Source organism: Dialister micraerophilus DSM 19965 (genome assembly GCF_000194985.1).
GTDB lineage: Bacteria > Bacillota > Negativicutes > Veillonellales > Dialisteraceae > Dialister > Dialister micraerophilus.
This window is the reverse complement of the sequence record NZ_GL878519.1, coordinates 196918-248881: the sequence shown is the minus strand read 5'-3', so window position 1 is coordinate 248881 and position 51964 is coordinate 196918. Positions and strand designations below refer to the sequence as shown.

Annotated in this window: 44 protein-coding genes, 1 tRNA gene, 1 other RNA gene, 1 pseudogene and 1 other annotated feature; of the genes and pseudogenes, 44 read left to right on the top strand and 3 right to left on the bottom strand. The window is 33.2% G+C overall.

All coding sequences use genetic code 11. The features are described 5' to 3' along the window. Nucleotides 1-23: 23 nt before the first annotated feature. From HMPREF9083_RS01195 to HMPREF9083_RS01165, 7 genes are all read left to right on the top strand, one after another. A complete protein-coding gene (locus tag HMPREF9083_RS01195) occupies nucleotides 24-4190 on the top strand; it encodes a translocation/assembly module TamB domain-containing protein (RefSeq protein WP_155800566.1) in 4167 nt (1388 codons plus the stop codon). Between the two features lie 188 nt (nucleotides 4191-4378). Beyond that, a complete protein-coding gene (locus HMPREF9083_RS01190; protein ID WP_035062545.1) occupies nucleotides 4379-6400 on the top strand; it encodes a BamA/OMP85 family outer membrane protein in 2022 nt (673 codons plus the stop codon). A 98-nt stretch (nucleotides 6401-6498) separates the two neighbouring features. Then, a complete protein-coding gene (locus tag HMPREF9083_RS01185; protein ID WP_007555547.1) occupies nucleotides 6499-7023 on the top strand; it encodes an OmpH/Skp family outer membrane protein in 525 nt (174 codons plus the stop codon). After that, nucleotides 7023-7940 carry a hypothetical protein gene (locus HMPREF9083_RS01180; RefSeq protein WP_007555546.1) on the top strand — a complete coding sequence of 306 codons (918 nt, stop codon included), beginning with the start codon at nucleotides 7023-7025 and terminating at the stop codon, nucleotides 7938-7940. Before HMPREF9083_RS01185 ends, HMPREF9083_RS01180 begins: the two co-directional genes overlap by 1 nt. An 8-nt stretch (nucleotides 7941-7948) precedes the next feature. Continuing rightward, on the top strand, nucleotides 7949-8383 hold the full coding sequence (locus HMPREF9083_RS01175; protein WP_007554402.1) for an OmpH/Skp family outer membrane protein: 435 nt from the start codon (nucleotides 7949-7951) through the stop codon (nucleotides 8381-8383). Nucleotide 8384: 1 nt separating this feature from the next. After that, nucleotides 8385-9419 carry a UDP-3-O-(3-hydroxymyristoyl)glucosamine N-acyltransferase gene (gene lpxD / locus HMPREF9083_RS01170; RefSeq protein ID WP_007555545.1) on the top strand — a complete coding sequence of 345 codons (1035 nt, stop codon included), beginning with the start codon at nucleotides 8385-8387 and terminating at the stop codon, nucleotides 9417-9419. A 46-nt stretch (nucleotides 9420-9465) separates the two neighbouring features. Then, nucleotides 9466-10350, top strand: coding sequence for a lysophospholipid acyltransferase family protein (locus HMPREF9083_RS01165; protein ID WP_007555544.1), 885 nt, complete (start codon nucleotides 9466-9468; stop codon nucleotides 10348-10350). Between the two features lie 84 nt (nucleotides 10351-10434). Here HMPREF9083_RS01165 and HMPREF9083_RS01160 read toward each other — a convergent pair whose 3' ends face one another. Next, complete coding sequence (locus HMPREF9083_RS01160) at nucleotides 10435-11319, bottom strand: fumarylacetoacetate hydrolase family protein (protein WP_007555543.1); 885 nt, start codon at nucleotides 11317-11319, stop codon at nucleotides 10435-10437. Nucleotides 11320-11483: 164 nt separating this feature from the next. On the opposite strand from HMPREF9083_RS01160, the gene HMPREF9083_RS01155 reads away from it, so the two are divergent. The 14 genes from HMPREF9083_RS01155 (at nucleotide 11484) to rnpB (ending at nucleotide 23040) form a co-directional block, all read left to right on the top strand. Beyond that, nucleotides 11484-13160, top strand: a complete 1677-nt coding sequence (locus tag HMPREF9083_RS01155; protein ID WP_007555542.1) for a glutamine--tRNA ligase/YqeY domain fusion protein — start codon at nucleotides 11484-11486, stop codon at nucleotides 13158-13160. Further along, complete coding sequence (locus HMPREF9083_RS01150) at nucleotides 13157-13789, top strand: hypothetical protein (protein WP_035062778.1); 633 nt, start codon at nucleotides 13157-13159, stop codon at nucleotides 13787-13789. The genes HMPREF9083_RS01155 and HMPREF9083_RS01150 overlap by 4 nt, the downstream gene beginning before the upstream one ends. A 101-nt stretch (nucleotides 13790-13890) precedes the next feature. Beyond that, nucleotides 13891-14319, top strand: a complete 429-nt coding sequence (locus tag HMPREF9083_RS01145) for a flavodoxin (RefSeq protein WP_007554334.1) — start codon at nucleotides 13891-13893, stop codon at nucleotides 14317-14319. Between the two features lie 20 nt (nucleotides 14320-14339). Then, nucleotides 14340-14768: a flavodoxin gene (locus HMPREF9083_RS01140; protein ID WP_007554457.1), complete on the top strand. Its 429-nt coding sequence runs from the start codon at nucleotides 14340-14342 to the stop codon at nucleotides 14766-14768. A gap of 152 nt (nucleotides 14769-14920) precedes the next feature. Beyond that, nucleotides 14921-16114, top strand: coding sequence for a hypothetical protein (locus HMPREF9083_RS01135; RefSeq protein WP_007555540.1), 1194 nt, complete (start codon nucleotides 14921-14923; stop codon nucleotides 16112-16114). 18 nt (nucleotides 16115-16132) lie between these two features. Further along, nucleotides 16133-16930: an undecaprenyl-diphosphate phosphatase gene (locus HMPREF9083_RS01130; RefSeq protein WP_007555539.1), complete on the top strand. Its 798-nt coding sequence runs from the start codon at nucleotides 16133-16135 to the stop codon at nucleotides 16928-16930. Between the two features lie 72 nt (nucleotides 16931-17002). Beyond that, nucleotides 17003-17719, top strand: coding sequence for an ATP-grasp domain-containing protein (locus HMPREF9083_RS01125; protein WP_007555538.1), 717 nt, complete (start codon nucleotides 17003-17005; stop codon nucleotides 17717-17719). A 96-nt stretch (nucleotides 17720-17815) separates the two neighbouring features. Next, entirely contained in the window at nucleotides 17816-18049 is a 234-nt protein-coding gene (locus tag HMPREF9083_RS06630; protein WP_007555537.1) for a CHC2 zinc finger domain-containing protein, read from the top strand. Continuing rightward, nucleotides 18042-19607, top strand: coding sequence for a DNA primase (gene dnaG, locus HMPREF9083_RS01120; protein WP_256998172.1), 1566 nt, complete (start codon nucleotides 18042-18044; stop codon nucleotides 19605-19607). Before HMPREF9083_RS06630 ends, dnaG begins: the two co-directional genes overlap by 8 nt. A gap of 33 nt (nucleotides 19608-19640) precedes the next feature. Then, nucleotides 19641-20765: an RNA polymerase sigma factor RpoD gene (rpoD, locus tag HMPREF9083_RS01115; RefSeq protein ID WP_007554368.1), complete on the top strand. Its 1125-nt coding sequence runs from the start codon at nucleotides 19641-19643 to the stop codon at nucleotides 20763-20765. 63 nt (nucleotides 20766-20828) lie between these two features. Further along, nucleotides 20829-20903, top strand: a tRNA-Ile gene (locus HMPREF9083_RS01110). A 54-nt stretch (nucleotides 20904-20957) separates the two neighbouring features. After that, a complete protein-coding gene (locus HMPREF9083_RS01105) occupies nucleotides 20958-21641 on the top strand; it encodes a tRNA (adenine(22)-N(1))-methyltransferase (protein WP_007554463.1) in 684 nt (227 codons plus the stop codon). Next, nucleotides 21638-22663 carry a Nif3-like dinuclear metal center hexameric protein gene (locus HMPREF9083_RS01100; protein WP_007555535.1) on the top strand — a complete coding sequence of 342 codons (1026 nt, stop codon included), beginning with the start codon at nucleotides 21638-21640 and terminating at the stop codon, nucleotides 22661-22663. The genes HMPREF9083_RS01105 and HMPREF9083_RS01100 overlap by 4 nt, the downstream gene beginning before the upstream one ends. 32 nt (nucleotides 22664-22695) lie before the next feature. Further along, nucleotides 22696-23040: RNase P RNA component class A (gene rnpB, locus HMPREF9083_RS06190), an RNA gene on the top strand. Nucleotides 23041-23408: 368 nt separating this feature from the next. Here rnpB and putP read toward each other — a convergent pair. Both putP and HMPREF9083_RS01090 read right to left on the bottom strand, forming a co-directional pair. Next, entirely contained in the window at nucleotides 23409-24899 is a 1491-nt protein-coding gene (putP, locus tag HMPREF9083_RS01095; RefSeq protein ID WP_007555534.1) for a sodium/proline symporter PutP, read from the bottom strand. 30 nt (nucleotides 24900-24929) lie between these two features. Next, on the bottom strand, nucleotides 24930-26090 hold the full coding sequence (locus HMPREF9083_RS01090) for a nucleotidyltransferase family protein (RefSeq protein WP_007555533.1): 1161 nt from the start codon (nucleotides 26088-26090) through the stop codon (nucleotides 24930-24932). A 108-nt stretch (nucleotides 26091-26198) separates the two neighbouring features. Between HMPREF9083_RS01090 and HMPREF9083_RS01085 the strand changes: the two genes are divergently transcribed. The 23 genes and pseudogenes from HMPREF9083_RS01085 (at nucleotide 26199) to queF (ending at nucleotide 51457) form a co-directional block, all read left to right on the top strand. Next, the gene (locus tag HMPREF9083_RS01085; protein WP_007555532.1) at nucleotides 26199-26771 is read left to right on the top strand and encodes a hypothetical protein; all 573 of its coding nucleotides are present in this window, start codon (nucleotides 26199-26201) and stop codon (nucleotides 26769-26771) included. Between the two features lie 17 nt (nucleotides 26772-26788). Beyond that, nucleotides 26789-27058, top strand: coding sequence for a DUF4321 domain-containing protein (locus HMPREF9083_RS06770; protein WP_007554395.1), 270 nt, complete (start codon nucleotides 26789-26791; stop codon nucleotides 27056-27058). 28 nt (nucleotides 27059-27086) lie between these two features. After that, nucleotides 27087-27770, top strand: a complete 684-nt coding sequence (gene radC / locus HMPREF9083_RS01075) for a RadC family protein (protein WP_007554316.1) — start codon at nucleotides 27087-27089, stop codon at nucleotides 27768-27770. Nucleotides 27771-27888: 118 nt separating this feature from the next. After that, on the top strand, nucleotides 27889-29991 hold the full coding sequence (uvrB, locus tag HMPREF9083_RS01070) for an excinuclease ABC subunit UvrB (protein WP_035062541.1): 2103 nt from the start codon (nucleotides 27889-27891) through the stop codon (nucleotides 29989-29991). Between the two features lie 15 nt (nucleotides 29992-30006). Next, nucleotides 30007-32865 (top strand): excinuclease ABC subunit UvrA, encoded by a 2859-nt coding sequence (gene uvrA, locus HMPREF9083_RS01065; RefSeq protein ID WP_007555529.1) that lies wholly within the window; start codon nucleotides 30007-30009, stop codon nucleotides 32863-32865. Beyond that, nucleotides 32849-34703: pseudogene (gene uvrC / locus HMPREF9083_RS01060) on the top strand (excinuclease ABC subunit UvrC). Before uvrA ends, uvrC begins: the two are co-directional and overlap by 17 nt. A gap of 179 nt (nucleotides 34704-34882) precedes the next feature. Next, nucleotides 34883-35068 carry a 50S ribosomal protein L32 gene (gene rpmF / locus HMPREF9083_RS01055; RefSeq protein WP_007554439.1) on the top strand — a complete coding sequence of 62 codons (186 nt, stop codon included), beginning with the start codon at nucleotides 34883-34885 and terminating at the stop codon, nucleotides 35066-35068. A gap of 102 nt (nucleotides 35069-35170) precedes the next feature. Further along, nucleotides 35171-36187 (top strand): ABC transporter substrate-binding protein, encoded by a 1017-nt coding sequence (locus tag HMPREF9083_RS01050; protein WP_155800563.1) that lies wholly within the window; start codon nucleotides 35171-35173, stop codon nucleotides 36185-36187. A 131-nt stretch (nucleotides 36188-36318) separates the two neighbouring features. After that, on the top strand, nucleotides 36319-36588 hold the full coding sequence (rpsO, locus tag HMPREF9083_RS01045; RefSeq protein ID WP_007554389.1) for a 30S ribosomal protein S15: 270 nt from the start codon (nucleotides 36319-36321) through the stop codon (nucleotides 36586-36588). Nucleotides 36589-36713: 125 nt separating this feature from the next. Continuing rightward, nucleotides 36714-37301 carry an XTP/dITP diphosphatase gene (locus tag HMPREF9083_RS01040; RefSeq protein ID WP_007555525.1) on the top strand — a complete coding sequence of 196 codons (588 nt, stop codon included), beginning with the start codon at nucleotides 36714-36716 and terminating at the stop codon, nucleotides 37299-37301. An 88-nt stretch (nucleotides 37302-37389) separates the two neighbouring features. Next, nucleotides 37390-38163 carry an adenosylmethionine decarboxylase gene (speD, locus tag HMPREF9083_RS01035; protein WP_007554399.1) on the top strand — a complete coding sequence of 258 codons (774 nt, stop codon included), beginning with the start codon at nucleotides 37390-37392 and terminating at the stop codon, nucleotides 38161-38163. Between the two features lie 13 nt (nucleotides 38164-38176). Beyond that, the gene (locus tag HMPREF9083_RS01030; protein WP_035062539.1) at nucleotides 38177-39379 is read left to right on the top strand and encodes an NAD(P)-dependent malic enzyme; all 1203 of its coding nucleotides are present in this window, start codon (nucleotides 38177-38179) and stop codon (nucleotides 39377-39379) included. A 169-nt stretch (nucleotides 39380-39548) separates the two neighbouring features. After that, nucleotides 39549-40454, top strand: a complete 906-nt coding sequence (locus HMPREF9083_RS06375) for a CCA tRNA nucleotidyltransferase (RefSeq protein ID WP_007555522.1) — start codon at nucleotides 39549-39551, stop codon at nucleotides 40452-40454. Nucleotides 40455-40467: 13 nt separating this feature from the next. Further along, the gene (locus tag HMPREF9083_RS06370; RefSeq protein ID WP_007555521.1) at nucleotides 40468-41022 is read left to right on the top strand and encodes a hypothetical protein; all 555 of its coding nucleotides are present in this window, start codon (nucleotides 40468-40470) and stop codon (nucleotides 41020-41022) included. Next, complete coding sequence (locus tag HMPREF9083_RS01020) at nucleotides 41009-42973, top strand: penicillin-binding protein (RefSeq protein WP_007555520.1); 1965 nt, start codon at nucleotides 41009-41011, stop codon at nucleotides 42971-42973. The genes HMPREF9083_RS06370 and HMPREF9083_RS01020 overlap by 14 nt, the downstream gene beginning before the upstream one ends. Before the next feature lie 351 nt (nucleotides 42974-43324). Continuing rightward, entirely contained in the window at nucleotides 43325-43855 is a 531-nt protein-coding gene (locus HMPREF9083_RS01015; RefSeq protein WP_007555519.1) for a JAB domain-containing protein, read from the top strand. Nucleotides 43856-44196: 341 nt separating this feature from the next. Beyond that, nucleotides 44197-45864, top strand: a complete 1668-nt coding sequence (locus HMPREF9083_RS01010; RefSeq protein WP_007555517.1) for a formate--tetrahydrofolate ligase — start codon at nucleotides 44197-44199, stop codon at nucleotides 45862-45864. Nucleotides 45865-45873: 9 nt separating this feature from the next. After that, entirely contained in the window at nucleotides 45874-46725 is an 852-nt protein-coding gene (locus HMPREF9083_RS01005; RefSeq protein ID WP_007555516.1) for a bifunctional 5,10-methylenetetrahydrofolate dehydrogenase/5,10-methenyltetrahydrofolate cyclohydrolase, read from the top strand. A 3-nt stretch (nucleotides 46726-46728) separates the two neighbouring features. Beyond that, the gene (locus tag HMPREF9083_RS01000) at nucleotides 46729-47610 is read left to right on the top strand and encodes a mechanosensitive ion channel family protein (RefSeq protein ID WP_007555515.1); all 882 of its coding nucleotides are present in this window, start codon (nucleotides 46729-46731) and stop codon (nucleotides 47608-47610) included. A 22-nt stretch (nucleotides 47611-47632) separates the two neighbouring features. Continuing rightward, nucleotides 47633-47874 (top strand) — a binding site (T-box leader). 56 nt (nucleotides 47875-47930) lie between these two features. Beyond that, on the top strand, nucleotides 47931-49403 hold the full coding sequence (locus HMPREF9083_RS00995) for a tryptophan transporter (protein WP_007555514.1): 1473 nt from the start codon (nucleotides 47931-47933) through the stop codon (nucleotides 49401-49403). Between the two features lie 3 nt (nucleotides 49404-49406). After that, on the top strand, nucleotides 49407-50219 hold the full coding sequence (locus tag HMPREF9083_RS00990) for an energy-coupling factor ABC transporter ATP-binding protein (protein ID WP_007555513.1): 813 nt from the start codon (nucleotides 49407-49409) through the stop codon (nucleotides 50217-50219). After that, a complete protein-coding gene (locus HMPREF9083_RS00985) occupies nucleotides 50220-50903 on the top strand; it encodes an energy-coupling factor transporter transmembrane component T family protein (RefSeq protein WP_007555512.1) in 684 nt (227 codons plus the stop codon). 59 nt (nucleotides 50904-50962) lie between these two features. Continuing rightward, nucleotides 50963-51457: a preQ(1) synthase gene (gene queF, locus HMPREF9083_RS00980; protein WP_007555511.1), complete on the top strand. Its 495-nt coding sequence runs from the start codon at nucleotides 50963-50965 to the stop codon at nucleotides 51455-51457. Nucleotides 51458-51964: the final 507 nt, after the last annotated feature.

The window sequence follows — 51964 nt, the reverse complement described above, 5'->3', positions numbered from 1 at the left end:
CCGGAAACTTAAAGTTTCATAATGTGCAAATAAAAGACAATGAAAACCAAGATGTTTTAAAGTCACCCGATTTAAATGTCGGGTGGTCTTTTTCATCTGCATATAAAGCATTTGTTAAAGGTGAAGGACTTACAGCATTAATTGATAATATTACAATTGAAAAACCTGAAATTACAGTAAGAGAAAAGAATGACAAATCATGGAATATTCAAAATTTGATTATAACCGATAAAGAAAAAAAGAAATCGAATTTTGATATGAATATAAAAGTAATTGACGGTAATGTTTCAATAAAACAGCAAAATAAACAAACTCAAAATTTGAAAAATATAAATTCCGTTATAAAATTGAAAAATGATTTTGAGTTGAAAGGTAAACTATCTGCAATATATGAAAACTCGAATGTTGATTTGGCATGGAATTATTTGAATTTCAATAATATTGAATTAACATTCGGAAGCGGAAAATTACCTTTGGTAAAAATACTCAACACTCTTCGTAAAAACGGAATAAAAATTCCTGATCTTCCGGTAACTGACGGAATTGCAACAATAAAAGCAGGGCATATAACGAAAAAGAATAATGAATGGTCGTATAGTATAAAAGGAAATATAGAAAAAGTTTTTGCAAAATATAAAGAATTTACTATATCGGAAACAAGTGCAAATGTAGATATAACAAACGGTAATGCATTTTTTGAAAATATAAACGGTAAAATAAATAATCAATCTGTTTTCGGATATTTTAAAATAAATTGGAACGGTAAAGAATCTGAAATTCAATCAAAATTCAGTACAAACGGTGCGGAACTTTATTCACTTGCGCCCTCTTTAGGTATGCATGGAAAATTGCAAGGGGATATACAAATAGGCGGGAGCTTAAACAATATATTTGCAACAGGACATGTAAATATTAATAATTTAAATAACGAAACATTTAATATAAAAGAAGTAAAAACTGATTTTAATTTCAATGATGATATCGTAAATTTAACTTCTTTAAATTTAAAAACAAAAGATGGAAAAGCACATGGACAAGCTTCATATAATTTAATAACGAAAGAATTCGGTACAGATATTGATTTAAATTCTATAAAATTGCAAGATGTAATTTTATCATCACCGATAGAAGGAACAATATCTGGAAACATAAAAGCCGAAGGAACTTATTCAGAAGGAATTAATTTATATTCGGCGAAAATCACAGGAACTGCAAATAATTTCAAGTATGAAGATGTACTTGGAAATAAAGCTGAAGTATTTGCAACATTCTCAGATAATGAATGGAATATAAAAACTTACGGAAGCGGAATTTCGGCAAAAGGTATTAATTTTGAAAATATAGAAGCGAATGTCACAAAAGAAGGCAATAATATTATATTGTACAGCGTAAAAGGATTTAATGACGGCGGAACAATTGCCGTAGAAGGTAATATTCAAGATAACAAAAATAACTTAAACATGTCTTTATACAACTGGAATATAGATTCGTTTTCCGGGTTTACAGGGCATAAGATTACCGGACGTACAACGGCCGATATTCAAATTCAAGGTGAATTTGCAAACCCGTATATTTCCGGAAATGCAGAAATATATAACGGATCTTTTGATGATATAACTTTTAAACATTCTTCAGGGAAATTCCATACCGATGAAAATGCTTTTAATATAGATTGTTTAAATATCCAAAAAGATAAAGATTTACATGTTGTAACGGGGAAAATTTATAGAGATAACGATAACACACTTGATTTATTTGTAAAAAGTTCAGGAATAAGAATTGAAAATGTTTTGCCGATTTTAAATTTATCCTATCCATTGACGGGAAATGCAGATAATGAACTTTATATAAAAGGTACTTTCAGAAATCCTGACATAGAAGGATATTTACATGCATGGGACGGATCTGTAAAAGGACAATTGTTTAAAAATATTTATGGAGATTATCGTTATAATAACGGAACATTATATATTCAAAACGGACAAGTAAATGCATATGGAGGAGCTGCAACCGTTGAAGGTACGGCATCTGAAAAACTTTTAAATTTGAATGTAAATGCTGTAGATATAGACTTGGAAAGTATATTACCCGAGAGAGGTATTTCCGGAAAAATCGGAGTGAAAGGACACTTAGGAGGAACGGCGACAGACCCTGACTTCGACGGTACCGTTTTAAGCCAATCTGTAAATTTGGGAAACAGCAATTTAGGATTGATTTCAGCTCAAATAAAATATAAGAATAATGTATTTTTAGTTCAAGACGGAAATTTCTATCAAGGAAATGCCAAGTTTAAGGTTAAAGGAAGATATAATATTCAAACATCTATGATTAATGGAAGTTTGAGCTATAATAATTGGAATTTATCGGATATTGTAAAAATTTTTAAGTTACCTGTACAAAATATTGACGGACAAGTAGACGGATATATAGGATTGTCCGGATCTATGTATGATACGAATGTTGATTTCAAAGCCGATGTAAACGGAGGGCATTTAGGGTCTACGGAAATAGGAAAAGGGAATATAGATATATCATATTTAAATAAAGAATTGAATATAAGGAATTTGAATATACCTGTAGGAAACGGAGTTTTGGCGGCAAAAGGAAGTATGTCTTCGGACGGTGTTTTCGATATGCAATTTGCTGCAAGAAATATGGATACCGAATGGATTCCGGAAGTTTTCGGAATAGATTCCAAAATAGGCGGAAAATTGACGGCTGCTCTTGTACTTGAAGGTACACGTAAAAATCCCGAAATGAATATTTCCGTAGGTATTGAAAATCCTGTATATAATGACTATAAATTTGATGAAATATCTTTAATGGGAGTTATTAAGAACAATATTATCGATGTGCAAAATGCACTTCTGATAAAAGATAAATATAAAGCAAGTATGAAAGGTGTGGCACCTTTAAGTTTGATAACAAGGAAACCTTCATCAAATGAAATTCCTATTGATTTGAAATTTAATTTGGATAATGCAGATATGAATGCACTTGCGCTGTTTTTCAGGCCTGTTCAAAAGGCAGAAGGCCCCGTTAAAGGACAATTGAAAGTGACGGGAGCATGGAACGATCCTAAAGTTTTGGGAGATATATCCGTTTCAAACGGCAGTATGACGTTGATAACGATGAATGAACCATTGAAATCCGTAAATTTAAATGCAAAATTTAAAGGTAACTCAATGGACTTGGAAGGTTCTGCATCAGTAGGGAAAGGAAATGTGTCATTAAAGGGAAGTGCCGATTGGGGTAGAAATAATGATTTTTCATACAATGGAGAATTTCACTTGCATGCGCCTGAAATAAAATCTCAATTTTATAACGGTGCAATTGATACCGACTTTAAATTTGAACCGTATGACGGAATGCCCGGCATGAAGGGAAATGTAAATATTCACAATGCAAGTTTGGATATACCTTTGCTGCAATCTGATGGAGAATTACCGAATATAATTACAGATATAGGAATAAATGTAGGTGAAAATGTAAGATTATATAACAGTGCATTGTACAATATGACAATTTCCGGTGATATACATATGGACGGAAGTCTTTCAAATCCGTTTATGACAGGAAGAATAAATGTAGATAAAGGCACTATAAAAGTTAATACAACTGAATTTAAAGTAGAAAAAGGACAAGCATTATGGGGTGGAAATCCGAATTCATTTATGCCTACCGTACACGTAGCGTCAAATGCAAATGTAGGAAATTATAAAATCGGTGCACAAATAGACGGAATTCCCGGAAACTTGGAAACGAAACTTCATAGTGAACCATATCTGAACGATTCACAAATTTTGATGTTGCTTACACTACATCAAAATCCTCACGCAAGTGCTGAAGATACAAATCAAAATGCATTTTTCAATGCAGGTTTGGCTATGTTGTTTAACGGTGGAGTAAAAGATTTTCTTACCGATAAAATAGGATTGGATATGATTTCGGTAACTTCCGGATTAAATGATTATAATGACAGTACAGGAATTGATAAAAATAATTTTTATTATATAAAAATCGGAAAATACATTTTCAATGATTTTATGCTTACTGCAACAGGAGGTCTTAATAACGAAGAAAGAAGCATAGGTTTCAGATATGATGTAAATCCACATTTAGGTATTTCTGCATGGTATAATAATAATCGCGACAGTTTTGTAGGTACAGACTGGAAATTTAAATTTTAAAAATAAAAAAATTGAAAAACTATTCTTATTTTAGTTATAAATGTATAATGTATAAGTTAAGAAAAATATAAGGACGGTGATAATAAATTTTACAAAAATTATTTTAAATTATGTTGATAACCGATAGATTATATAAAAGTTTGTATATTATTTTTCAAACTATGAAGGAAAAAACAGGGAGGTTTTTAATGATTAGTATCAGTAAGAAAAAGACATTGCTTGCGACTGCAGTACTTTTATCTCTTGGAGGAATGTCAGTATATGCACAAGTTCCGTCAATTAATGAAAATACCATGTCGCAGAGTACACTTTTGAATGTTTCAAACGGTGGCGGCAATAAATCTTCCGCGTCACAAGTTTTTGAAAAACAAATGGCGGAAAATGAAACTATACAAGGCTCTCAATTATATTTGTCCGATGACAGTAAAAAAGAAGTAAACAAACATACAGGAGAGTTGATTACATCTGTAGAATTTACCGGTATTGAAGAAAATGCAAAAGCTGAAATTGAATCTGAATTGAAAAGTAAAGTAGGAACGAAAGTTTCTGAAGTAAATATTGATGCGGATGTTGAAACGGTAAGTAAAATCGGTACTTTTTCACAAATAATTCCTGACTTTACAAATGTTCCTGAAGGCGTGAAATTGAACTATCGTTTGGTAAGCAATCCGGTTGTAAAATCTGTAGAGTTTGAAGGAAACAGCGTGTTTACAGATGCGCAGCTCAATTCCGTGATGCAAGTACAGCCAGGAGGCGTACTTAATGTTGCACAAGTAAACAGAAAAATAAAAGAAATTGAAGATATTTATTTAAAACAAGGATTTCTTCTTGTAAATATTTCCGATGTTTATATTAATGCGGAAGGTAAGTTACGTATAAAAATAAATGAAGGTAATGTTGAAAAAATAACTATTGTCGGAAATGAAAAAACTAAAGACAATGTTATCAAGAGAGAACTCAGATTTATGGAAGGTCAGCCGTTCAATAAGTTTTTGGCGAACAGAAGTATTGAACGTTTGTATAATTTAGGATTTTTTGAAGATGTAAACATGCGACTTCTTCCGGGTACAACTGAACATACTGTTGCAGTTGAAATCGGAGTAGTGGAACAAAAAACAGGTGTAATTACTGTGGGTGCAGGTTATTCCAAATCCGACGGTTTTGTAGGAGTTGTGGAAGTCGGTGAAACAAACTTCAGAGGAACCGGTGACAAAGTCAACTTCCATTGGGAATTCGGAGGCTCAGGGAAAGGTAAAAACTACCAAGTTTCATATACAAAACCGTGGATAAACAAGAACGGTGACTCCGCAGGATTTTCAATTTACAACAGACTTTACAAATATGTAGATTACAATGCTAAAGGTCAAGGAGTAGCACAGTACGATAAACGTAGAAAAGGCTGGAACATTACATGGGGACGTGTAAGTGATGAATATCGTACAAATTACTTAAATATCGAAAGTACAAAAGATAGCATAGATTTTAAAAGTTTTGAAGTGTTAAGCGGTTTAGAAGAAGCTGCATTAGAAGCTCAGAAAAAGTGGATGGAATCACATAAAGAACCTAAAGATGAAGATGAACATAAACAGTGGGAAATTGATAAGAAAAAGGTAGCAAGTGATAAGATTGCCGAATCTGAAGAAGCAATAAGAAAGAGTACAGGCAGAACAAACAGTATTACATTTACACATGTATACGACAGTCGTGATAATTTCTTCAATGCTACGAAAGGTAAGCGTATTTCCGTATCTGCACAGTGGGGTGGACACGGACTCGGCGGAGATTTTGATTTTTACAAAGTTTCCGGAGAAGGACGTTTCTACAAAGGATTACGTAACGGTCACACATTGGCACTGCGTGTAATGGGCGGTTACATACATGGAAATATTGCATACGGTAATTTGTTCAGTTTGGGCGGATCCAACACATTACGCGGATACGAAGATGAACAGTTCAAAGGTAAGAAGATGTATGCCGCAACATTGGAATACAGATTCCCGATTGCAAAGAAAATTCAGGGTGTAGTATTTACAGATGTAGGTAGTGCATGGGACGTAGGCGGATCGATGCCGTGGTATGTGGACAGCAAATCTATAAACTATGCATATGGTGTCGGCGTGAGATTACAAACTCCAATCGGACCTATTCGTTTGGACTACGGTCACGGCGATCAGAATAAATTCCACTTCAGTTTCGGAACACAATTCTGATATTAATAACAGAAATATGAAGAAATGAGCGGTTCAATTATGTTCCGCTCTTTCGGATATTGTATAAAAATTAAAAACCTTTAAGGAGCAAAAATATTATGATGAGTTTTTTGGGTAATAAAAAGTATATAAAGATTTTTTCATTTGTCATCGCAGCAGTATTTATTATTTCGGTAGGAGCAATTGCCGTTACATCTATGGGTAATACTGCTATGGCTTCGCCGAAATCCGATATAGGGATTGTAAACCGTAGAGAAGTTGTTTCCGCAAACAGCAGTTTAGCTTCAGATTATCAGCAAAAATTAAAAGAAACTGCAGATAAAATGCAACAAGACTTTGATGCAAAATCAAAAGATTTAAGCGATGCAGATAAACAGAAACTTTTTGAAGAAATGCAACAACAATTTAACGAAAAGAGATCTGCAATAGATAAAGAAATGGAAGATAAGATTAACGGTGCTGTAAAAACTGTAGCCGAAAAGAGAGGCCTGACACTTGTAGTGGAAAAAGCTGCAGTTATTTATGGTGGAACAGATATAACAAAGGATGTCTCCGATGCATTAAATAAATCTCTTACATCCGATAAAGGACAAGCAGAGAAAGCCTCCGCAGATAAGAAGTGATGAATAAAAAAACTTTCTGGGCGGCATTACTTGTAGGAGTCGGTATATTAATCGGAGGATGCGGACAAAAACAAGAATCTGCAATGCCCGCAGTTTACGGTGTAGCGGATTATGAAACACTTATTAAATCTCATCCTAAATATTCCGAGTATTTCAGACTTGAAACGGAATACAATCATTTGATACAGCAATACAGTAATGAACGTAATCAAATGATGAAAGTTTATTCGATGAAAACTCAAGTCGATAATGCGATGCAAGATAAAAATGCTTTAGAATCCGCACAAAAAGAATTGCAATCTCGAATTAAAGCAAAAGAAAATGAATTAAATGAAAAATTGAAAAAAACATATGAGAATATTTCAGCAAAACATAATAAGAATGTTTTAATTGATAAAAATAATTTTGATGATAATATCCGCATTGCAAATCTTCAAATGAAATTTGTAGTAACAGGTATAAGTCAGGAAGAAAAAGAAAAAGCGGAAAAAGAATTGCAAGAATTGTTAAAAAACAGAAGTATCTCAAATGAAGATTTTTCAGATTGGACTGAAGAAGAAAAAACATTTTTCATAAAAGAAAAAGAAAAAGCAGCCGATGAATTGGAGGCTTTTGCAAAATCTTCAGCAGAAAAAATAAAATCGGAAATCGGTAAAAAATCAATTCAAAAATTTGATTCCGAAGAAAAAGTTTATCCTGAACTGAAATCATGGGATGAGAATTGGCAACATAAATTGGAATTGAAACAAAAGCAAATGGCGAAGATAAAATCTGAAATTATGGAAGATATAAGAAAAGATGCTGAAAGAGTTGCATTGGAAAAAAATTTATCTATGATTTTTTCAGAACATACCATTAATGTGAGTGCTGTTGACGTTACCGGTGATATAGTAAGTAAAATAATACAGGAAGAGTAGGAAAAAATATGAAATTATGGAAAAAATCCGCACTTATTGCAATGATTGCAGCGGCAACCGTTTTATCGGGGTGCGGAAGTGAAAAAGTAGGTGTAGTGGATTTTGAGAAAATACAAAATGAATCACCTAAGATTAAAGAGATACAAAAAGAAGTAATAAATAAAGATGCAGAAATAAGAGCACGTTTGGCTAAAGAAACAGAAGGACTTTCCGAAGAAGAAGCCCAAAAGAAAGCTGCTGCAGCACAACAAGAGCAAATGATTTTCGTACAAAGCAAACATAAGCAAGTAGAATCTATAGTAAACTCACAATGTGAAGCGGTAGCTAAAGAAAAAGGATTGAGTATTGTCATGCATAAAGGTGCAGTACCTGAAGGCGCAATAGATGTGACAGAAGATGTTTTAAAGAAAATAAATAATTCAGGAACTGAAACGGGAAAATAAGATGCAAAAAACTATCGGAGAAATAGCAAATTTATTGGGCGGAACTTTATACGGTAATCCTGATATAATCATTAAAGATGTCAAAAGTGCCGAATCTGCAGGTCCTGAACACGCAACGTTTGCAAAAGGTGTTTATGTTGAATATATAAATCAATTTAAAGCCGGTGTAATTCTTGTAGATTCACCAATTGAAAATTGTGATAAAAACTTAATAGTGGTACGTGATTGTCGAGGTGCTTTCGGAAAACTTATAGAAATTTTTTATCCGGAAAAAACATTTGCTCCGCAAATACATCCTACTGCTGTAATAGGTAAGAATGTAAAAATTTCAGAAAGTGCTTGTATAATGGCATATACGGTTATCGGAGATAATGTAACTGTAGATGAAAAAACCGTTATTTTCCCGTTTGTATATATAGGTGAAAATAGCGTAATCGGAAAAAATTGTGAAATAAATCCGGGCGCGGTAATACATGAAAATACCGTTATCGGCGATAAAGTAGTAATTCGAGCACATGCAGTTGTAGGAAGTCAGGGGTTCGGTTTTTCAACTGATGAAAACGGGCATCATACACATATAAAGCAATTGGGGAAAGTAGTAGTAGGCGATGATGTCGAATTGGGTGCAGGGACAACCGTAGACAACGGTGCAATGAATGATACAGTAATAAGAAGAGGAACAAAGATTGATAACTTGGTACATCTCGGACACAATGTAGAAGTCGGAGAAGATTGTTTCATTATTGCGCAAACAGGTGTTGCAGGAAGTACAAAAATCGGAAATAAATGTGTACTTGCCGGACAGTCCGGAGTTGCAGGTCATGTTAAAATTGCAGACAATGTAACTGTCGGTGCAAAAAGTGCAGTTATAGGAAATATCTCCGAATCCGGATTTTATGTAGGATTTCCTGCAAAGAAACATGCTAAATGGGGGCGTATAGAAGCAACGCTTAACAAGCTGCCCGATATATTAAAAAAAGTTCGTAAATTGGATAAAACAGTAACTGAATTTGAAAATAAGCTGAAAAATACATAAAAGGTGCAATTGCATCTTTTTTGTTTATCTTGATTGAAGGAGTACTATGAACGTTACATACGGAATTATGAAAGGTCTTGCAAAAATAGCATGTAATTTATCTGAAGAAAAAGCAAATTACATGGGAGAATTGATGGGCAGATTATTTCTAAAATTAATTCCCTTAAAAAGGAAACAAATCTCAATACAAAATATTTTGCGTACCGAAATTACCGATGACATAAAAAAAGCTGAAGAAATAGCAAAATCTTCTGCATTAAGATTTGGTCCTATGTGTGTATCCATGTTTCGTTTTCCTTTATTAGATAAAAAAAATCCTTCAAAATATGCAAATATAGAAGGAAAAGAATATTTGGATGAGTTGATAAAAAACAAAAAAGGTTGTATTTTAGCCACAGGACATTCCGGTAATTGGGAAATGCTCGGTGCGTTGCTTGCTATGTACGGATACCCTCTACTTTCGGTTGCCATGAAGCAAAGCAATCAAGGATTTGATCGTTTTTTAGTCGAATACAGAAGCTTGACCGGACAAAAAATTGAATATAAGACCGGAGTAAGAGATATGTATAGACGTTTGAAAGAAGGATATTTTATTGCTCTTTTATGCGATCAAGATCCGGGGAAAACCGGTATATTATCAGATTTTTTTAATATACCTACACTTACTGCAACCGGTCCTGCACATTTATCATTATTATGCGATGCACCTGTCGTATCCGTAATGATACATCAAGAAAAAAATAAGAAGTATAAAGTAAAAATTTGGGAGCCTATAAAAGCTGAAAAAAATTTATCAAAAAAAGAATCTATCAAGCAAATTACCGATATAATAAATAAACGACTTGAAGAATGGATAAAAAAATATCCGGAAGAATGGTTTTGGTTGCATAGAAGATGGAAATCTACAGACAAATTAAATAAGAAAGCATAATAAAAAGAGTTTAAATACTTTTGATACGTTCCTCTTTACCGGTTTATCCGGTAAGAGGTACATATCATATATTTGAACTCTTTTTTATTTTACATTATTTACCAATGAACCTATATTACTTATGGTGATTTCAATTTTATCTCCGGATTTAAGAAACTTCGGAGGATTAAAGCCCATTCCGACTCCCTGAGGAGTTCCGGTTGCGATAATATCTCCCGGAAGTAAAGTTATACCTTTGGAAAGATTCGAAATAATTTTTGAAATGGAAAAAATCATATTATCGGTTGAATCTTTTTGGCGTAATTCACCGTTTACTTTTGTTTCAATTGTAAATGAAGTATTGTTAGAACCTGTTAATATTACAGGGCCTATCGGGCAAAATGTATCCAAACTTTTTCCTTTGAACCACTGCTCGTGAGAACGCTGTAAATCTCTGGAAGTAATATCATTTATAATTGTATAACCGTAAATATAATTCAGTGCGTCTTCTTCCTTTATATCCGTTCCTTTTTTACCGATTACAATTGCAAGCTCACCCTCATAATCAAGCTCTTTTGAAATATCGTAATGTCTGATTATGCTTTTGTTTGTAGCGGTAAGTGAAGATGCAGCTTTTGTGAAAAATACTGGAGTACTTGGAATATCATTCGTATTTTCAAATTCTTTTACATGAGATTTGTAATTTTTACCTACACAAAAAATATTTCTGCCTGAAATGAACGGAATTTCAATCTCTACATCATTTATTGAAATGGTAGGTACAGCGTTATCCTTTTCATTCATAGCCAGACATTTTTCCAAATTTATAAGACCTTCATCTCCCGAATTTATGAAAGAAAAAAGATTTTCTGAAAGAGGAATGAAGTATGTTTCCTCAAGCAATTCGGAAGGAATTATTTCTTTATCATCACTTGATAGAACACCCCATTGTGTAAGTCCTTTATAATTATATGTTATTAATTTACGCATTTTTAACTCCTTTACGATATCTTATACAATTATAAATAATTTTTTTGTTTTTCAAAATAAAATTTGCAATATAAACAGTATACAATTGCTTAAACTATTTTACTATACATACTTTATAGATTATAATAGTAAATAATATTTATCGGGGAAATGAGGAGGTTTATATGAGCGAAACCAAATCGGCTTCAAATTTTATTGAAGCGGAAATAAATAAAGATATAGAGAACAATGTTTATGAAAATAATCGTGTTTTAACAAGATTTCCGCCGGAACCGAACGGATATTTACATGTAGGACATGTAAAAAGTATTTGTTTGAATTTCGGATTGGGAGAAAAATATTATGGGGAAACAAACGTAAGATTTGATGATACAAATCCTACGAAAGAAGATGTCGAATACGTCAATTCAATTTTATATGATGTAAAGTGGCTGGGATTTCATTGGAAAGAACCTGTTCATTATGCATCGGATTACTTTCCGGAACTTTATGAATATGCATGCAAATTGATAAGAATGGGATTGGCATATGTAGATGACCAATCGAGTGAAGAAATTCATGATACACGTGGGGATTTGGAACATCCGGGCGTTGAAAGTCCGTGGCGTAATCGCAGCGTGGAAGAAAATTTGCGTTTATTTAAAGAAATGAAAGAAGGCAAGTACAAAGACGGTGAAAAAGTACTTCGTGCAAAAATAGATATGGCATCTCCTAATATGGTTATGCGCGATCCTGTTTTGTATCGTATTTTACATGTAGCTCATCATCGTACAGGTAATGAATGGTGTATTTATCCGATGTATGATTTTGCACATCCGTTATCCGATGCGATTGAAAAAATTACACATTCAGTATGTACAGTGGAATTTGAAGAAAGAAGACCGCTTTACAACTGGTGCTTGCAAGCATACGAAGGAAAAGAAAAACCTCGCCAAATAGAATTTGCAAGATTAAATGTCACTACTATGATTACAAGTAAGCGTAAACTGCGCAGATTGGTGGAATCAGGTGTGGTTTCAGGATGGGACGATCCTCGTATGCCGACAATTTCAGGAATAAGAAGAAGAGGATATACTCCGGAATCATTAAGACATTTTTGTGACTTGATAGGAGTTGCAAAAGCCGACAGTTTAGTTGATATAGGCATGCTTGAATATTGTATACGTGAAGATTTGAAGAAAAAAGTACCAAGAATAATGACAGTTATAGATCCTGTTAAGGTTGTTCTTACAAATTACCCTGAAGATAAAGTTGAATACATGACAATGGAAAACAATCCGGAAGATTTATCTATGGGAGAACGTAAAGTAGCATTCGGCAGAGAATTATACATAGAACGTGAAGATTTCATGGAAGTTCCGGCAAGGAAATTCTTCCGTATGACACCGGGTAAAGAAGTCAGATTGAAGGGTGCATACATAGTACGCTGCGATGAAGTTATCAAGGATGAAAACGGAGAAATTAAAGAAATTCATTGTACTTGTGATATGGAAACAAGAAGCGGAACGCCCGGTGCGGATAGAAAAGTAAAAGGTACGTTGCATTGGGTAAGTGCAAAAGATGCGGTAGATATTACTGCAAGACTTTATGATTATATGTTCTCGCCGGATGATGAAGATGACGGACGTGACTTTATAGATAAAGTAAATCCGAAATCTTTAATCATAATGAAATCTAAAGCGGAATCTGCAATAAAGAATTACAAAGTAGGAGACAGATTCCAATTTTTGAGAAAAGGTTATTTTATAATAGACAAAGATACAAACGATAATGAAATTGTTGTAAACAGAATAGTAGGATTGAGAGATACTTGGGCAAAATTACAAAAGAAAACAAAATGATAAAACAAAAAATAATTGCATTTGCAATATCATTAATTATATTTTCAAGTATTAATAATGTAGTAAATGCAAAAACATGGAATTTTGAAAATATAGGTAAGACCAAATTGCCTGAGGCGATAAGTATTGATGAGGGAGAACAAAAAACACTCTCCTTTGAAAAATTTGGTGGAATAAAGGAATTTTTTATTCATTCGGGTGCAACGTCTGGTCATTACTATACTATGACCTACAATAAGCCTCCGCATTATTCATATGGGTGGGCAACAAGTCAAGTCTTGGGATCACCGTATTTATTGGAAAATAATTTATATGAGTATAAAAATGCGCCGATAGAAGAAAAATTCGATGCAATCGCACATGATTTGAATTTGAAAATTGCACAAAACAATGCTTTGTATAAAAATCAAAATCCTTTAAAAAAAATCAAAAGGAATAAAAATTACTGTTGGGAAGGAACTTTTTCCATTCCGAGATATGAAAAAGGTATTGTGTATAACGAAGAATATCAACTCGTTTTACAACACGACAAGTATCAAATTTATTTGGGAATTGTTTGTTACGACGGAGATATTCGGGATATGAAAAATATAGTAAGTGATATACTTGTAAAAAGAGAATTTAAATAATATTAAATTTATGTATTTCGATATAATTATATTGACAATACAAAAACGAATAAGTATAGTATAGTTGTCGTAAATTTAATACGTCTTTTAGGAGGAATATAATGTCTAAAATTGTTATTGTATATTGGACAGGTTCAGGTAATACGGAAGCAATGGCACATGCAGTAGAAGAAGGAGCACAAAATGCAGGTGCCGAAGTATCTTTAAATTTTGTAAGTGATATATCTGCAGATGAAGCGGCTTCATTCGACCACATTGCATTGGGATGTCCTGCAATGGGAAATGAGCAGTTGGAAGAATACGAATTCGAACCGTTCTTTGAAGAATTATTGCCGCAATTGCAAGGTAAGAAAGTTGTAATTTTCGGTTCATATTCATGGAACGAAGGTGATTGGATACAACTGTGGAAAGATCGCCTCAATGAAGCAGGTGTGGAACTTGTTGCCGAACCTGTAAAGGCATATAGCTATCCTGAAGACGATGTTTTGGAAGCATGCAAAGCATTAGGAGAAAGTTTGGCTAATGCATAGCGTGTAATATAGGAGGTATTATGGCTAAGGTAGCTATTGTTTATTGGACAGGATCCGGAAATACCGAAGCAATGGCACACGCAGTAGAAGAAGGAGCACAAAATGCAGGAGCTGAAGTTGCATTGAATTTTGTGAGTGATGTTACTGCAGACGAAATCGCTTCATTTGATCACATTGCATTAGGATGTCCGGCATCGGGAAATGAGCAATTGGAAGAATACGAATTTGAACCTTTTTTTGAAGAATTGTTGCCTCAATTACAAAATAAAAAAGTAGCAATTTTCGGTTCATACTCATGGAATCAAGGCGATTGGATGCAAATATGGAAACAACGCTTGAATGATGAAGGAATAGAAACAATTGCCGAACCTGTTGTTGCCTACGGTTATCCGGAAGACGATATTTTGGAAGAATGTAAGAAACTCGGTGAAACTTTAGCAAACGCCTGAATATAGTGAATAAAGCACTTTATGTATTGTTTAAAATCAGTATATAAAGTGCTTATTTGTATTTGGTAAAAATTTATCTTCAAAAAAAACAATTTTAGGTTATAATAATCAAAGCGGCTTAAATCAATATACATTTCAAGAAAGAGGAATTAATGAAATATAATCGTATTATAAAATTGGCCACAGCTATATCGTTCATGTGTGCTGTAACTATGAGCGACTGTGCTTATGCAAATATTACAAATAATGTATTTTTAGCAGAGAATAAAAATGTTTCGGAAGTTAAAAGTACTGAAAAAAATAAAACCGATTTGGAAAAAATAAAAAAACCGGAAAATTCAGAAAATAAAGAAAATTCGGAAAACAAAAAAGAAAACGCTAAAAAAACCGAAAAAGAAAATAAATCTGAAAATGAAACAATAAAAAAAGAAATAAATAAAATTATTTCCATAAATAAAAAACCTTTAAGTGATGAAGACTTTATGTTTAACGGAATATCACTTGGAGATTCCGTTAAATCACTTAAAAAAGTTTTAGGAAAATCAGATTCGGTGATTGAAGGCAATATAAGAGATAAATATGTTTGGGGAAATTTTGATGTTACAGTAGAAAAAGAATTTCCCTACTCATATATAAAACGACAAGATTTGAATTTGAAAAAAGTTATATCCGGAACCGGAATATCTTCATTTTACATTTTCGGTAAAAATGCCGAAACGTATAGAAATATATCGGTAGGAACATCGAGAGAATCTGTAATACGTTCATACGGTAAACCGTCACAACTTTTATGGGACGGAAAAGAAAACAGTTATTACTTTGTTTATCAAAAAGGAAATAAAAAAATATACTTCAATATAAAAGATGATAAAGTTAAATCCATAACGGTTTCTTTGACACCTCCTGAATATTATAAAGAAGATAATCATAAAAAAACAGACAAAATTTCAGTAACGGATAATGATTTGACTATTGCAGGTTTCAAGCTCGGAGATAAATTTGAACCTCATCCGTGGCAATCATGGATCAGTAAAAATACAGGTGTAAGTGAAGAAGTGTGGTATTATCCGGGGTATGGTGTTCGTGTAACGTCAAAAAGTAAGTTGATAAACGGATTATTTTTGGACAACTCCGGAATGTTGACATCAAGAGGAATAGCGAAAGGTGATTTACAGTCTACACTTGAATACATTTATGGAGAACCGGATAAAGTGGAAGTAAGTACCGAAGGTAATAATCCTCAAACGGCATACATTTATTTCTCACCGAGTAAAATGAACCTTATGGTTGTATATATAAATAAAGGGAAAATAAGTAACGTAGTTATAACAAAAAACATAAATTAATAATAAAAGAGGTGCTGAATGTATCAGTATTTTTGTGCAGTTATTATCGGTATAGTTGAAGGAATGACGGAATATTTACCGGTATCAAGCACAGGACATATGATTATTGTTTCATCAATGCTGAATTTTACAGGAGATTTGGCAAAATTTTTTGAAGTTTTTATTCAATTGGGGGCAATACTTTCCGTTTTGGTAGTATATAAAGAAAAATTTATTTTCATGTTGGATACTCACCATTGGTTCAGAAAAAAAGGACCGTCATGTTTCAATATAATCATTTCGATGATACCGGCATGTGTTATGGGACTTTTATTTCACGGAATGATAAAAAAATATCTTTTCGGACCTGAAACGGTAATTATAGGTTTGATAATAGGCGGTATTTTTATGATTTACGGAGAAAATAAAGTCAAAAGAAAAAATGTTTCCGTAAAAAATGTTGAAGATATAAATACAAAACAAGCATTTAAAATAGGATTGTTTCAATGTTTGTCACTCTGGCCCGGATTTTCACGAAGCGGCAGTACGATAGCAGGCGGACTTCTGCTCGGAGTTTCAAGAAAAGCGGCAGCAGACTTTTCATTTATAATGGCGGTACCGCTTATGTTTTTGGCAACGCTCTATGATTTGCTTAAAAACATCAAGTACTTGCATTTTTCCGATATAGGTGTACTGCTCACAGGATTTATAGTATCGTTCATAGTAGCTTATTTATCCATTGTGTGGTTTTTGAAATTCTTGAATAAATACAATTTGACAGGATTTGCATTATACAGATTTTTAGTTGCAATAGTGGCATTTTTATTTGTGATTTGATTAACTTGCTAAAGAATAATAAAAAATGTTATTATTAAAGTGTATAATTTAATACATCCCGGAGGTGTCTCCATGGAAGTGTATATAAGAACCGATCAATCCGGTGAACCATATGATTCCGGTTCTTATTGTGCTTTACAAGCATGTAAGAATTTGAATATAAATGTAAAAAAATATAAAATTGTGTATTCATTACAAAATTACGATATAGAAAATTTAATAGTGGGTACAGTTTCGGATATAAAAGAAATATTGGATCAAAACGGTATAGAAGTGGAACCGCTTGATTATCCGTCTGAATTGAAACAGTTTTTAGGTAGAGAAATTTGGAAATCTACATTATTTGATGTTATAAAAAATATCGAAGAACCTATATTTGTAAAACCGGTATATGAGACAAAAAGATTTTCCGGAACGGTATTGGAAAAATCCGATGATGCGGTAAAACTTGGCGGAAGTCTGACAGATATAGACGTTTGGTGCAGTAAAACGGTAAAATTTGTATCTGAATGGAGATTGTGGGTATTGCATGGAGAAATAGTTGCTCTTACACCTTATCGAGGTAAATGGGATATTTTTCCGGATACGGGTATTTTAAAAAAAGCCGTTTCATTATTTAAATCGGCACCTTCAGCCTATGCACTTGATTTTGCAATTACAGATAAAAATGAAACACTGCTTGTAGAATTCAGTGATGCATACGGATTGCAAAGTATGGGATTGAATCCGAATTTATATTTGAAAATATTAACTGCAAGATGGAAAGAATTGGTATCAAACGTAAAATAACAATTTATTTTGCAAATTAATTTGTTTGGAGGTAGATAAAAGAACTGACTTGTTTTTGTCAGTTCTTTTTGTTTAAAACGCAAAACGGAGGATTTGATGAAAAATTTCGACAATAATTTTATTCAAAGAATAAAAGACAGTCTTCCGATTGAACAAGTTATAGGTGCATATGTTCCTCTAAAGAAAAAAGGCAGAAGTTTTTGGGCATGCTGTCCGTTTCATCAAGAAAAAACACCGTCATTTTCAGTTTCTCCTGATAAAGGTTTCTATCATTGTTTCGGATGTAATGAAAGCGGAGATATAGTATCTTTTGTTGAAAAAAATGGATAATATAACTTTTCCCGAAGCCATAGAAAAATTAGCTGAAATAGCAAGAATTGAAATTCCTGAAAAGGAAATGACATATGAAGAAAAGAAAAAAGCCGAACTTTCAAAACAAATATATGACGTTACGGAATTGGCGAGCATATATTTTTATAACTGTCTTACAAAAACCGACATCGGAAAAGAAGGATATGAATATTTTTTAAAAAGGCATTTATCGGATGAAATTATAAAAAAATTCAAATTGGGATTTGCACCGCCGGAGTGGCATAGATTATACTCCGATTTTACTTCAAAAAAGAAAATAAGCCCGGAAATATTACAAATAGCAGGGCTTGTAGGATATAAAAACGGAAAACACTATGATATTTTCCGAAACAGATGTATGTTTCCTATTTTGAATTTGAAAGGGAAAACAGTTGCATTCGGCGGAAGAGTGATGGACGACAGTTTACCGAAATATCTAAACTCTCCCGAGTCGGTGATATTCAATAAAAGAAGATTGCTTTTTGCTTTGTATCAAGCGTTACCGGAAATAAGAGAAAAACGTCAAGCGATTATGGTTGAAGGTTATATGGACGCTATAAGTCTTCACGCACATGGTATAACAAATGTAGTTGCATCATTGGGAACGGCATTTACAATTGAACAAGCACGTTTACTTAAAAGATATGCCGATGAATTGATATTCAATTATGATATGGATGCTGCAGGACAAAATGCAACAAAACGCGCATTGGAAATTGCCGGTAACGTAGGATTGAAACTCAGAGTAGTAAGATTGGGCGACGGAAAAGATCCGGACGAATTTATAAATGCACATGGAAGAGAAGCATACTTGGAAAGCGTTGCACAAGCACAACCTGCTACCGATTATCTTTTTTCGGCGGCATTGAAAAGATACGACAGCAATACACTTGAAGGGCAACAAAAAATTCTTGCAGATATGTTTGATGTCTTGCTTGCGAAAGGAAACTCATTTTATTTCAACTCGTTTATTGTAAAAATGGCAAGACGAATGCAAATGGATGAAGGACTTATAAGAAGTGAAGCATTGCGTTATGCAAGAAAAAAGAATTCAAATGTATTTATTTCACAGAAACAATCCGAAAAAATAAAATCTGAAGACTATGAAACAAAATACAATATGAAAAGGCAAAAATTATTGGAAGAAGGATTTTTCAGGTACTGTCTGTTTAATAATAAATTGCCGGAAGGGTGGGAACTGCTTAAAAAATACGAATTTGCAGATGATTTTCATAAAGAATTGTTCCGAATATTGGAAAAACTTAGTGAAACAAATATAACTGAAAAAGAAACGGAAAAATTATTACCGAGAGAATATGTACCACGATTGGCTGAATTGTTGATGAATTCAAACTCTGTAGGAAATTTGCCTATGGAAGAATACATAAGACCTTTGAAAAAAGTATATTTACAAAGAGAATATCGTGTCCATACGCAACGTGTTGCAGAACTTTTAGAGACAGATCCGCAAAAAGCTCGTGAAGAGCAATTGATTTGTATAAAACTGAGTGAAGAGATCCGTAACTTGAGTAAATAAAGCAACGGATGGTTTATACCAAGGAGAACCGGTATGCGTAAAAAAGAAGAATATAAAAATACAGGCAAGTTGGAAGAATGGATTGAAGAGTTAAATGAAAAATCCGATAAAGACGGAATGATATCCGGAGATATAGTAAATGATTTTGTAAATGAAAATCATATTGATATAGAAGGATTGGATTTGTTAAATGCAGCTCTTCATGAACATGGTATAGATGTCTATATGAACGTACCGGGAGATGAAGATTCAGAAGAGAATAATAAACCCTTGAAGAAAATACAGCCCAAACCTTCAAAAAGAGTATCTCAAGGAATTGACGACCCTGTAAAAATGTATTTGAAAGAAATAGGTACGGTGGACCTTCTTACAGCAGAAGAAGAAGTAACTTTGGCAAAAGCGGTGGAAAAAGGATTACTTTTAGGAGCGACCGAAGAAGAAAAAATAAATGCCGACAAAGCGAAAAAAGCACTTTCAGATGCAAATTTGAGACTTGTAGTATCAATTGCAAAAAAATACTTGGGAAGAGGACTTCAATTTTTGGATTTGATACAAGAAGGAAATTTGGGACTTTTGAAAGCCGTAGATAAATTCGATTACACAAAAGGCTATAAATTCAGTACATATGCAACATGGTGGATAAGACAATCAATTACACGTGCAATTGCGGATCAAGCGAGAACGATAAGAGTACCGGTTCACATGGTTGAAACAATAAACAAATTAAATCGAATATCACGACAACTTTTGCAAGAAAAGGGAAGAGAACCTACAGAATACGAAATAGCAAAAGCTATGGACGTAAGTGTAGGGAAAGTAAGAGAAGTAAAAAAAATAGCACAAGATCCTATTTCATTGGAAACACCGATAGGAGAAAAAGAAGACTCACATCTGGGAGATTTCATAGAGGATCAAGATGCAATAGCGCCGGACGATGCCACTGACTCGATATTGCTTAAAGAACAAATTGAAGAATTGCTTACAAATCTGACGGACAGAGAACGCCAAGTTCTTGAACTCAGATTCGGACTCAAAGACGGAAGACCGCGCACACTGGAAGAAGTAGGAAATAATTTTGACGTTACAAGAGAACGTATAAGACAAATAGAAGGTAAGGCACTTACAAAATTAAAAAAATTAGCAAAAAATCTTTTATAAAATTTGAATTAAAGTCTTGACGTTAAGTATAATTACTGTTAAAATAACATATGTTGATAAAACGGGCCTATAGCTCAGTGGTAGAGCCGACGGCTCATAACCGTCTGGTCCCAGGTTCGAACCCTGGTGGGCCCACCAGCAAATTATGAAGGTTGAGCAATATGCTCAGCCTTTTTTTATAGGAAAAAATATATGTACTTAAAACCGAGATTGCGTGCAGTAGCAAATATGATACCTGACTGTGAATGTTTTGCAGATATAGGAACGGATCATGCTTATATACCTATTGCAATGTTAAAAGAAAAAACAGCAAAAATTGCAATAGCGTCCGACATAGGTATAGGACCTCTCAAACATGCACAAGAAAATATAAAAAAAGAAAATCTTGAAAATAAAATATTTATCCGTATAGGTGCAGGACTGGCTTCTATAAAAATGAATGAAATAAACGGTGCTGTAATAGCCGGCATGGGCGGAAAAATGATTAGAAAAATACTTGAAAACGACAAAGAAAAAGCGGAAGCAACGGAATGGTTTGTGCTTCAACCGATGAAAAATGCACCGGAACTGAGAAGATGGCTTGTAAACAACGGATATATAATATGTGAAGAATCACTTGCAAAAGAAGATTGGCATATATATGAAATACTGTTTGTGAAACATGGGGAAATGAAAATTGAAGATGAATTTTATTATGAAACGGGAGTAACGGAAAATATAAAAAAACATCCGTTGTATAAAAATTTTTTAGAAAGAAAAATTTACAAAAGAAAAAGACTGTTATCAATGATAAATGAAAATACATCTGATGAAAAACAAAAGGGGAAAAGAAAAATCGCGGAAATTGAACTGAAAAGAATGGAGGAAATGCTATGAAAGCCAAAGTAAAAGACATAATAAACATAATGAATCATTTAGCACCGAAAAAATTTGCAGAATCATGGGACAATCCAGGACTTCAAATAGGAAATCCCGACAGAGAAATCGAAACCGTGTTAACAGCATTGGATGTAACAGTGGATGTAGTGAAAAAAGCTGTAGAGAAAAAAGCTGGAATGATTATTACACATCATCCGCTTCTCTTTAAACCTTTAAAATGTATAGATATGACAACCGAAAAAGGAAAAATAATAGAACTTCTCATATCAAACAATATAACAGCGTTTGCTGCACATACAAATTTGGATACAGCACAAAACGGAGTAAATGATGCACTCGTAAACATTTTAAATTTAAAAAAATGTACAGGAATGGTACCCGGATATGTGCATGACATTTATAAACTTGTAATTGAAACTGAAGAAAAAAACAGAAATTCAATGCAAAAAGAATTTTCATTTGAAAAAAATTCGGAAGTTGAAAAAAACTTAAAAAATTATGTAAAATTTGAAATATGCGGAAATAAAGAGTACATTTTGGATTTAAAAGAAAAAATATCTGAAAAATATGAAAATGTAAATTTTGAATGCTATGAAATGAAATTTTCCGGAAAACAGGAAATGATGGGAAGAATAGGATATCTCGAACACGAAATGACAGGAAGAGAAGCTCTGGAATACATAAAAGAAAAATTGAAACTGCCGGTTATGAAATTTGCAGGAGATGTAAATAAAACCGTTAAATGTATAGGAGTTCTCGGAGGTTCAGGCTCGGGATTTGCAAAATACGCACAAAAAGGCGGAGCGGATTTATATTTAACAGCGGATTTGAAATATCATGACGCACAAGACATAGCAGGCAGCGGACTTCTTGTAGCGGACGGGGGGCATTTCTACACTGAAAATGTCATAGTTGAACCGCTTGCGGAAATATTGCAAAAAGAATGTAACAGACTTAAATACGATGTAAAAATAGAAGCATACAAAGACGGAAAAGACATTTTCGGATATATTATTTGAAAATATTAAATAAGAGTGTTATACTTACGCTGCGAGCAGAAAAGATGATTGCAGGCTTTAAAGCGTGAGGAAAGTCCGAGCTCCGCAGGGCAGGATGCCGGATAACGTCCGGCGAGGGTGACCTCAGGGAAAGTGCCATAGAAAAGGAAACCGCCGTTTTACGGTAAGGGTGGAAAGGTACGGTAAGAGCGTACCGGCAACTTGAGTAATCAGTTGGCCTGGTAAACCCCATCCGGAGCAAGACCGAATAGGGAAGGGTTGAAGTTGCCCGCTGACCTTCCGGGTTGTGTCGCTCGATCTGTAGAGCAATCTGCAGACTAGATAGATAATCATCACCGTTTTACGGTACAGAACTCGGCTTATTGAATGCTCGCTTGCAAATTAACAACTGTTTTATACAGTTGTTTTTTTATTGCAATTTTTTAGTCTTTCGAGTTTTAAAATCGGCAAAATAGAAAATTACCAAATATGATTGTAGAAACAAAAGGATATATTATAAAGGATAATTTAATATTATACATTGAACATTATGCAAATATTATATTGTATTTACAATAAAGTGTGGCCGGAAATAATATTAAACAATTAAGTGTATATAAAAGTGGAGAAATAATAGAGGTATATTTGGTATATGTAAGTATGTATATGTTAATGAATATATTATGATGGTAAAGCAATGAAGTTTAAGCAAAATGAAAACCGGCGTATTGGACGCCGGTAAATATTATGGTTTTATATTTTTAATTCAGTTATGATTTGAGAGTTTAACTGCCTGTTCAAAGTGTTCATAAATTTCTTTTGACGGTTCTGAGTCCGCAAGACTGAATATAATAATTGCTAAGATAGATATTATAAATCCGGGAATGAGTTCATAAATTCCGAACCAATTGAATTGTTTCCAAATCAATACAGTGATTCCACCTGAAATAATTCCTGCATATGCACCCTTTAGTGTCATTCTCTTCCAATATAATGACAGTAAAATTGTAGGTCCGAAACATGCACCGAATCCTGCCCATGCATATGAAACTATGGAGAATATATAACTGTCAGGATCAGATGCTAATACAAGTGAACATATAGATACAATTAAAACTGTAATTCTACTTACTGAAAGTAACTGTTTTTGTGATGCATTTTTATGGAAGAATGAATTGTACAAATCTTTTGAAACTGCAGATGCTGTAACAAGCAGTTGAGCAGATGCGGTACTCATTATTGCAGCCAATACGGCAGACCAAATCAGACCGGTTATAAACGGACTTGAAAGTGATTCCGCCATTATAATAAATACTCTTTCGGCGTCTGCATTTTGAAGTGCCGGATGAAGATATGCTTTACCTACCACTCCCATAGCTATTGCAAATCCTAGTGATAATACGACCCATGTCATTGCTATGTTTGTAGATTTTTTCAATTCTTTGGAGTCGCTTATTGCCATAAATCTTACAAGTATATGAGGTTGACCGAAGTATCCAAGTCCCCAACCTAATGAAGAAATAATCATTACAAGCATTGCCATTCCACCGGTAGATGAGGGGAAGAATGAAAAGAAATCTGCGCCTACATCGGATAATGCATTTAGTGTAGGTGTGGTGCCTCCTAATGAAATTGTTGCCGCAACAGGTATATAAATTACAGTGAAGAACATCATTGTACCCTGAATCATATCTGTCCAAGCCACGGCACTGAATCCACCTAAAAATGTATAAAATATAACTACAAATGCGCCGATTAAGAGTGATGTCGTATAGGGTAAACCGAATATTGTATTAAATAATTTTCCGGCTGCAACAAATCCGGATGAAGTATATATGATAAAGAACAATATTATAAAAATTGCACAAATAAGTCTTAATCCATTTTTTGTATCACCGAATCGGTTTGATAAATAATCGGGAATTGTAAGTGAATTGTTTGCAACTTCGGTGTAATTGCGTAATCGTTTTGAAATGAATACCCAATTCAACCAAGTTCCTACAACAAGTCCTATGCCTGTCCAAAAAGCCGAAAGTCCGTTTAAATAGGCATATCCCGGAAGTCCCATCAACATCCAACCGCTCATGTCCGATGCTTCGGCACTCATTGATGTAAGCCAGGGGCCGAGTTTTCTGTCACCTAAAATATATTGGGATAAATTTTTTTGTTTATTTGAATAATAAACACCTATAGCCATCATACAGCCTAAGTATAAGCAAAAGGCTAAAATAATTTGTAAGTTTACGGTTGTTTCCATAATGTACCTCATTACGTTGAATTCTGTTGATTATTTTATGAAAGGTGATTTAAAATAATCTTTTTTACCGGTTCTGAATTTTATATTTTTCATACAAAGAGCCTGTAAATCAGTTGCAATTAAGTCAAATTTCAGCATTGAAGATGCATATTCGTCAATTTCTTTTAATGCTGTAGGTATTCTTGTGATTACAGGAATTTTTGCTTTTTTAAGCAGATAAGTTTTATTTTTGTTTGCTGCTAAAATTCTTGCATATAAAGGTTTCGGATGAAATGAAAAAGTTGAACGACACCCTCTTTTGGTGAAGAGCAGTGAAGCACCTATTCGTTTAAGTCTTGTGTATAGATATCGCTTGTTTTTTATTTGGTCAAGCATTTCTGTATATGTTGGGTAAAGAGTGTTTTTATGCCAACGATTTTCCAATCCTTCCGTAAACAAGCATGATGTTTTCAGTTCGTCAATTGTAAATAATCTGCTTTGTAATAAACACATATCATAGTAGCGTTCGACAGATAAATAATTACCGTTTTCTATACATTGTAAAACTTCGTCCGAAATAAGTTTTTTATCGAAATTTGAAAGTGTGCTGTTACTTATTTTTTTTCTTATTTCCGTTGCAGATATAGGATTTTCAGTATTTCTTTTCACAGTAATTATTTTTAAAGGTAGCTTATGAGTATATATAGCATCTGCATAACGAAATGCTAAAATGTTATTAGGTTTGGTAAGTTCTTTTGAAAGATAGGAAGAGTGATTTTTAAATGCTTCTGTCAGTGCCGAGGCATATGATAAACCGTTTTTCAATTCATTATGAAATTTGTTTTTAAATGAATTTGTGTGGATATAAGAAACGGCATTATATATTTCCTCTTCAGATAGTGATTCTGTACCGAATGCAATAGCATCGCATCCCATGGCTGAAAGCAATAATACTTGATTTTCAGAGAAATAATCTGCACTTTGAAGTGCGCAGAGTGCGGGAAATTCTATAACTACATCTATACCGTTTGTTATTGCCCATTTTGCTCTAGTCCACTTGTCGAAAAAAGCCGGTTCTCCTCTTTGGACGAAAGAACCGCTCATTGCAGCTATAAAACTTGCTTCAGGATATTTTTTTTTCAATGTTGAAATCATTGATTTATGACCGGCATGGAACGGATTCCATTCAGCCGGAATTCCTATATAGTTCATTAAGAACTCCTTGTTATGAAAGTATATTTATTATTTTATCATATTATTATATGTGTAAGCCATGTATGCTATAATATTTCTAACTAAATAAAGATTCGGGGTTGAATTATGAAAAAATCGAAAATTTATGTAACTTTAGTTTTGCTTGCAGTTATAGTTTTTATATCGGTTTATGGAAGTAGAAGTGCAGATGATTCTTTTGTTTTCGGGAAAAGCAGAGTGTATTGTGCCGGAAGTGTAATTACATTGAAGACTCCTTTCGAGTTGGCTGTAGACGGGAAGCAATCGGATCTGTCACAAAATAATTCCGACAGCGTTGTAGCTGCAGGCTCTGACGGAAATCTTGAAATTTTGGTTTTCGGTTATAAAGCCGATGAGAATACTTCTCCGGCAATAATTCTTAAAGAGCAATGTGAATTGCTTAAAACAAATGAAAATATATCTGATTTACATTTGAATGTCGGAAATGCGACAGTCGGAAATATTAATGCACATACAATAGATGCAACATTCAATGAAAGTTTAAAAAAGGGAAATGTAAATCTTGTGGTAAAATCTTATATTTTTCAACAAAATAAAACGGTTTGGAAAGTTATTTATCAATATGAAAAAAATAACGAGGTAGGAAGTTTGTTGATGAATAAACTTGACGGGAAAATTACAAACGGATTTACATTTTAGTGTGAGAGGATTTAATTATGCGTTCAGGTAAGGGTAGAGGTATTTTTTACCTTTTATTGTTTATTCTTTTAGGCGCTCTAATAGGTGGAGTTTTAGGACAGTTGCTGTCAAATGTAACTTTTTCCGGTATAATGCCGTATTTGACGCAAACATATGAAATATTTAATTTTAATGATATATATTTGAATTTTGCGGTTTTGCAAATTCATTTCGGAGTGCGTTTCGCACCGAATATGTTAAGTATCATAGGAATATTTATTGCATGGTGGATTTATTATAAATTTTAAAAGTCGGTCTTTTATCGGAGAATGTGTTATGAAAATAAAAGATATGAGGTCTGAAGATAAGCCGAGGGAACGATTTGCAATTTCTCCTAAAAATGCACGAATGGCGGATTTGATTGCAATTTTACTCAGAACCGGTAGACAGGGACGGTCGGTTTTGGAAATAGCCGAAGATGTAATTGATGAACTCGAAAGATTTACCGATGTAAGTATGTTCGATGATTTGGATTGGAGAGATCTTGTTCATATTGACGGAATAGGTAAAGATAAAGCTATTACATTGTGTGCCGCTATCGAGTTAGGCAGAAGATTGTCGTCAAGGTTTTTGAAAACTGAATTGAAAAATTTCGGAAATCCGTCAAATGTGGCAAAGTATTTCATGGAAGAGTTGAGACATAAAAATCAAGAACATTTTTTAGTGTGCTATCTTAATATAAAAAATAAGTTACTTGGGTATCGTGAAATAACAAGGGGAGGTTTGCAAGAGACTGTAGTTGACATAAAGGAAGCTTTAAAGTGGGCATTGCGTTTTAAAGCTTATGCAATTATTCTTGTACATAATCATCCGTCCGGAGTTCCGGATCCTTCACGTGAGGATATACGCACTACCGAGAGATTTGTAAAAGCGGGGAAAATTTTAGATATCGTAGTTTTGGATCATATAATTATCGGTGACGGTAATTTTAAAAGTTTGGCAGAAATGGGATATGTTTAGTAAACATGCACTTTGTTCTTACAGAGTGCATGTTTGTTTTATTAAATATTGAATGTTATGAATATATTGATGTATAATGAAATAGAACTGTTGTTTTGTGTTTTTGAAAGAAGTTTTTATGAAAAAATATATAAAGAGATACTATACAGGTGAACAAAAAAAATTCAAATTGGAAGCTCCTTTTGGACCTAAGGGCGATCAACCTAAAGCTGTTGCGTCATTGGTGAAGGGGCTTAATGAAGGACATTGGGCACAAGTTTTATTGGGTGCCACAGGGACGGGTAAGACATTTTCGATGGCAAAGGTTATCGAGAGTGTGCAACGACCGACTTTGATTATTTCACCTAATAAAACTTTGGCAGCACAGACGGCAAGTGAATTTAAAGATTTTTTTCCGAATAATGCAGTTTATTATTTTGTAAGTTATTATGATTATTTCCAACCGGAATCATATATACCTCAGACTGATACATATATAGCTAAAGATTCTTCAAGAAACGAAGAAATCGACAGATTGAGGCATTCGGCGACAATGGCTCTTTTTGAGCGTAGAGATGTTATTATCGTTGCATCCGTTTCTTGTATTTACGGATTGGGAGATCCGGAAGATTACAGTACTATGGGTTTATCATTACGGCCCGGTGAAGAAGTATCGAGAGATGAAATCATCGAAAAGTTGGTAAATATGCAGTATTTAAGGAACGATTTAAATTTTACAAGAGATACTTTTCGTGTAAGAGGAGATACTTTGGATGTATTTCCGGCTTCATCAAATAATACCGGTGTTCGTATAGAAATGTTCGGCGATGAAATTGATCGTCTTACCGAATTTGATATAGTAAGCGGTGAAACTGTATCCGAAAGAAATCATATAGGGATTTTTCCGGCATCGCATTATGTTACGACGTCTGATAAAATGAAACGTGCCGTTCAAACGATAGGGGAAGAATTAGCCGAACGATTGAAAATTTTAAGAGAGCAAGACAGATTACTTGAAGCACAGCGTTTGGAGCAACGAACAAATTATGATTTGGAAATGATGCAAGAGATAGGATATTGTTCGGGTATTGAAAATTATTCGAGACATATGTCGCAAAGGAAAGCAGGCGAGCCTCCGTATTCTTTGTTGGACTATTTTCCGGATGATTTTTTGATTATGATTGATGAATCTCACGTTACCGTTCCGCAGTTACGTGCGATGTATAACGGAGACAGATCAAGAAAGATAACTTTGGTAGATTACGGTTTCAGATTACCGAGTGCTCTTGATAACAGGCCTCTGACTTTTGATGAATTCACTGAGAGAATAAATCAGGTTATATATGTATCCGCTACTCCCGGTCCTTATGAGATGGGAGTACAAACTAATTTGGCTGAGCAAATTATACGACCGACAGGACTTTTGGATCCGAGCGTTGAAGTACGTCCTATAGAGGGACAGATTGATGATGTAATATCAGAAATTCGTAAACGTAAAGATTGTAATGAACGTGTTTTGATTACTACTTTAACTAAAAAAATGGCGGAAGATTTAACCGATTATCTTATGGATGCAGACATAAAGGTAAGATATTTACATTCAGATATTGCAACTATAGAGCGTGCTGAAATAATAAGAGATTTACGTGCAGGTGTATTTGATGTTTTGGTAGGTATAAACCTTTTAAGAGAAGGTTTGGATATGCCGGAAGTTTCACTGGTTATTATATTGGATGCAGATAAAGAAGGATTTTTAAGGTCTGAAACTTCGATGATACAGGTAATAGGTCGTGCGGCACGAAATGCGAGAGGGCATGTAATTATGTATGCCGATAGTATAACGGATTCAATGAAGTACGCGATAGAAGAAACCGAACGTAGAAGAGAAATTCAAAAGAAATATAATATTGAGCATAATATTATTCCTCATACGATACAAAAAAGAGTTAAAGATTTGATAAATCTTACAAAGCTTGAGGAAAAAAGTGTTGCGTATGAGTTGAATTCGGATAAAAGAAATTTATCCGATGAAGACTTGTTCAAACAAATGAAAAGAGTAGAAAAAGATATGAAAAAAGCCGCTGAACTTATGGAGTTTGAAGAGGCGGCTTTATGGAGAGACAAATTATCTGAACTTAAACAAGAATGGAATGAACGACATGGAGTACGTGCAGGCGATGTTATGAAAAGATATGAGAGTGTAAAAAAACGCATAAAAAGGCCTGTAAAAAAAAGAATATAAATTAAAAGGAGTGCTATGAAAAAGGGTATTGTTATACAAGGTGCAAGGCAGAATAATTTAAAAAATATAGATATTACTTTACCGCGTGATAAATTTATAGTTTTTACCGGATTATCCGGTTCGGGAAAATCATCTTTGGCTTTTGATACTATTTATGCTGAGGGTCAAAGAAAATATGTAGAATCTTTATCGGCTTATGCACGTCAATTCTTGGGACAAATGAATAAACCCGATGTTGATAAAATAGAGGGACTTTCTCCTGCAATATCTATAGATCAGAAATCTACAAGTCATAATCCGAGATCTACTGTAGGTACTGTAACCGAAATACATGACTATCTTCGTATGTTATATGCTCATGCCGGAAGAGCTTTTTGTCCTAAATGTAATCAACCTATAAAAAAACAAACTGTAGATCAAATTGTCGATTCTTTAATTTCTTTGAAGGACAGAACGAAACTTTTGATATTGGGACCGGTAGTTGTTGCAAAAAAAGGTACTCATAAGCGTTTGTTGGATGAATTGCGTAAAGAAGGTTATGTACGTGTAAGAATTGACAAGAAAATTTATATTTTAGATGAAGATATAAATCTTGAAAAGAATAAAAAACATACAATTGAAGTTGTAGTAGACCGAATTTTGATAAAAGAAGGAATAGCACAAAGACTTACCGATTCTGTAGAAACCGCATTGAAACTCGGTGACGGAATGGTAATAGCTGCTGTTATAGACGGAGAAGAATATATATATAGTGTACATTTCGCATGTCCGACTTGCGGTATTTCGCTGCCGAAGCCGGTACCCGGAATTTTTTCATTTAACAATCCCTTTGGTGCCTGCCCTGCATGCATGGGACTCGGTGCATCATTGGAAGCAGATTTCAACCGTATAATTCCTGATACAAAATTATCTTTCAGATTGGGTGCAATAAAGGCTTTTACTGTAAATAAAGAATCTTGGCTTATGCGTCAGCTTGGTGCATTTTTGAAATATTACGGTTTAACTATGGATAATTCTTTTGACGATTTGCCGGAAGAAGCAAAACAAGAATTTATGTATGGAGGAAAAGAATTATTGAAATTCAGCTATACAAATATGCGCAATGAAACAAAAACGTATGAGCGTGTTTTTGAGGGCATATTACCTATGGTTAAACGTAGATATGAAGAAGCTTTTACAGATAAAATGAAAGAAGAGTTACGATCGTATTTAAAAGAAAAAGATTGCATGGAATGTCATGGATTCAGATTGAGAAAAGAAAGTTTGGCTTTTCGTGTAGGAAATAAAAATATTTCAGAAATTTCAAATATGTCCGTAACTGAGCTTTTGAATTTTTTTAAAAACATAAAACTTACCGAAAAGGAAAAAATAATAGCAGAACAGATATTGCAAGAAATTTGTTGCAGACTTGAATTTTTAAAAAATGTAGGACTTGATTATCTTACGCTTTCAAGAAATGCGACAACTCTTTCCGGTGGAGAAGCTCAAAGAATAAGATTAGCAACACAAATCGGTTCAGGATTTGTAGGAGTTTTGTATATTTTGGATGAACCTTCAATAGGTTTGCATCAGAGAGATAATGAGAAACTTTTAAATACTCTTAAAGGTATGCGTGATTTAGGAAATACTTTAATTGTAGTGGAACATGATGAAGAAACTATACGTGAAGCCGATTGGGTTGTAGATATAGGACCGGGTGCCGGTGAACATGGAGGTTATGTAGTAGCGAAAGGAACTCCAAGAGAAGTTGAAAAAGTCGAAAAATCAATCACCGGACAATATCTTAAGGGAGAAAAATATATTCCGTTGCCGGAAAAACGCAGAAAAGGTAACGGAATGTTTATTGAAATTAAAGGGGCGAGTGAACATAATTTAAAAAATATAAATGTTAAATTTCCTTTAGGAGTTATGACTGCGGTAACCGGTGAATCCGGATCCGGTAAAAGTACATTGGTAAATGATATTTTGTTTTGCGGATTATCCAATATAAAAAACGATACAAATTATTATACCGGTAAATATAAAGAAATAATCGGATCCGAATACATAGATAAAATTATCGCAATAGATCAGCAACCTATAGGACGTACACCGCGTTCAAATCCTGCCACATATACAGGAGTGTTCAGTGACATACGTGAATTGTTCAGTCAGACTTCTGAAGCAAAAATGCGAGGATATAAACCCGGAAGATTCAGTTTTAATATAAAAGGCGGTCGTTGTGAAGCGTGTCATGGTGACGGAATTATAAAAATAGAAATGCAATTTTTATCGGATGTTTATGTACCTTGTGAAGTATGTAACGGAAATCGTTATAACAGAGAAACCCTTGAGGTACGGTATAAAGGTAAAAATATTTCAAATGTTTTGAACATGACGGTAGAAGAAGCAATAATTTTTTTTGATAATCATCCTAAAATTTTACGAAAACTTAAAACATTGAATGAAGTAGGATTGGGATATATACATTTGGGACAACCGTCTACTACAATGTCGGGAGGAGAAGCGCAACGAGTAAAATTGGCAACTGAATTGATGCGTGTTGCCACGGGAGATACGTTGTATATACTTGATGAACCTACAACAGGATTGCACAGTGAAGATATAAGAAAATTGTTGACGGTTTTGCAAAAACTTGTGGAATCCGGTAACACCGTAGTTGTAATAGAACATAATTTGGATGTGATAAAAGTCGCTGATTACATAGTAGATTTAGGTCCCGAAGGTGGAGACGGGGGAGGAGAATTAATTGCAAAAGGAACACCTGAGGAAATTTGCAAAAGTGAAATTTCATATACCGGTCAATATCTGAAAAAGGTAATTGAGAGAACAAAAAAGTTGATGAAAGGTAATGTTCATGATCGAGGTCAATGACATAATAAAGAGTAAACTTGAAAATCTTCCTTCGTCTCCCGGTGTATATAGATGGAAAGATAAAAACGGAAAAGTAATATATGTAGGTAAAGCCGTAAATCTCAAAAACAGAGTAAAATCCTATGTAAGAAACGATAAAAATAAATCACCGAAAGTTATTTCGATGATAAAACATGCTGAAGATTTGGATATAACAATTACAAAAAATGAATTGGAAGCATTGATACTTGAGTGTAATTTAATAAAAGAATTACAACCTAAATACAATATTTCTTTACGTGATGATAAAACTTATCCATATCTGAAAGTTACTGTAAATGAAAAAATGGCCGAGAATATATATAACCAGAAATATCAAAAGAACGGACGGTGCAAGGTATTTCGGTCCGTTTACGGATGTAAGTTCACTGCGAAAAACGCTGAAAATTGTAGGAAAATATTATCCGATACGAACATGCAGAAATATGAATGTAACTCGTCCATGTTTGCAATACCATATAAATCTTTGCTCTGCACCATGTTGCAATTTAGTTTCTCAAGAAAAATATAATGAATATGTAAAAAAATTATGCAATATTTTTGAAGGTAAAAGCTATGAAATTATAAAAACATTGAAAGAAAAAATGAAAGAAGCATCTGAAAATTTGCAATTTGAAAAAGCAGCAATGTATAGAGATGAAATAAATGCCGTAAAAAGCGTTCAACAACGTCAAAATATTGTTTCAAAAGAAGGAGATTTTGATGTTATAGGAATGGCAAGAACTGAAAATTATGCTGCGTTTGAGATTTTTTACATAAGATATGGCCGCATGGTCGGGAAAGAGAATTTTAATATATCCGGAACTGAAGATGAACGTGATGAAAGTATTATTGCTGCATTTTTAAAAAATTTTTACAGTTCAGATAATATAAATATTCCGAAAGAGATAATCATTTCAAAAATTCCTGAAGATTTTGAACTTATAAAAAAATGGCTTTCAGGTATAAGACATAACGATGTATCTTTAATTGTTCCGGAACGCGGATTTAAAAGAAAACTTAAAGAAATGGCCATTGTAAATGCGACAAAGTATTTATCTGATAAAAAAATACAATGGGAACATCAAAAAATGCGTGAGCAAGGAGCATTGATAAAACTCAAGGAAATATTAAAACTTCCGAAAATTCCTGAACGTATAGAATGCTTCGATATTTCACACAATCAAGGATCTGAAACTACCGGGTCAATGGTGGTTTTTGTAAACGGACGTCCGGAGAAAAAAGCATATAGAAAATTTAAATTAAAAACTACACAAGGCAAACCCGATGATTTCAAATCAATGGCAGAAGTAATGGAAAGAAGATATAACGATAAAAAAATCGGAAGAAATCCGGATTTAATAGTTCTTGACGGTGGGAAAGGTCAACTGAATGCAGCAGTTCCTTTAATAAGAAATTCAGGTATTGAAGCAACTGTAATAGGACTTGCAAAAAGAATGGAAGAAATTTATCTGGAAAATCAAACTGAACCTATTGTTATCGACAGACATGATGAAGTGCTTCACTTATTACAATTTGTTCGTGACGAATCACATCGATTTGTTATAAATTATCATAGACAATGGATATCTAAAAGAAACAGAGAGTCAATTTTAGATCACATAGAAGGAATAGGACCGGTAAGGAGAAAAAATCTTTGGGCTGCTTTTCGTACACTTGATGACATGAAAAAAGCGAGTGTTGAAGAACTGCAGAAAGTAAAAGGTATCAACAAGAAAGTTGCTGAAAATATTTATAATTTTTTTAGAATGAAGAAAGATGAAAAACAGCAAATATTATATAATAGTAAAAAAGATTAAATTAAAAAATGAAAATGTAAAAAAATCATTTTGGAAGTATGATTTTATTTGACAAATATGTATTTTACACTTATACTAAGTAAGTTGATAATTATATTTGGTGGAAACTTGTAGACTGCACCGAGCGTGTAGTACACAGAATAAGGCTTAAGCCTAATAATGGTAAGGAGGTGCGAGATATGCCAAGTCCAAAAAGAAAGCATTCTAAATCTCGTCGTGATAAGAGACGTGCAAACTGGAAATTGACAATTCCGGGTCTTGTGGAATGCCCACAATGTCATGCGATGATTGTTCCTCACCACGTGTGCTCGGAATGCGGTTTTTATAAAGGAAAGTCCGTAATTCAGGCAAGTGCGGAAGCATAAATAAGTCTATAGGCACTCCGAAAGGAGTGCTTTTTGCTTTAAATGAAATTTCAACTTTTAAATTTTAATTCATCTGAAAATAAATTTATGAGGGGAGTTTTAATGCTTAAAAATCGATATGTACATATCATGTTTGCATTTACAGTGTTATTAATTGCATTTTTCATATATAAAAACATTTCGAAAACTTATGAAGTTTCTCCTATACTGAAGAAAAATAATTATAAAATATGTATTTTAAAAAACGGAGAAACAGTTGATGAAACTATAGAAAAAGGAATTATTGAAGCATTGAATTCGAGCGGATATAAAAAAGGCAAAAATTTAACAATCGAAATTATAAAATGTAGCGGTATAAAAGAAGAACAAAAAAAGCAAGTACGTAATTTAATAAAATCAGATAAAGATTTAATAATAACAATAGGACCTGAAATGACTGAAGCAATAACAACGCAAACAGATAAAGTTCCTGTTGTTGCAATAGGTGTTTCTGATATATATGTAAAAAAACATGCTCAAAACAAGTATAATTTAACAGGTGTTTTAAAAAACGATTTGATATTACAAGAGTTAAATACGATAAACAGAATAGTTCCTATAAAGAATATCGGTATTGTATACAATACGAATAATCAAAATTCAATAAATCGTTTAAAATATATGAAAGAAGTATTGAACAAACAATTTAATATAAATATTTTAGACATTGAATTTATCAACATGAATAATTTTATTGAAAAAATAGGAAAAATTAAAGATAAAACAGATGCAATATATATTCCTGAAAATGAAATATACTATTCGTATTTTGATAAAATAATAAAAAAATTAAATGATGAAAAAATACCGGTTATTTCAGACGGTGCAGTAATGGTTGAAAAGGGTGCATTACTTTCTGTAACTGCAGAAAATTACAGGATGGGATTTGATGGAGGTCTTTTAGCTGCAAAGCTGTTGGACGGAAATATAATTCCATGTGAATTATCTTTTAAGAATGAAACGGATCCAGATATATTTATAAATATGGCAGAGGCGAAAAAACTTAAACTGAAGATACCTTCTGATATTTGGCAAAAAGCACGTAAAATGTATTTATATGAAGGACAGAGTGCAAATTGAATTTCAATTAGTTAAAACTGTTGAAAAATAAGTGCTTGATGTGTATAATAAGTTAAGTGTGAACTGTATCTGGGTTTATCGACTCTCCGACGATTACGCGGATATAGCAATTTATTTTTTAGGAGGAAATTATGATTACAACTGAACAGAAGAAAGAAATTATTGCCAAGTATGCTGTGCATGAAGGAGATACAGGATCTGCAGAAGTACAGATTGCTATTTTATCCGAAAGAATAAGACAGTTAACTGAACATTTGAAGTTGCATAAAAAAGATCATCATTCACGCCGCGGATTGCTCAAGATGGTAGGTAAACGCAGAAATATGCTCGAATATTTACGTCGCAGCAATTTGGAACGTTACAGAGCTTTGGGTGAAAAACTCGGATTAAGAGTAAAATAATTAAAGAACCGGTCAAGTTGGCCGGTTTTTTGCATATATTTTAAAATTGAAGTTTAATATCAATATGCAAAAGTTTAGATGGAATTTGTTGTATAATACAAAAAAGAATCTTGAGGAGGAGCAAGATGAAAATAGTTTTGGCAACAAAAAATAAAGGTAAAATAAAAGAATTTAAAAAGGTTTTTTCGGAATTGGGATGGGAAGCAGTAGCAATTTCAGATATTGCATATGTTAAAGAGCCTGAAGAAACAGGGAAAACTTTTGAAGAAAATGCTATAAATAAAGCGAAATATTATTCGAAAGCTGTTTCAATGCCGGTACTTGCCGATGATTCCGGAATTATAGCTGATGTATTGAAAGATAGACCGGGCATTTATTCTGCAAGATATGCAGGTGTTCATGGCGATGATAAAGCCAATAACAGTAAATTGGTAGATAAATTAAGACTTTATAAAGAAAATGAACGTTCCGGATATTACATGTGTGTTATAGCATTGGTATGGCCAAACGGAAAAGTTATTACGGCACAAGGAAAATGTGAAGGTATAATTCGTGATTTTGAAGAAGGAGAAAACGGATTCGGTTATGACCCGTTATTTTATTTACCTGAAAAAAAGTGTACTATGGCACAATTGACACTTGAAGAGAAAAATAAAATAAGCCATAGAGGTAAAGCTATTAAAAATTTAATCGAGAAACTTAAAAAACTATAAAAAGTGTACATTTTTAAAGGAATAAGTTTATGCTATAATAGTTGTGTCGGTTTTTAAAGATATATTACATGGAGATGTTGGTAAACTAATGAAAAAGAAGAAATTGAAACTTTTGGGATTTAATAACCTGACAAAAACATTAAGTTTTAATATGTACGATATTTGTTATGCACGTACAGAAGAGGAAAGAGCGAATTATATTGCTTATATTGATGCGGAATATAGTGCTGAAAGGTTGACGCAAATACTTAAAACCGTTTCAGATATTATAGGAGCAAGTATTTTAAATATAGCGCAGCAAGATTACGATCCTCAAGGTGCAAGCGTTACAATGTTGATTGCGGAAGAACCCGTAAAAAATGAAAAACAAGATGTTGTAATGCATCTTGATAAAAGTCATATAACCGTGCACACTTATCCGGAAATGCATCCGCAAGATGGGATTTGCACATTTCGTGCAGATATAGACGTATCTACTTGCGGTAAAATTTCACCGTTGAAAGCATTGAATTTTTTATTGAAATCATTTGAAGCGGATATAGTAAATGCAGATTATCGTGTAAGAGGGTTTACAAGAGATGTAAACGGAAAGAAGATTTTTATAGATCACAGTATTAATTCTATACAAAACTATATGGACGTAGAATTAAGAAATAAATACAATATGATAGATGTAAATGTTTATCAAGATAATATATTTCATACCAAAATGTTACTTAAGAGTTTTGATTTGGAAAATTATCTTTTCGACTTAAAAGTACAGGATTTAAATCAAAAGGAAATAAAGAAAATACGTAGACTTTTAAAACAAGAAATGTATGAAATATTTAATGGAAGAAATCTTCCTGCAGTTAAAGATTAAAAAGGAGAGTATTATGGATTTAAAAGAAGAAGCAATGAAGTTCAGAAAAGAAAATCATCAAATTATATCTACGTCATTGACTACCGATGTAAAAGATCGTCATGATCTTGCAATAGTATATACACCGGGTGTAGCTGCTCCATGTCTTGCAATTAAAGAAGATGAGGATAAATCTTTGGAACTTACTTGGAGAGGTAACGCAGTCGCAGTAATTTCAGACGGAACTCGAGTTTTAGGATTGGGAGATATAGGTGCTGCAGCTGCAATACCGGTTATGGAAGGTAAAAGTGCATTATATAAACGTTTCGGTAATATAGATGCTATTCCGATCGTGATTGATACAAAAGATAAAGATGAATTTATTCATACGGTCCAATTACTTGAAAAATCATTTGCAGGAATTAATTTGGAAGATATATCTTCACCGAAATGTTATGACATAGAAGATGAATTGAAAGAAACAATGAATATTCCGATTTTCCATGATGATCAACATGGAACTGCAATTGCGGCATTGGCAGCTGTTCTCGGTGCATTGAGATTAGCAAATAAAAAAATTGAAGATGTAAAGGTAGTTATGAACGGTGCAGGTGCAGCAGGTACAGCAATTGCAAAGTTGCTGCTCGGTGCAGGTGTAAAAAATGAAAATATGATTGTTTTGAACAGTAAAGGTATTTTGTACGATAACGGCAAACTTGACAGAGTACAAACCGAACTTGCAAATCGTGTAAATCCGCATAAGAATAAAGGGACTTTAAAGGATGCCGTTTGCGGTGCGGATGTATTGCTCGGATGTTCGGCGCCCGGAGTATTTACTGAAGAAATAGTGCAAAGCATGAATGAAAAGAACATAGTATTTGCTATGGCAAATCCGAATCCGGAAATGATGGAAGAAGATGCAAAAAAAGCCGGAGTGTTTATTTTCGGAACAGGAAGAAGCGACATGCATAATCAGGTAAATAACTCATCGGTATTCCCCGGACTGTTTAGAGGAGCTTTAGATGTTCGTGCAAAAAAAATAAATGAAGAAATGAAGTTGGCAGCTGCATATGCATTGGCTAATTTAATGGGTGACAGCGAACTGACAAGAGATAATGTAGTAGTAGATGTATTTGATAAGCGTGTTCCATATGCAGTAGCAAAGGCAGTAGCAAAAGCAGCTATAAAAACAGGAGTTGCAAGAGTTGATCAATTACCTGAAAAGTATCAGGACTGATATGAATTGTATTGACAAAATATAAATATTTTACAAACCGACGTATTGATATAAATAATACGTCGGTTTTAGTTTAATCTGATATTTTTCAAACAATATTGAATTGTGAATGAATATTGTTTAAAATTATATAGATATACAAATTAAAAATGATTGATATAGAGATAAAATGAATATCACAAATAAAAACATATACAACTTGAATTTAAAAGAAAAGTATGATTCAAACGCGGTATTTTTACTTGAAATAATTGAAAAAAGCGGATATGAAGCGTATTTTGTCGGAGGTTGCGTAAGAGATTTATTATTAAATAAAAAACCTTCGGATTGGGATATTACAACATCTGCAATACCTGACAAAATTGCTGAAATATTACATAATTTCAATGTAAAAACTTTTGATAACGCCGGAATGAAGTATGGTACTGTTTCTGCAATTATAAACGAAAAAATATATGAAATAACTACGTTTAGGCGAGATATATATAGACAGAACAGTCATTTACCGGACAAAGTTTTTTTTACTGAAAATTTAAAAGAAGATTTATCAAGACGAGATTTCACAATTAATGCTATGGCATCAGATCGTAACGGTAATATATATGATTATTTCGGTGGACAGTCTGACTTACAAAGGAAAATATTGAAAACTGTAGGAGATTCCGAAAAAAGTTTTTGTGAAGATGCGTTGAGATTGTTTCGTGCATGCAGATTTTTAGGGCAATTAAATTTTGAACCTGATAATGATTTAATAAGTGCAATGCCATATGCTTTTTATAGAGTTTCAGGATTATCTTTAGAAAGAGTTAAAAGAGAAATCAACAAACTTGTACTTACCGACTATGCAAGTAAAGGTTTTGATTTGATGGTAAGAACAAAATTAAATGAAACACGATGCAGTGTTAAAGAAAATGGAAAATCAAAAGAAATAGACATACTTCCTGAATTATCTCACTTGGTCGATTTGCCTCAAATGAAAGAATTTCATCGTTTTGATGCGTGGAAACATTCATTGGTGGCATTGGATTCATCTAAACCGCTACTTATAAATAGGTGGGCCGCTTTTTTTACATGATATTGGTAAAGGTATGCCCGGAATTCGTGCAGTGGACGGAAATAAGATTACTGATTACAATCATGATGTAAAGGGATCTGAAATGGTGGAAGCTTTATTCACCAGATGGAAAATGGCAGATTTTTCTATAAAAAGAATTTCATGGTTGGTAAGGAATCATATGAAATTTCATTTTTTTGCAAATAATTCGAATGCAAATAGGATAAGATGGGTAAGAAGATTAGCTAAGTCTGGACAATTTGAAAATCAAAAAGATTTAAATGAAGCTTTTTTACAACTTCTCGATGTTTGCAAAGCGGATATTATAGGTTGTGGAAAAGATATAAAAAATACTGAAGGTCATGTACTGTTTTATAATGAAATAAAAAATATTATTTTTAAAATTCCGGTTTCAAAAAAAGAGTTGAAAATAAATAAAGATATAATAAAAGCATTAGAACCATTTGTAGGAGAAGGTATTAAAAATTTATTTGAACGTGTGCAAAACGGTACTTTAAATAATAGTAATCTTGCATTGTATAAAGCTGCTTTAAGATATAGGAGGCGACAGAGAAATGAAAATACGTAATCCGAGAAATATAATGAGACAAAGAAGTCGTTCTATATCTTTAGTTTTGGTTGGAATAGGCTGTCTATTGGGATTAAGATTGTTGTGGGTTCAGGGAATACAAGGTGCAAAATTTGCGGAAATGGCAATAAACCAAACGGAAGGTATACAAACATTGTATTCGCCAAGAGGCACTATTTATGATAGAAACGGTAAACAGTTGGCATTTTCCGTAATGGTTAAATCATTGTATGCGGATCCGGGAATGATAAATGTATCTGCGGAGGATGCCGCAAAAGAGTTGGCTCCTATTTTAAATATAAAGGAAGATGTTTTAAAAAAAGACTTATCCGGTAAAACTCGTTTTGTTTGGCTAAAACGTATTATGGATCCTCAAGATTCCGATAAAGTAGAAGCTTTGATAAAAGAAAAAAAATGGAAAGGATTTGCTTTTGTAAATGAAAGTAAGAGATATTATCCCAACGGAGTTCTTTTATCAAACGTACTTGGATTTGTGGGTGTGGATGATAAGGGTTTAGATGGTCTTGAGATGTCATTAGACTCTTTAATAAGAGGAGATATAAATAAGCAAATTCTTTTGACAGATGCAAGAGGAAATCCGATATTGGATTCGTCGATGGCACCTTATAAAGCGAAAGAAGAAAAGTCAGTTTATCTTACAATAGATCAAAATATTCAATTTTATGCTGAAAGAGCTTTAGATAGGGCTATGTCTACAACTAAAGCCGACGGTGGAATAATTATAGTAATGGATCCGAAAACAGGTGAGATTTTAGCTTTAGGAAATCGTCCTACATATAATGCAAATGAATTTTCAAAAGCTACGGAAGCTCAATTTAAAAACAAAGCGGTTGTAGATATTTATGAACCGGGTTCTACATTTAAGTCCATTGTTGCATCTGCAGCACTTGATGCAGGTACATACAGCGCAGATACTGTATGGCACGATCCGGGTGCAATTTGGGCTTCAGGGCATGCTATAAAAAATTGGAATGAAGAATCTTATGGGGATGTAAAATTGGTAGATATAATCAAATTTTCGCTTAATACAGGATTTGCACACATAGGATTACTTACCGGTGGAGATATTTTGACTGATTATGCAAAAAAATTCGGGTTTGGAAAACCTACAGGAATTGAACTTCCCGGAGAAGGTTCCGGAATTTTGTTCGATCCTAAAGAAATGAGACCTTTGGATGTTGCAACAATGGCAATAGGTCAAAGTATAGCGGTTACACCTTTGCAAATGGTTCAAGCTTATAGCGCTATAGCAAATGGCGGTAAAATGGTAAAACCTCATTTGATTTCATCTATAAAAAATCCTGACGGAAGTGATTACAGTAAAACAAATACTGAAATTGTGGGTCAACCTATCAGTAAAAATGTAGCCGATCAAGTAAAAGATATGATGGAAAAAGAAGTTTCCGAAGGTGGAGGAATAAATGCAAAAATTCCAGGATACCATATGTGCGGAAAAACAGGAACCGCACAAAAGTTGGATACTGTAAACGGGGGATATCTCGGTAATGAACACATTGCTTCATTTTGCGGCTTCGGTCCAACTGAAGATCCACGAGCTATTTGTCTTATAGTACTTGATAATCCGAAAGGAAGTTATTACGGGGGATTGGTAGCGGCTCCTGTATTTAAAGAGGTAATGGGACAGATTATGAGATATTTCGGAATACAAAGTACGGATGAAATTAATAAGCAAAATAAAGCTACTATTGAGCATAATGATTTAAAACTTCCCAAACTTCCATCGGATAATGAAACGGATATCGTATTGCCTGATTTTACAGGTTTTTCAATTCGTGATGTAGGAGAATGGTTGGAAAATGCGGATTTGAGATTTAAACCGGAAGGTACAGGATTTGCAATTTCGCAATCACCGGGGATAGGTGCAACTGTAAAAAGAGGAAGTGCTGTCAGAGTTGTTTTCTCTGAATGATATAAAACGATTTTTTGCCATATGTAAGGGAAATCAATTAAATAGAATATTAATTATTTTAAGCAACCATAATGACGGTTGCTTTTTTTTATGAAATAAGGTAGTTAACATTATTTCAATTGTAATATTTTAAATTTTTTTATTCCGAATATTCGAGCAATTTTATATTATTGTCGTTTATAATAAAAACATTTGAATATCAAAAAAGAATTTAGCAAAAGAATCTATTATATACATCTAAAATTTAAGTATAGATGTATATAAAATTAGAAATGCTTATAAAAATAATAAAATTGCATTCAAAGCTCCTTATAAGTTAAAATTAAAATAAAACAAAAGGAGAATTATAAATTGAAAACACTAACCAAGTATCAAGTATATTTAAAAAAAGAAGAAAATTACAACATACCGGATAAACCGTTAAACCAACCGCAACAAGTAGTAGACCTTATGGAAGATATATTCAATCTATCACAAGCAACACAAGAAATATCTGTAATGATAGCTGTAGATTGTCACATGAAACCTATTGGGGTATTTGAATTATCACGTGGCACACTCAATCAGGGAATCATGCATGCACGAGACATTTTCCAAAGAGCAATAATGGTAAATGCTTATGCAATTTTCTTAGCACATAATCACCCTGGCGGAGACAGCACACCAAGCGATATGGATGATATTCTGTACCTACAACTTAAAGAAGATGGAATAAGGATGGGTATACCTATTAAAGATAGTTATGTAATAGTGGATAGAAATAATTACACAAGCATACCCGAACACATGGAAGAAGAAAGAAAGAGGGAAATGAAAGAAAAAGGAATAAAAGAAAAACCTATAATAAAAAGAGTAGATGAAAACGGAATCACGTGGATTTAAACAAAAATAATTTAACATCTCAAAAGGACGTATCAGGCAAGTGAAAAGGTACGTCCTTTTTAATTTGTATATGAAGAAAATAAAAAACGATCGCATACAAAACGATATGAATAGAAACGGTATTACGTGAATTAAAAATAAATAAAACGTGATATGTTAAATAAAAATATGTATTTTTTGATAAACATCTCTTACAGGTTATCTGTAAAACAGTATACATATCATTTGTTCGGTATTTTTTTATAAAACTCAAAATATTATAAAGTGAATTTAATTAAATATACTGAAAATATATGTTAAAATACTTATGTCTATAAAAATATAAATCTAAGGAGAACTTTATGTTGAGTGATATTGAAATTGCAAGGAAGGCAAAGATTAAACACATTGAAGAAATTGCTGAAACGTTGGGAATTTCAAATGAGTTTATAGAGCGGTACGGTAAATATAAAGCAAAAATTTCTTTAAAGTTTATAAACAAAATTAAAAACCGTAAAAACGGTAAGTTGATACTTGTAACGGCAATGTCACCGACCAAAGCCGGAGAAGGTAAAACAACAACAACTATAGGATTAGGACAGGCTTTGGTTAGTTTAGGTAAAAAAGCTCTAATTTGTATAAGAGAGCCTTCTATGGGACCTTGTATGGGTATAAAAGGGGGAGCAGCAGGCGGCGGATATTCTCAAGTAATTCCTATGGAAGATATAAATTTACATTTTACGGGTGACATACATGCAATTACGGCAGCACATAATCTTTTGGCTGCAATGGTAGATAATCATATTCATCAAGGTAATGAATTGGACATAAATCCGGAAAAAATTGTATGGAAGAGAGTTATGGATATGAATGACCGAGCTCTTAGAAATATCACCGTAGGATTAGGCGGCAAGAAAAACGGTATACCTCATGCGTCAGGCTTCGATATAACGGTCGCTTCCGAATTAATGGCTATACTTTGTTTGGCTGAAGATATAAATGACATGAAAGAACGTTTTTCTAAAGTTATTGTTGCCTATACGACTAAAAATAAACCTGTTACGGCAGGTGATTTGCATGCTCAAGGTGCAATGGCTGCGATAATGAAAGATGCTTTAAAACCTAATTTGGTACAAACATTGGAACATGTACCGACTTTTGTTCATGGAGGGCCTTTTGCAAATATTGCACATGGATGCAGTTCATTGATTGCAACAAAAACTGCATTGAATTTATCCGATTATGTCATTACCGAAGCAGGATTCGGTGCAGATTTAGGTGCAGAAAAATTTTTCGATATAAAGTGCAGACTGGGGAATATTATTCCAAATGCGGTTGTGGTTGTAGCGACTATACGAGCATTAAAAATGCATGGAGGTAAATCTGTAAATGAATTAAATGATTCGGATGTCGATGCATTAAAAACAGGTCTTTCAAATCTCTTCAAACATATAAATAATCTTAAATTGTATAAAGTTCCTTTAGTTGTAGCTTTAAATCTGTTCCCATCGGATACCGAAGAAGAAATTGAATTTGTTAAAAATGCTTGTAATTCACTAAATATACCGATAGAAATATCTACCGTATTTTCAGATGGCGGTAGAGGAGGAATTTCATTAGCGAAAAAAGTTTTGGAATTGGCTGAAAAGAAATCTGATTTTGAATTTCTTTATGATGAAAATTTAACTATAAAAGAAAAAATAAAAATTATTTCAAATAAAATTTACGGAGCAAAAGATGTCGAGTATAGCGATGAAGCACTCGATTCATTGGAATTGATAGAAAAAATGGGACTTGACAAATTGCCGGTTTGTATAGCCAAAACACCGGTATCATTCTCAGACGATCCGAAGAAACTGGGGGCTCCTGAAGGATTCAATATACATGTAAGAAATGTAAGTATATCGGCAGGTGCAGGATTTATTGTTGTTTTAACCGGAAATGTAATGACAATGCCCGGACTTCCTTCGAAACCCGCTGCAGAAAATATTGATATAGATGAAGACGGTAATATCTCAGGTTTATTTTAAGAGGTAAATATGATACTTGACGGTAAAAAAGTTGCAAATGAATTGAAAGAAAATTTATTTAAACGTATAGATTCATTGAAAAAAAATAAAATATTTCCTAGTTTATCAATTGTTTTAGTAGGAAATAATCCGGCTTCGCAAATGTATTCTTCATTTTTAACTAAAACAGTAAAAAAATATGGTTTAGATGTAAAAGTACATGAATATAGTGAAAATATTTTAGAAAATGAACTTGTTTTAGAAATAAAAAAACTTAATGAAGATAAAAATATAGACGGTATATTAATTATGATGCCGCTGCCTAAGCATATTTCTGAAGAGAAAATTATTGATACTATATTACCTGAAAAAGATATTGACGGACTTACAACGGTAAATATAGGAAGTATAGTTAAAAATAAAGATTGTTTGTGTCCATGTACACCAAAAGCTGTAATGACAATATTGGAGTCATATAAAATTGACATAGAAGGTAAAGATGTGGTTGTTTTAGGTAGAAGTGCAGTAGTAGGTAAAACATTGGCGTTAATGCTTTTAAATAAAAATGCCACAGTTACCGTTTGTCATTCAAAAACAAGAAATTTAAAAGATAAGACGTTAAATGCGGATATTTTAATTTCTGCAATAGGAAAGCCGCATTACGTAAAAGAAGATATGGTAAAAAAAGATGCGATTGTAATTGATGTGGGAATAAATAAGTTGAATGGGAAAACTGTAGGGGATGTAGACTACGAAAAAGTAGAAAAAACAGCAAGAGCAATAACACCTGTACCTAGTGGCGTAGGTTCGGTGACCACAACAGTGGTGGTCGATACTCTTGTAAGTGTAGTTGAGAAGAAGTTTTTACATAAGAAGGGTTAAAATATGCCTGAGAATAATGTAGTGCAGAAAGTTGTAACTGAGCGTGTAGATTGGACAGAAAATTTGCTTATTTCAGTAAAAAAATGGGCATTAATAAACGGTATTAATATAATTTTAGCCGTTATAGTTTTTTTGATTGGATTTTTTATTTGCATACAGATACGTAAATTTGCATTAAAAATATTGAAGAAAAGTACTATAGAACCTTCAGCAATAAATTTTTTGACTGAAATTATTTATTTTTTAGCAATTATAGTAGTTGCAATGATTTCGCTTAGCGTAGCAGGCGTCTCCACTACATCTCTCGCAGCCGTTTTAGGAGGACTCGGTATCGGTGTAGGTATGGGTCTTAAAGATAATATCGGTAATGTTGCATCGGGTGTTTTTATTTTAATATTCAAACCGTTTCAAGTAGGTGATTATATATCAGTATCCGGTTATGAGGGAAATGTCAGAAACATAAGAGTTATGTATACGCAAATAGAAACAACAGCAAGACAAATGATAATTATTCCTAATTTACAAATAAATAACAGTATAATCAAAAACTATTCATTTTTCGATACGAGAAATATTGAGTTTAATTTTGATGTAGGATATGATACTAATCTTGTAAAGTGTATTGAGTTGTTAAGAAAAACTTTTCAAAAAGATAAATATGTTGTAGATAAAAAAATTGTAGAAGTGTATGTAAAAGGGCTTGCTGAATACGGTGTAAGAATTTATGTAAGGGTCAGAGTTGACAGAAAAGCTTATTTTGAAGCTCAAAGTGAATTATATATAAATGCATTGGAAGCTTTAGATAAGGCCGGAATAGAACTTCCTTTTCCTAAACTTGAAATTTATCAAAAAAATAATGAAAGTGTTGACAACAAAAAAGCTTGATGCTATAATTCGAGTTAATTAAATACTACCTGTGATCAGGGAGAGTAGTGAATGAATTAATCAATAAAGAGAGTCGGCGCCGGTGAGAATACGACATGATGTTCATACATGAATGGGCCTGTGAGGTGCAGTCCGAATCGTTAAGAGTAGGCACTGACGGAACTTCAACCGATATAATGAAGCTCGCATCGCAAAATGCCGTGCGTTGAGGTGGGCTTAGTCCAATTAGGGTGGTACCGCGGAATTTATCCTTTCGTCCCTTGCAAATGTGCAAGGCACGAAAGGTTTTTTTATGCGAATTTTGAATAGGAGGGATTTATATGAATATAACCAAAGACAATTTACCGATTTTTATAAAAGCAAGAGGAGGTAAGTATCGTTGGTTGACAGTATCGACGTTGTTACTTGCTATAGGAACGATACTTCACTTAGTGTCACCGTCAATAGCGGGGATTACGCCGGGCTGGATGATTGCAACGTATGTAGCTGCAATTTTATTATTGAAGCCTTCTTATAGAAAATGTGCAGGAATTTGCTTGGTAGCGGCATTATTGGAAGTATTTACAAGTAAGTCTGCATTTCCTTATGGAGATTTTCCGGCTGAACTTGCAGGCGGATATGTTGCGGCATTTATAGTTCATGTATTACCTGAACTTAAAATAAAGAAATTTGATTTGAAACCGGCATTGGCAGGATTTTTTGCAACAGTAGTTAGTGGAGGCGTCTTTGTATCGATTTTAGTTTCAGTTATGGGAATCCCTGTAAATGTATTATTGTATGCGATGCTTCCGATGGTAGTTTCAGTAGGTGTTGCCAATGCAATCATTACTCCATTTATATATATACCTGCAAAAAATTTCTTTGATATGAGAATTTCCAAATCATCAAAAGAAATTGTTGAGAAAAATCATGAAGGACTTGTTTTTAAACAGAGTAATGAAGGAATTATAAGTTTGGAACATACATATTATTCATATCTTTCCGATGAACATTACGCGATAAAAGATATAAATCTTTCAATACAAAAAGGTGAATTTATAGTAATTACAGGTGAAAGCGGATCGGGTAAAAGTACATTACTTATGACAATGATAGGTGCAGCTCCAAATTATTTCGGAGGTACTTTAAAAGGAATGTGCTTTACTCTTGGAAAAGCGATTACTCAGTCAAGTGTATCCGAACTTTCTGAAAATATAGGTGTAATATTGGAAGATTATCAGTCGCAATTCGTGACAATGACAGTAGAAGAAGAAATGGCATTTACTCTTGAAAACAGAGGATATGATTATGAAGAAATCAGAAACAGAATAAAAGAAACATTGAAAGAAGTCGGACTATCAGGAATGGAAAAATCCGCTGTAAATACACTTTCCGGCGGACAGAAACAAAGATTGATATTGGCTACCGTACTTGTTACAAATCCGGAAGTACTTATTATGGATTCTCCGGCATCTGCAATGGATCCTGAAGGTGTAAGTGTATTTTATGAAATGGTAGGAAGACTTAACCGTACAAGAAATATTACAGTGATAATAGCCGAACATGATTTGTCATCGGTTATGCACTATGCATCAAGATTTGTATTGATGGAAAAAGGTGAAATTGCAAAAGACGGAACTCCAAAAGAAGTTATAGAGTATATGTATAATAACGGTATATATGAAGAAGCCATTCCACCGCTGAGCTTGGTTCAATTGGAATTGGAGCAAAAAGGATTCAATATAAATAAACCTTTTACAAAAATAGAAAATGCGGTGTTCTGTGTAAATGAGTTGGCGGGTGAAGGGAGATAAAATATGTTGGAAATGTCAAAAATATTTTTTAGATATAATAAAAAATCACCTATGATACTCGAAGGAATAAATATTTCCTTTAAAGAAGGCGAATTTGTTTGCATAGTAGGAAGAAACGGAAGTGGAAAAACCACTATAACAAGACTTTTAACCGGATTGGAAATGCCGGTTGAAGGTAAAATAATTCATGATGATGAAGATATAACTAAAATGAAAGCATCCGGAAGAAGCAGTTTTATAGGATATGTATTTCAGCAACCGGACAGACAAATGTTTATGCCTACAGTTGAAGAAGAAGTAGCTTTCGGCCCGATTCAGAAAGGTATAAAAGGACAAAAGTTGAAAGAAATATTTGAAGAAGCCTTAGAAATTTGCAAAATAAGTGATTTAAGAAACAAATATCCTCGAACTTTGAATCGTGGAAATCAGCAAAGGGTAGCTATAGCATCTGCATTGGCGATGAAAACAAAGTATATTATATTGGATGAACCTACAAGCGGTCAGGATAATGTAGAGAAATTGCGTTTGGTAAAATTGATGAAAGATTTGGTAAGCAAGGGAATAGGTGTAATACTTGTAACGCATGATATGGATATAGTGGCACAATATAGTGATCGTGTAATTGCTATTTTAAATAATAAAATTGCATTCGATGGAAACCCTGATGAACTTTTCAGCGGGAAGTATCATTTAAAAGAGTTGAAATTGGCATATCCTGATTCAGTATTACTTGGAAGAGAACTGAAAGGACAACCGTATTGCAAAAATATGAATGTTTTTATGAAAGAGTTTGAACGAGTAAAAGGGGTAATATAAATGAGACATTTTGTTCCTTTAACTAAAATAATATTGACGCTAATAGTTGCGATACTTGCAATATTTTTAAAAACACCGCACGCACTATTGACACTTTGCGGAGTTGAGTTATTAATTTTATTGGTATCAAATGAGTTATTTTCAAATATAAAAAGTATTTTCATGCTTTGTTTGTTTGCTGCATTTTTAGGTATTGTAGAAATACTTGGAGGAGGAACAAACGCTCAGGGATTGGAAGCTGCAATACGTATGATGGCAATGACTTTGATATTCATATACCTTTTAACAACAGTACGCCTTCAAGATCTTACAGCCACAATGGTATCTCAACTTAAAATTCCGACAGAATACGCATTTATGTTTACTGCAGGGCTTAGATTTATTCCTGACTTTTTGGAAGAAAATACTGCAGTAACTGAAGCTCAAGCTTGCAGAGGACTTGCTATAGAAGGCAATATATTCAAAAGATTGAAGAGATATATGTCTGTAGTAAAACCGCTTGTTTTGAGAGCGTTGGACAAGAGTGAAACAATGGCATTGGCACTGGAATTAAGAAGTTTCGGTACAACTAAAAAAGTAAAAGCCACACATGTATCGCTCAAGAAAGAAGATTGTATATTTTTGTTTATAATTATGCTTGTAACCGGTGGAGTTGTTTATGGACAGTGTTTATTGACAATTTAATTCATAATTTTTTAAAATGATTATGAATTAAAATAAACATAAGTATTTTAGGAGGATAAATGGATAATAGAAAAACTAAAATTGAAGACTTATCACATTTGGGAAATAAGAATACAAAATATGTATTTGAAACAACACCGGAAGTTTTGGAAGCGGTACCGAATTCTCATGAAGATAGAGATTATTTTGTTAAATTCAATTGTCCGGAATTTACAAGTCTTTGTCCGAAAACAGGTCAACCTGATTTTGCTACAATCTATATTTCATATGTACCGGATAAATTTATAGTAGAAAGTAAATCATTGAAACTTTATCTTTTCAGTTATCGAAATCATGGAGCTTTTCACGAAGATTGCGTAAACATGATAATGGAAGATTTGATAAAACTTTTGAAACCAAGATATATTGAAGTATGGGGAAAATTTTTACCACGCGGCGGATTATCCATAGATCCGTATTGTAATTATGGAAAAAAAGGTACAAAGTGGGAAGGTGTAGCGGAAAACAGATTGATTAATCATGATATGTACCCTGAAATTGTAAATAATAGATAAAAAATCGATTGTATGGCAATACATACAATCGATTTTCAGTTATATCATATGATTCATGGATAGGTTTTCTGTTTTATTGTTATAGATAATTATAGAAAAGAATTTATAAATTTTTAAACATAGGAAAAAATTATAAAGAAATAATGGGGCAAATATAAAGTAAAAGACTAGTATTCTTGATTGTATTTGTGTAAATGTAATTGTGATGGTTTAAGTTTTAGATTTTAGTAGCAATAATGGTAGGAATGTTTTATTTGAATTTTAAATATTTCAAATTGATAAAATTAAAAGATGTTATAATTTTTGAAAAATTGATTCAAGTAATTTTATGTAGTTGAATGTATTGTTCATCATAATTTTATATTTAATTAGGTGTAGATGTTGAAGAGGTTATAAGAGAAGGATTTGAAGTGATAAAAGTTTTGTATACTGTTGAATGATGAAAAGCGAAATATAATAAACATAAAATATATTGAGAACATAATCTGGAACGGATTATATTATATG

What these genes read in the sequence shown, in the direction of transcription:
- HMPREF9083_RS01050 (WP_155800563.1), top strand. Translation starts at nt 35,171, where the DNA reads ATGCTTAAAAATCGATATGTACATATCATGTTTGCATTTACAGTGTTA.
- HMPREF9083_RS01155 (WP_007555542.1), top strand. Translation starts at nt 11,484, where the DNA reads ATGAGCGAAACCAAATCGGCTTCAAATTTTATTGAAGCGGAAATAAAT.
- HMPREF9083_RS01150 (WP_035062778.1), top strand. Translation starts at nt 13,157, where the DNA reads ATGATAAAACAAAAAATAATTGCATTTGCAATATCATTAATTATATTT.
- HMPREF9083_RS06770 (WP_007554395.1), top strand. Translation starts at nt 26,789, where the DNA reads ATGCGTTCAGGTAAGGGTAGAGGTATTTTTTACCTTTTATTGTTTATT.
- HMPREF9083_RS06630 (WP_007555537.1), top strand. Translation starts at nt 17,816, where the DNA reads ATGAAAAATTTCGACAATAATTTTATTCAAAGAATAAAAGACAGTCTT.
- HMPREF9083_RS00995 (WP_007555514.1), top strand. Translation starts at nt 47,931, where the DNA reads ATGAATATAACCAAAGACAATTTACCGATTTTTATAAAAGCAAGAGGA.
- radC (WP_007554316.1), top strand. Translation starts at nt 27,087, where the DNA reads ATGAAAATAAAAGATATGAGGTCTGAAGATAAGCCGAGGGAACGATTT.
- HMPREF9083_RS01160 (WP_007555543.1), bottom strand. Translation starts at nt 11,319, where the DNA reads ATGCGTAAATTAATAACATATAATTATAAAGGACTTACACAATGGGGT.
- HMPREF9083_RS06370 (WP_007555521.1), top strand. Translation starts at nt 40,468, where the DNA reads ATGCCCGGAATTCGTGCAGTGGACGGAAATAAGATTACTGATTACAAT.
- HMPREF9083_RS01180 (WP_007555546.1), top strand. Translation starts at nt 7,023, where the DNA reads ATGAATAAAAAAACTTTCTGGGCGGCATTACTTGTAGGAGTCGGTATA.
- rpsO (WP_007554389.1), top strand. Translation starts at nt 36,319, where the DNA reads ATGATTACAACTGAACAGAAGAAAGAAATTATTGCCAAGTATGCTGTG.
- uvrB (WP_035062541.1), top strand. Translation starts at nt 27,889, where the DNA reads ATGAAAAAATATATAAAGAGATACTATACAGGTGAACAAAAAAAATTC.
- HMPREF9083_RS01190 (WP_035062545.1), top strand. Translation starts at nt 4,379, where the DNA reads ATGATTAGTATCAGTAAGAAAAAGACATTGCTTGCGACTGCAGTACTT.
- queF (WP_007555511.1), top strand. Translation starts at nt 50,963, where the DNA reads ATGGATAATAGAAAAACTAAAATTGAAGACTTATCACATTTGGGAAAT.
- rpoD (WP_007554368.1), top strand. Translation starts at nt 19,641, where the DNA reads ATGCGTAAAAAAGAAGAATATAAAAATACAGGCAAGTTGGAAGAATGG.
- HMPREF9083_RS01125 (WP_007555538.1), top strand. Translation starts at nt 17,003, where the DNA reads ATGGAAGTGTATATAAGAACCGATCAATCCGGTGAACCATATGATTCC.
- HMPREF9083_RS06375 (WP_007555522.1), top strand. Translation starts at nt 39,549, where the DNA reads ATGAATATCACAAATAAAAACATATACAACTTGAATTTAAAAGAAAAG.
- rpmF (WP_007554439.1), top strand. Translation starts at nt 34,883, where the DNA reads ATGCCAAGTCCAAAAAGAAAGCATTCTAAATCTCGTCGTGATAAGAGA.
- lpxD (WP_007555545.1), top strand. Translation starts at nt 8,385, where the DNA reads ATGCAAAAAACTATCGGAGAAATAGCAAATTTATTGGGCGGAACTTTA.
- HMPREF9083_RS01000 (WP_007555515.1), top strand. Translation starts at nt 46,729, where the DNA reads ATGCCTGAGAATAATGTAGTGCAGAAAGTTGTAACTGAGCGTGTAGAT.
- HMPREF9083_RS01030 (WP_035062539.1), top strand. Translation starts at nt 38,177, where the DNA reads ATGGATTTAAAAGAAGAAGCAATGAAGTTCAGAAAAGAAAATCATCAA.
- putP (WP_007555534.1), bottom strand. Translation starts at nt 24,899, where the DNA reads ATGGAAACAACCGTAAACTTACAAATTATTTTAGCCTTTTGCTTATAC.
- HMPREF9083_RS01130 (WP_007555539.1), top strand. Translation starts at nt 16,133, where the DNA reads ATGTATCAGTATTTTTGTGCAGTTATTATCGGTATAGTTGAAGGAATG.
- HMPREF9083_RS01105 (WP_007554463.1), top strand. Translation starts at nt 20,958, where the DNA reads ATGTACTTAAAACCGAGATTGCGTGCAGTAGCAAATATGATACCTGAC.
- HMPREF9083_RS01140 (WP_007554457.1), top strand. Translation starts at nt 14,340, where the DNA reads ATGGCTAAGGTAGCTATTGTTTATTGGACAGGATCCGGAAATACCGAA.
- HMPREF9083_RS01145 (WP_007554334.1), top strand. Translation starts at nt 13,891, where the DNA reads ATGTCTAAAATTGTTATTGTATATTGGACAGGTTCAGGTAATACGGAA.
- speD (WP_007554399.1), top strand. Translation starts at nt 37,390, where the DNA reads ATGAAAAAGAAGAAATTGAAACTTTTGGGATTTAATAACCTGACAAAA.
- HMPREF9083_RS01010 (WP_007555517.1), top strand. Translation starts at nt 44,197, where the DNA reads ATGTTGAGTGATATTGAAATTGCAAGGAAGGCAAAGATTAAACACATT.
- HMPREF9083_RS01090 (WP_007555533.1), bottom strand. Translation starts at nt 26,090, where the DNA reads ATGAACTATATAGGAATTCCGGCTGAATGGAATCCGTTCCATGCCGGT.
- HMPREF9083_RS00985 (WP_007555512.1), top strand. Translation starts at nt 50,220, where the DNA reads ATGAGACATTTTGTTCCTTTAACTAAAATAATATTGACGCTAATAGTT.
- HMPREF9083_RS01165 (WP_007555544.1), top strand. Translation starts at nt 9,466, where the DNA reads ATGAACGTTACATACGGAATTATGAAAGGTCTTGCAAAAATAGCATGT.
- HMPREF9083_RS01005 (WP_007555516.1), top strand. Translation starts at nt 45,874, where the DNA reads ATGATACTTGACGGTAAAAAAGTTGCAAATGAATTGAAAGAAAATTTA.
- HMPREF9083_RS01135 (WP_007555540.1), top strand. Translation starts at nt 14,921, where the DNA reads ATGAAATATAATCGTATTATAAAATTGGCCACAGCTATATCGTTCATG.
- HMPREF9083_RS01185 (WP_007555547.1), top strand. Translation starts at nt 6,499, where the DNA reads ATGATGAGTTTTTTGGGTAATAAAAAGTATATAAAGATTTTTTCATTT.
- HMPREF9083_RS01040 (WP_007555525.1), top strand. Translation starts at nt 36,714, where the DNA reads ATGAAAATAGTTTTGGCAACAAAAAATAAAGGTAAAATAAAAGAATTT.
- HMPREF9083_RS01085 (WP_007555532.1), top strand. Translation starts at nt 26,199, where the DNA reads ATGAAAAAATCGAAAATTTATGTAACTTTAGTTTTGCTTGCAGTTATA.
- uvrA (WP_007555529.1), top strand. Translation starts at nt 30,007, where the DNA reads ATGAAAAAGGGTATTGTTATACAAGGTGCAAGGCAGAATAATTTAAAA.
- HMPREF9083_RS00990 (WP_007555513.1), top strand. Translation starts at nt 49,407, where the DNA reads ATGTTGGAAATGTCAAAAATATTTTTTAGATATAATAAAAAATCACCT.
- HMPREF9083_RS01100 (WP_007555535.1), top strand. Translation starts at nt 21,638, where the DNA reads ATGAAAGCCAAAGTAAAAGACATAATAAACATAATGAATCATTTAGCA.
- HMPREF9083_RS01175 (WP_007554402.1), top strand. Translation starts at nt 7,949, where the DNA reads ATGAAATTATGGAAAAAATCCGCACTTATTGCAATGATTGCAGCGGCA.
- HMPREF9083_RS01020 (WP_007555520.1), top strand. Translation starts at nt 41,009, where the DNA reads ATGAAAATACGTAATCCGAGAAATATAATGAGACAAAGAAGTCGTTCT.
- dnaG (WP_256998172.1), top strand. Translation starts at nt 18,042, where the DNA reads ATGGATAATATAACTTTTCCCGAAGCCATAGAAAAATTAGCTGAAATA.